This is a genomic window from Pseudomonas sp. rhizo25, from assembly GCF_031931935.1.
Lineage (GTDB): Bacteria > Pseudomonadota > Gammaproteobacteria > Pseudomonadales > Pseudomonadaceae > Aquipseudomonas > Aquipseudomonas synxantha.
This window is the reverse complement of sequence record NZ_JAUJXA010000002.1, coordinates 1-56,353: the sequence shown is the minus strand read 5'-3', so window position 1 is coordinate 56,353 and position 56,353 is coordinate 1. Positions and strand designations below refer to the sequence as shown.

The 56,353-nt window shown below is 59.7% G+C and carries 54 protein-coding genes and 1 pseudogene (1 of these 55 cut by a window edge); 23 read left to right on the top strand and 32 right to left on the bottom strand.

The features are described from left to right. Both QZR30_RS03885 and QZR30_RS03880 read left to right on the top strand, forming a co-directional pair. Positions 1-369, top strand: the 3' portion of a protein-coding gene (locus tag QZR30_RS03885; RefSeq protein ID WP_046070263.1) for a cytochrome c oxidase assembly protein. 183 nt of this gene lie to the left of the window's left edge; the window shows 369 of its 552 coding nt (coding positions 184-552); the start codon falls outside the window, past its left edge; it ends in the stop codon at positions 367-369. Positions 370-404: 35 nt separating this feature from the next. Continuing rightward, a complete protein-coding gene (locus tag QZR30_RS03880; RefSeq protein ID WP_043048310.1) occupies positions 405-1,292 on the top strand; it encodes a cytochrome c oxidase subunit 3 in 888 nt (295 codons plus the stop codon). A 6-nt stretch (positions 1,293-1,298) separates the two neighbouring features. Here the strand turns inward: QZR30_RS03880 and QZR30_RS03875 are convergent, their stop codons facing one another. Continuing rightward, the gene (locus QZR30_RS03875) at positions 1,299-1,502 is read right to left on the bottom strand and encodes a twin transmembrane helix small protein (protein ID WP_046070265.1); all 204 of its coding nucleotides are present in this window, start codon (positions 1,500-1,502) and stop codon (positions 1,299-1,301) included. A 32-nt stretch (positions 1,503-1,534) separates the two neighbouring features. Between QZR30_RS03875 and QZR30_RS03870 the strand changes: the two genes are divergently transcribed. From QZR30_RS03870 to QZR30_RS03850, 5 genes are read left to right on the top strand one after another with little or no spacing between them, the layout of a single operon-like run. Next, positions 1,535-2,299 carry an SURF1 family protein gene (locus QZR30_RS03870; protein ID WP_046070266.1) on the top strand — a complete coding sequence of 255 codons (765 nt, stop codon included), beginning with the start codon at positions 1,535-1,537 and terminating at the stop codon, positions 2,297-2,299. Continuing rightward, positions 2,265-2,849 carry a hypothetical protein gene (locus tag QZR30_RS03865; RefSeq protein ID WP_056847539.1) on the top strand — a complete coding sequence of 195 codons (585 nt, stop codon included), beginning with the start codon at positions 2,265-2,267 and terminating at the stop codon, positions 2,847-2,849. The genes QZR30_RS03870 and QZR30_RS03865 overlap by 35 nt, the downstream gene beginning before the upstream one ends. Positions 2,850-2,859: 10 nt before the next feature. Beyond that, entirely contained in the window at positions 2,860-3,939 is a 1,080-nt protein-coding gene (locus QZR30_RS03860; RefSeq protein WP_046070267.1) for a COX15/CtaA family protein, read from the top strand. Beyond that, the gene (cyoE, locus tag QZR30_RS03855; protein ID WP_056847541.1) at positions 3,927-4,826 is read left to right on the top strand and encodes a heme o synthase; all 900 of its coding nucleotides are present in this window, start codon (positions 3,927-3,929) and stop codon (positions 4,824-4,826) included. The genes QZR30_RS03860 and cyoE overlap by 13 nt, the downstream gene beginning before the upstream one ends. Then, on the top strand, positions 4,823-5,458 hold the full coding sequence (locus QZR30_RS03850; protein WP_059396780.1) for an SCO family protein: 636 nt from the start codon (positions 4,823-4,825) through the stop codon (positions 5,456-5,458). The genes cyoE and QZR30_RS03850 overlap by 4 nt, the downstream gene beginning before the upstream one ends. Before the next feature lie 184 nt (positions 5,459-5,642). On the opposite strand, the gene QZR30_RS03845 is transcribed toward QZR30_RS03850, so the two are convergent. From QZR30_RS03845 to QZR30_RS03835, 3 genes are read right to left on the bottom strand one after another with little or no spacing between them, the layout of a single operon-like run. After that, positions 5,643-6,413, bottom strand: coding sequence for a MetQ/NlpA family ABC transporter substrate-binding protein (locus QZR30_RS03845; protein ID WP_046070270.1), 771 nt, complete (start codon positions 6,411-6,413; stop codon positions 5,643-5,645). 51 nt (positions 6,414-6,464) lie between these two features. Then, the gene (locus QZR30_RS03840; protein ID WP_005783435.1) at positions 6,465-7,139 is read right to left on the bottom strand and encodes a methionine ABC transporter permease; all 675 of its coding nucleotides are present in this window, start codon (positions 7,137-7,139) and stop codon (positions 6,465-6,467) included. Next, positions 7,139-8,146 (bottom strand): methionine ABC transporter ATP-binding protein, encoded by a 1,008-nt coding sequence (locus QZR30_RS03835; protein WP_059396782.1) that lies wholly within the window; start codon positions 8,144-8,146, stop codon positions 7,139-7,141. The genes QZR30_RS03840 and QZR30_RS03835 overlap by 1 nt, the downstream gene beginning before the upstream one ends. Positions 8,147-8,411: 265 nt before the next feature. Between QZR30_RS03835 and katE the strand changes: the two genes are divergently transcribed. Beyond that, a complete protein-coding gene (gene katE / locus QZR30_RS03830) occupies positions 8,412-10,553 on the top strand; it encodes a catalase HPII (RefSeq protein WP_068965883.1) in 2,142 nt (713 codons plus the stop codon). Between the two features lie 114 nt (positions 10,554-10,667). On the opposite strand, the gene QZR30_RS03825 is transcribed toward katE, so the two are convergent. The 4 genes from QZR30_RS03825 to zur are packed head-to-tail and all read right to left on the bottom strand — an operon-like array spanning position 10,668 to position 13,458. Beyond that, positions 10,668-11,387, bottom strand: coding sequence for a PA5502 family lipoprotein (locus QZR30_RS03825; RefSeq protein WP_046070273.1), 720 nt, complete (start codon positions 11,385-11,387; stop codon positions 10,668-10,670). Between the two features lie 37 nt (positions 11,388-11,424). Continuing rightward, entirely contained in the window at positions 11,425-12,213 is a 789-nt protein-coding gene (znuB, locus tag QZR30_RS03820) for a zinc ABC transporter permease subunit ZnuB (RefSeq protein WP_056847543.1), read from the bottom strand. Then, positions 12,206-12,976, bottom strand: a complete 771-nt coding sequence (gene znuC, locus QZR30_RS03815; RefSeq protein WP_046070275.1) for a zinc ABC transporter ATP-binding protein ZnuC — start codon at positions 12,974-12,976, stop codon at positions 12,206-12,208. Before znuC ends, znuB begins: the two co-directional genes overlap by 8 nt. Further along, positions 12,976-13,458, bottom strand: a complete 483-nt coding sequence (zur, locus tag QZR30_RS03810; protein ID WP_068965885.1) for a zinc uptake transcriptional repressor Zur — start codon at positions 13,456-13,458, stop codon at positions 12,976-12,978. Before zur ends, znuC begins: the two co-directional genes overlap by 1 nt. A 58-nt stretch (positions 13,459-13,516) precedes the next feature. On the opposite strand from zur, the gene QZR30_RS03805 reads away from it, so the two are divergent. Further along, positions 13,517-14,446, top strand: coding sequence for a zinc ABC transporter substrate-binding protein ZnuA (locus tag QZR30_RS03805; RefSeq protein ID WP_046070276.1), 930 nt, complete (start codon positions 13,517-13,519; stop codon positions 14,444-14,446). Between the two features lie 37 nt (positions 14,447-14,483). Here QZR30_RS03805 and QZR30_RS03800 read toward each other — a convergent pair whose 3' ends face one another. Both QZR30_RS03800 and QZR30_RS03795 read right to left on the bottom strand, forming a co-directional pair. After that, a complete protein-coding gene (locus tag QZR30_RS03800; protein ID WP_059396784.1) occupies positions 14,484-15,437 on the bottom strand; it encodes a homoserine kinase in 954 nt (317 codons plus the stop codon). A gap of 56 nt (positions 15,438-15,493) precedes the next feature. Then, entirely contained in the window at positions 15,494-15,784 is a 291-nt protein-coding gene (locus tag QZR30_RS03795; protein WP_016978788.1) for a DUF2782 domain-containing protein, read from the bottom strand. A 74-nt stretch (positions 15,785-15,858) separates the two neighbouring features. On the opposite strand from QZR30_RS03795, the gene polA reads away from it, so the two are divergent. Continuing rightward, on the top strand, positions 15,859-18,654 hold the full coding sequence (gene polA / locus QZR30_RS03790; protein WP_311902948.1) for a DNA polymerase I: 2,796 nt from the start codon (positions 15,859-15,861) through the stop codon (positions 18,652-18,654). A 267-nt stretch (positions 18,655-18,921) separates the two neighbouring features. Here polA and yihA read toward each other — a convergent pair whose 3' ends face one another. Continuing rightward, positions 18,922-19,563 carry a ribosome biogenesis GTP-binding protein YihA/YsxC gene (yihA, locus tag QZR30_RS03785; protein WP_043048336.1) on the bottom strand — a complete coding sequence of 214 codons (642 nt, stop codon included), beginning with the start codon at positions 19,561-19,563 and terminating at the stop codon, positions 18,922-18,924. Positions 19,564-19,866: 303 nt separating this feature from the next. On the opposite strand from yihA, the pseudogene QZR30_RS27975 reads away from it, so the two are divergent. From QZR30_RS27975 to QZR30_RS03755, 6 genes and pseudogenes are all read left to right on the top strand, one after another. Next, positions 19,867-19,977 (top strand): annotated as a pseudogene (locus tag QZR30_RS27975) (cytochrome); the annotation flags it as partial. A gap of 33 nt (positions 19,978-20,010) precedes the next feature. After that, the gene (locus QZR30_RS03775) at positions 20,011-20,637 is read left to right on the top strand and encodes a c-type cytochrome (protein WP_046070280.1); all 627 of its coding nucleotides are present in this window, start codon (positions 20,011-20,013) and stop codon (positions 20,635-20,637) included. A gap of 169 nt (positions 20,638-20,806) precedes the next feature. Beyond that, complete coding sequence (gene dsbA, locus QZR30_RS03770; protein ID WP_046070281.1) at positions 20,807-21,442, top strand: thiol:disulfide interchange protein DsbA; 636 nt, start codon at positions 20,807-20,809, stop codon at positions 21,440-21,442. 10 nt (positions 21,443-21,452) lie between these two features. Continuing rightward, on the top strand, positions 21,453-22,331 hold the full coding sequence (locus tag QZR30_RS03765) for an endonuclease/exonuclease/phosphatase family protein (RefSeq protein ID WP_046070282.1): 879 nt from the start codon (positions 21,453-21,455) through the stop codon (positions 22,329-22,331). Beyond that, positions 22,328-24,391, top strand: a complete 2,064-nt coding sequence (locus QZR30_RS03760) for a GGDEF domain-containing protein (RefSeq protein WP_311902947.1) — start codon at positions 22,328-22,330, stop codon at positions 24,389-24,391. The genes QZR30_RS03765 and QZR30_RS03760 overlap by 4 nt, the downstream gene beginning before the upstream one ends. 88 nt (positions 24,392-24,479) lie before the next feature. Continuing rightward, positions 24,480-25,256, top strand: coding sequence for an N-acetylmuramoyl-L-alanine amidase (locus QZR30_RS03755; RefSeq protein WP_046070284.1), 777 nt, complete (start codon positions 24,480-24,482; stop codon positions 25,254-25,256). A 105-nt stretch (positions 25,257-25,361) separates the two neighbouring features. Here the strand turns inward: QZR30_RS03755 and QZR30_RS03750 are convergent, their stop codons facing one another. Next, positions 25,362-27,149, bottom strand: coding sequence for an ATP-binding protein (locus QZR30_RS03750; RefSeq protein ID WP_046070285.1), 1,788 nt, complete (start codon positions 27,147-27,149; stop codon positions 25,362-25,364). Between the two features lie 10 nt (positions 27,150-27,159). Next, positions 27,160-28,506 (bottom strand): sigma-54-dependent response regulator transcription factor AlgB, encoded by a 1,347-nt coding sequence (gene algB / locus QZR30_RS03745; protein WP_046070286.1) that lies wholly within the window; start codon positions 28,504-28,506, stop codon positions 27,160-27,162. 391 nt (positions 28,507-28,897) lie between these two features. Here algB and QZR30_RS03740 point away from each other — a divergent pair, with 391 nt between their 5' ends. From QZR30_RS03740 to QZR30_RS03720, 5 genes are all read left to right on the top strand, one after another. After that, positions 28,898-29,182 (top strand): hypothetical protein, encoded by a 285-nt coding sequence (locus tag QZR30_RS03740; protein WP_059396796.1) that lies wholly within the window; start codon positions 28,898-28,900, stop codon positions 29,180-29,182. A gap of 78 nt (positions 29,183-29,260) precedes the next feature. Continuing rightward, the gene (locus QZR30_RS03735) at positions 29,261-29,425 is read left to right on the top strand and encodes a DUF1328 domain-containing protein (RefSeq protein WP_003187386.1); all 165 of its coding nucleotides are present in this window, start codon (positions 29,261-29,263) and stop codon (positions 29,423-29,425) included. A 2-nt stretch (positions 29,426-29,427) separates the two neighbouring features. Further along, on the top strand, positions 29,428-29,895 hold the full coding sequence (locus QZR30_RS03730; protein WP_057023179.1) for an inhibitor of vertebrate lysozyme family protein: 468 nt from the start codon (positions 29,428-29,430) through the stop codon (positions 29,893-29,895). 717 nt (positions 29,896-30,612) lie between these two features. Further along, positions 30,613-31,944, top strand: a complete 1,332-nt coding sequence (gltP, locus tag QZR30_RS03725; protein ID WP_043048349.1) for a glutamate/aspartate:proton symporter GltP — start codon at positions 30,613-30,615, stop codon at positions 31,942-31,944. Positions 31,945-32,042: 98 nt separating this feature from the next. After that, complete coding sequence (locus tag QZR30_RS03720; RefSeq protein ID WP_046070288.1) at positions 32,043-33,272, top strand: nucleoside recognition domain-containing protein; 1,230 nt, start codon at positions 32,043-32,045, stop codon at positions 33,270-33,272. A gap of 92 nt (positions 33,273-33,364) precedes the next feature. Here the strand turns inward: QZR30_RS03720 and QZR30_RS03715 are convergent, their stop codons facing one another. From QZR30_RS03715 to QZR30_RS03625, 19 genes are all read right to left on the bottom strand, one after another. Further along, positions 33,365-33,976: an ABC-type transport auxiliary lipoprotein family protein gene (locus tag QZR30_RS03715; protein WP_056847549.1), complete on the bottom strand. Its 612-nt coding sequence runs from the start codon at positions 33,974-33,976 to the stop codon at positions 33,365-33,367. After that, the gene (locus tag QZR30_RS03710) at positions 33,973-34,911 is read right to left on the bottom strand and encodes an MlaD family protein (protein ID WP_046070290.1); all 939 of its coding nucleotides are present in this window, start codon (positions 34,909-34,911) and stop codon (positions 33,973-33,975) included. The genes QZR30_RS03715 and QZR30_RS03710 overlap by 4 nt, the downstream gene beginning before the upstream one ends. 1 nt (position 34,912) lies before the next feature. Then, positions 34,913-35,716: an ABC transporter ATP-binding protein gene (locus QZR30_RS03705; RefSeq protein ID WP_014716351.1), complete on the bottom strand. Its 804-nt coding sequence runs from the start codon at positions 35,714-35,716 to the stop codon at positions 34,913-34,915. After that, complete coding sequence (locus QZR30_RS03700; RefSeq protein WP_059396788.1) at positions 35,713-36,861, bottom strand: MlaE family ABC transporter permease; 1,149 nt, start codon at positions 36,859-36,861, stop codon at positions 35,713-35,715. Before QZR30_RS03700 ends, QZR30_RS03705 begins: the two co-directional genes overlap by 4 nt. A gap of 54 nt (positions 36,862-36,915) precedes the next feature. Next, positions 36,916-37,947, bottom strand: coding sequence for a DUF5924 family protein (locus QZR30_RS03695; RefSeq protein ID WP_043048357.1), 1,032 nt, complete (start codon positions 37,945-37,947; stop codon positions 36,916-36,918). A 67-nt stretch (positions 37,948-38,014) separates the two neighbouring features. Further along, positions 38,015-39,400 carry a M16 family metallopeptidase gene (locus QZR30_RS03690; protein WP_068965889.1) on the bottom strand — a complete coding sequence of 462 codons (1,386 nt, stop codon included), beginning with the start codon at positions 39,398-39,400 and terminating at the stop codon, positions 38,015-38,017. A 58-nt stretch (positions 39,401-39,458) separates the two neighbouring features. After that, positions 39,459-41,117 carry a Na/Pi cotransporter family protein gene (locus QZR30_RS03685; RefSeq protein ID WP_056847553.1) on the bottom strand — a complete coding sequence of 553 codons (1,659 nt, stop codon included), beginning with the start codon at positions 41,115-41,117 and terminating at the stop codon, positions 39,459-39,461. A 213-nt stretch (positions 41,118-41,330) separates the two neighbouring features. Beyond that, a complete protein-coding gene (locus QZR30_RS03680; protein ID WP_046070294.1) occupies positions 41,331-42,098 on the bottom strand; it encodes a TerC family protein in 768 nt (255 codons plus the stop codon). Positions 42,099-42,162: 64 nt separating this feature from the next. Beyond that, a complete protein-coding gene (locus QZR30_RS03675; RefSeq protein WP_003187405.1) occupies positions 42,163-43,470 on the bottom strand; it encodes a CitMHS family transporter in 1,308 nt (435 codons plus the stop codon). A 369-nt stretch (positions 43,471-43,839) separates the two neighbouring features. Continuing rightward, positions 43,840-45,801, bottom strand: a complete 1,962-nt coding sequence (locus tag QZR30_RS03670; RefSeq protein WP_068965893.1) for a DUF7844 domain-containing protein — start codon at positions 45,799-45,801, stop codon at positions 43,840-43,842. Continuing rightward, complete coding sequence (locus QZR30_RS03665; protein ID WP_043048363.1) at positions 45,798-46,118, bottom strand: DUF2388 domain-containing protein; 321 nt, start codon at positions 46,116-46,118, stop codon at positions 45,798-45,800. The genes QZR30_RS03670 and QZR30_RS03665 overlap by 4 nt, the downstream gene beginning before the upstream one ends. A gap of 26 nt (positions 46,119-46,144) precedes the next feature. Then, the gene (locus tag QZR30_RS03660; protein WP_046070296.1) at positions 46,145-46,453 is read right to left on the bottom strand and encodes a DUF2388 domain-containing protein; all 309 of its coding nucleotides are present in this window, start codon (positions 46,451-46,453) and stop codon (positions 46,145-46,147) included. 106 nt (positions 46,454-46,559) lie between these two features. Continuing rightward, entirely contained in the window at positions 46,560-46,880 is a 321-nt protein-coding gene (locus tag QZR30_RS03655) for a DUF2388 domain-containing protein (protein WP_056847557.1), read from the bottom strand. Between the two features lie 329 nt (positions 46,881-47,209). After that, the gene (locus QZR30_RS03650) at positions 47,210-47,425 is read right to left on the bottom strand and encodes a DUF1127 domain-containing protein (protein WP_043048367.1); all 216 of its coding nucleotides are present in this window, start codon (positions 47,423-47,425) and stop codon (positions 47,210-47,212) included. Positions 47,426-47,743: 318 nt separating this feature from the next. Next, entirely contained in the window at positions 47,744-49,237 is a 1,494-nt protein-coding gene (locus tag QZR30_RS03645) for an acetyl-CoA hydrolase/transferase family protein (RefSeq protein WP_311902946.1), read from the bottom strand. Between the two features lie 179 nt (positions 49,238-49,416). Beyond that, a complete protein-coding gene (locus QZR30_RS03640) occupies positions 49,417-50,853 on the bottom strand; it encodes an NAD(P)(+) transhydrogenase (Re/Si-specific) subunit beta (RefSeq protein WP_311902945.1) in 1,437 nt (478 codons plus the stop codon). After that, positions 50,853-51,176, bottom strand: a complete 324-nt coding sequence (locus tag QZR30_RS03635; protein WP_005783507.1) for an NAD(P) transhydrogenase subunit alpha — start codon at positions 51,174-51,176, stop codon at positions 50,853-50,855. The genes QZR30_RS03640 and QZR30_RS03635 overlap by 1 nt, the downstream gene beginning before the upstream one ends. Positions 51,177-51,191: 15 nt before the next feature. Then, on the bottom strand, positions 51,192-52,313 hold the full coding sequence (locus QZR30_RS03630; protein WP_046070300.1) for a Re/Si-specific NAD(P)(+) transhydrogenase subunit alpha: 1,122 nt from the start codon (positions 52,311-52,313) through the stop codon (positions 51,192-51,194). A 451-nt stretch (positions 52,314-52,764) separates the two neighbouring features. After that, the gene (locus tag QZR30_RS03625; RefSeq protein WP_056847562.1) at positions 52,765-53,664 is read right to left on the bottom strand and encodes a LysR family transcriptional regulator; all 900 of its coding nucleotides are present in this window, start codon (positions 53,662-53,664) and stop codon (positions 52,765-52,767) included. 157 nt (positions 53,665-53,821) lie between these two features. Between QZR30_RS03625 and QZR30_RS03620 the strand changes: the two genes are divergently transcribed. Together QZR30_RS03620 and QZR30_RS03615 are read left to right on the top strand one after the other, a co-directional pair. Then, the gene (locus QZR30_RS03620; protein ID WP_046070301.1) at positions 53,822-55,003 is read left to right on the top strand and encodes an acyl-CoA dehydrogenase; all 1,182 of its coding nucleotides are present in this window, start codon (positions 53,822-53,824) and stop codon (positions 55,001-55,003) included. A gap of 13 nt (positions 55,004-55,016) precedes the next feature. Next, entirely contained in the window at positions 55,017-56,237 is a 1,221-nt protein-coding gene (locus QZR30_RS03615; RefSeq protein WP_056847558.1) for a CaiB/BaiF CoA transferase family protein, read from the top strand. Positions 56,238-56,353 lie beyond the last annotated feature (116 nt).

Genomic DNA, 56,353 nt, shown 5'->3' with positions numbered 1-56,353 from the left:
CGGGTGCAGTTTCTGTCAACCAATGCCATCGACATGGTCTGGGAGTTTCATTCCAAGGCCGATGAGATTGTGGTCAACCCCGGGGCGGTCAACGAGATGCTGTTCGTGGCCCACAACCCCACCAATAAGCCGATGACGGCCCAGGCGATCCCGAGCATTTCCCCGGCCGAAGCGGCGATGTATTTCCACAAGACCGAATGCTTTTGCTTTACCCAGCAGGTGCTGCAGCCAGGCGAGCGTATCGAAATGCCGGTGCGTTTTATCGTCGACCGCGCCATGCCCAAGGATGTGAAGCATTTGACCCTGGCGTACACGCTGTTTGACATCACTGCGCGGCAAGCGCCGGTGGCCGCGAACAGCGGCGGCTAGCTACTGTTTGCCCCCTCAATCAGGAGAGCGAATACATGTCGACTCATGATACGTACTACGTACCAGCGCAAAGCAAATGGCCGATAATTGCCACGATTGGCCTGCTGGTCACGGTGTATGGCCTGGCCGTATGGTTCAACGACTTAAAGGCGGCGCGCCCGGAATCACATGGCCCGTGGATCTTTTTCGTCGGCGGGTTGTTGCTGGCCTACATGCTGTTCGGCTGGTTCGGCGCGGTAATCAAGGAAAGCCGCGCCGGGTTGTACAGCGCGCAGATGGATCGCTCGTTTCGCTGGGGCATGACCTGGTTCATCTTTTCCGAGGTGATGTTCTTCATCGCCTTTTTTGGTGCGCTGTTCTATGTACGCGTGTGGGCGGGCCCCTGGCTGGCGGGCGAAGGCCCCAAAGGCATCGCCCATATGCTGTGGCCGAATTTCGAATTTGCCTGGCCGCTGCTCAACAACCCCGATCCCAAGCTCTACCCTGCGCCCAAAGGCACCATCAGCCCTTGGGGCCTGCCCTTGGTGAACACCATTTTGCTGGTGAGCTCCAGCGTGACCATCACCATCGCCCACCATGCCCTGCGTAAAGGTCATCGCGGTGCGCTGAAGATCTGGCTGGCGATCACCGTGCTGCTGGGCCTGGCGTTTCTCGGTTTTCAGGCTGAGGAGTACATCCACGCCTATAAAGAGCTGGGCTTGACCTTGGGCTCTGGCGTGTACGGCGCAACCTTCTTCATGCTCACGGGCTTTCACGGTGCCCACGTGACCATCGGCACCATCATTTTGTTTGTGATGCTGATGCGCATCCTGCGCGGGCATTTCAACGCCGAGCATCAGTTTGGTTTCGAGGCGGCCAGTTGGTATTGGCACTTTGTGGATGTGGTGTGGATCGGGCTGTTTTTCTTCGTCTATGTGCTGTGAGGTGGTTTACCACGGCACATGAGAGACCAGTTGGCCGCTGAAAAAGCCCCAGGCGATCAAGCCCACGGTGATCACGGCCAGTACCACGCGCACGGTCAAGGCAGTGACGAGGCGGTTGGAGTTGCCCTCGTCCTTGACCAGGAAGAACAAGCCACTGAACAGGCTCACGACAGTCGCGATCAGCATCAGGGCAATGGCTGCTTTGAGCATGGTTTGGCTCCAGGGCTATAGGGGGAGGGGCGATGAGATCCAGTATAGCCAGTGCCGTGCAGCGCTTTCGTCCGGGTATCGCGCCGACGCTGGTGGTGCTGGTGTTGCTGCCATTGATGGTGAGCCTGGGATTCTGGCAACTGGCTCGAGGGCATGAAAAACAGCTGCTGGTGGACAGCTATGCCGAGCGCCGCGCCGCCGAGCCGGTGAACAGCGTGCAGCTCAACGACATGGCCGATCCTGCCTTTCGCCGCGTCCATCTTCGTGGTCAATTCGATGCCGAGCACAGCGTGCTGCTGGACAACCGTATGCGCGACGGCAAGGCGGGTGTCGAGCTACTGCAGCCCTTCCACGACCAGGCCAGCGGCCTATGGTTATTGCTCAACCGCGGCTGGCTGCCATGGCCTGACCGGCGTACTCCGCCGGCTTTTTCCACCCCTGAACAGGCAGTGAATCTCGACGCCTGGGTGTACGTCGCCCCCGGCGAGACTTTCCAACTGCATGCCGACCCTGCGAGCGCGCAATGGCCACGTCTGCTCACCGCGCTGCATCCCGCCGCGCTGTGGGACGAGTTGGGGCGTAGCGGTTTTGCCTACGAACTGCGCGCTGAAGCGGGTCCTGGTACGTACGACACCACTTGGCCAATCGTCGCCATGGGCCCGGAAAAACACTTGGCCTATGCGGTGCAGTGGTTTGCCATGGCACTGGCGTTGCTGGTGCTTTACCTCTACTTCGGATGGCACAACAAAAAGGAGAAGCCCCATGGGAGCGGCCATGAATCCACCCAACATGTCTGAGGTGCCTGACCGCCGCAAAGGTCGCTGGCAACTGGTCCTGATCCTGCTCATGGTGGTCGGCCCGATGGTGCTGGCGACCCTGATGTACAAGCTGCAATTCTGGGTTCCAGACAGTCGCAGCTACCATGGCGAACTGATTGGCAACGGCCAGACCCGTGCCGACATCGGCGTACAGGCAGATGAAGATCGCTGGCAGCTGCTGGTTACTGCCCCTGCCACGTGCGCTGCCGATTGCCAACAATTGGTCTACCTCGCTCGGCAACTGCAGATCGGCCTCGGTCGCGAAGCCTCCCGTGCCAGCCACGCCTTGGCCAGCGCGCAGCCTGTCGCTGCGCAATACGACGCCAAGCTCAAGGCCGAATACCCACAACTGCAGCGTTACCCGCTGGATCTGCCGACCTTTACCAAGAGCGCTGCCGCCCCCGGTGAGGCGCAGCTGTGGATCGTCGATCCCCATGGCAACCTGGTGCTGCGCTACGACGCCAAGGTCAAGGGCAAGGACTTGCTCAACGACCTGCGCCTGCTGCTGAAACTCTCGAATATCGGATAAGGGCATCGTCATGGCCAAGCCTGGATTTCGCCTCGCGCTGTTTGCCACGTTGCTGGCGCTGGTTGTCGTACTGCTCGGTGCCTACACGCGCCTGACTCACGCCGGCCTGGGCTGCCCGGATTGGCCGGGTTGCTACGGTTTTATCAGCGTGCCCAACAGCGAAGCCCAGCTGGCCCATGCCGAACTGCATTTTCCCGACACACCGGTAGAGGCTGACAAAGGCTGGGCCGAGATGACCCATCGCTACTTCGCTGGCAGCCTGGGGCTATTGATTGCGCTGTTGGCGGCGCGCTCGTGGAGCCATCGGCGTGACCCGGGCCAGCCGGTGAAATTGCCCTTGTTTGTGTTGGCGGTGGTATTTGCCCAGGCCGCCTTTGGCATGTGGACGGTGACCTTGAAGCTGTGGCCGCAAGTCGTCACCGGGCATCTGCTGGGTGGCTTTGCGACCTTGAGCCTGCTGTTTTTGCTGACCCTGCGTTTATCTGGCGTGCTGCCGGCGCTGATCGTGCCCAAGCGCCTGCAATATTGGGCGACGGCGGGCTTGGTGCTGGTGATCGGGCAGATCGCGCTGGGTGGTTGGGTCAGTTCCAACTACGCGGCCGTGGCCTGTGTCGATCTGCCGACCTGCCACGGCCAATGGTGGCCGGCGGCGGATTTTGCCAATGGGTTTCACCTGACCCAGCACATCGGCCCCAATTACCTGGGCGGCCAGCTCGACAGCGAGGCGCGCACGGCGATCCACCTGACCCATCGCATCGGCGCCGTACTGGTGACCCTGGTGCTGCTGGGCCTGGCCTGGCAACTGCGTGTCGTGGGCATGACGCGGCTGGCGGGTTTGCTGTTGATCGCCCTGGCTGCGCAAATCAGCCTGGGGGTGAGCAATGTGGCTTTCGGCCTGCCGTTGCCCGTGGCGGTGGGGCATAACGCGGGTGGAGCGGCGTTGTTACTGACCTTGGTACTGGTCAATTACCACGCCCGTACCAGCCTGGTCCGGGTTCGCCACCCGCTACCGTTCGGCTGGCGTTTCAGTCCGCGCAAACGGGTTTCAGGCCTGATCACCATTAAAGGAGAGATGCCATGGCGACCTTGATCGGCGCACGTCAGGATCAGGCGATCTGGCGTGACTACCTGGAGCTGACCAAGCCGAAGGTAGTGGTGCTGATGCTGATCACCTCGCTGGTGGGCATGTTCCTCGCCACCCGCGCCGGGGTGCCATGGACGGTGCTGGTGTTTGGCAACCTGGGCATTGCCCTGTGTGCGGGCGGTGCGGCGGCGGTGAACCATGTAGTCGATCGGCGAATTGATGCGGTGATGGCGCGAACGCATAAACGCCCGATGGCCGAGGGGCGTGTATCGCCAATTGCGGCGTTAGCCTTTGCATTGTTTCTGGCTGTTGCCGGATTGGCCCTGCTGCTGGCATTCACCAACCCGCTGGCGGCCTGGTTAACGTTGGCTTCGCTGCTTGGTTACGCGGTGATCTACACCGGTTTTCTCAAGCGTGCGACGCCGCAGAATATCGTTATCGGTGGCCTGGCCGGTGCTGCACCGCCGCTGCTGGGTTGGGTTGCCGTTACCGGGCACGTCAGCGCCGAACCCTTGCTGCTGGTACTGATCATCTTCGCCTGGACCCCGCCACACTTCTGGGCCCTGGCCATCCACCGAAAAGAGGAATATGCCAAGGCTGACATTCCGATGCTGCCGGTCACCCATGGCGAGCACTACACCAAGGTGCATATCCTGCTGTATACCTTTGCTTTGCTGGCGGTGAGCCTGTTGCCCTACGTCATTCATATGAGCGGCTTGCTCTACCTGGCTTGTGCCTTGGTATTGGGAGCGCGCTTTCTGCAATGGGCCTGGGTGCTGTACCGTGGCAGCAAGCCGCACGCGGCGATCAACACGTTCAAGTACTCTATCTGGTACCTGTTCCTGTTGTTTATCGCCCTGCTCGTAGACCACTACCTACTGTTGAACCTATGACTCGAACTCAAAAAACCGTCTTCATCCTCGTGGCCCTGGTGGCGTTGATCATGGGCCTGACCGTCAACAAAGTGCTCTCGGGCAAAGGCCAGGGCGATCCCACCGCGCTGATCGACGCTGGCATCATCCTGTTGCCGCAGAGCCGCCAGTTACCGCCGGTGAGCATGACCAACCAGGACGGCCAGCCGGTGCTGGTCAATGAGTTGAAAGGCAAGTGGAGCCTGCTGTTCTTCGGCTATACCTTCTGCCCGGATATTTGCCCGACCACCCTCGCCCAACTGCGCCAGATCAAGAGCGAGCTGCCCAAAGAGGCTGTGGATAATTTTCAGGTGATCCTGGTCAGCGTCGATCCGAACCGCGATACCCCGACGCAGCTCAAGCAATACCTGGGCTACTTCGATCCGCAATTCGAGGGCCTGACCGGCGCTACTGTAGAGGATGTGCAGAAGGTCTCGAATGCGGTGAGCATTCCCTTCATTCCGGCGGATACCAGCAAGCCGAACTACACCGTCGACCACAGCGGCAACCTGGCGCTGATCGGTCCGGACGGTACCCAGCGTGGGTTTATCCGTGCGCCGTTGAACAACCAGAAGCTAGTGGCGCAGTTGCCAGGCTTGCTACAACGCAAGTAGCAGCCACATAAAGCCGATTTTGTAGGAGCGAGCTTGCTCGCGAAGAACTCAAAGCGCCGCGTTTATTCAGGCAGCACGCGTTATCGTTGACGTTTTTCGCGAGCAAGCTCGCTCCTACAGACCAGCATTGGGGCAAGCCCCCTCCCACATTTTTGATTTTCAGTGTTTTGGAGATCGAGGCGGATCAGAACGCTGGCTTGATCGCGCCTTTGTACTTCTCTTCGATGAATTTTTTCACTTCAGGCGTGTGCAGGGCTGCAACCAGCTTCTTCACTGCGTCCGAATCCTTGTTGTCTTCGCGGGTCACCAGGATGTTCACGTAAGGCGAGTCGCTGCCTTCGATTATCAGGGCGTCCTTGGATGGATCCAGCTTGGCTTCCAGGGCGTAGTTGGTGTTGATCAGCGCCAGGTCGACCTGGGTCAGCACGCGTGGCAAGGTGGCGGCTTCCAGTTCGCGGAATTTCAGGTTTTTCGGGTTCTCGGTGATGTCCTTGATGGTCGACAGGATGTCGGTCGGGTCCTTCAGGGTGATCAGGCCGTTCTTGGCCAGCAGCAACAGCGCACGACCGCCGTTGGTGGCGTCGTTCGGGATCACCACATTGGCGCCGCTTGGCAGCTCGTCCAGTTTCTTGTACTTGCTGGAGTAGGCGCCCAGAGGTTCCAGGTGCACGCCGCCAACGCTCACCAGGTGAGTACCCTTGGCCTTATTGAACTCATCCAGGTACGGCTGGTGCTGGAAGAAGTTGGCGTCCAGGCGCTTTTCGGCGACTTGCACGTTGGGTTGCACGTAGTCGGTGAAGACTTTGACCTGCAAGTCCACGCCTTCTTTGGCAAGGGCAGGCTTCACGAATTCGAGGATTTCCGCATGAGGCACCGGCGAGGCCGCGACCTTGATAGTCTCGGCATGGGCGGAAAACGCGGCAACGGCAGCGAAGGCAACCAGTAGTTTTTTCATCCAGCAAGCTCCTTGTTCGGGCATCTGCCGGCTCTGGGCCGGCAATGGCCGTTATTTTCGAGAAAAGTGCACCACCAGCCTGTCGCCGACGGTTTGCAGAATTTGCACCAGGATCAACAGCATCACCACGGTAACCACCATCACATCAGTCTGGAAACGCTGGTAGCCGAAGCGGATCGCCAGGTCACCCAGGCCCCCGGCACCTACGACACCGGCCATGGCCGTGTAGGAAACCAGTGTAATCGCCGTGACGGTAATCGCTGCGAAAATGCCGGGGCGGGCTTCGGGCAGCAGGGCGTTAGTGATGATTTGGCGCGTGCTGGCGCCCATGGATTGGGTGGCTTCGATGATGCCACGGTCCACTTCACGCAGGGCGGTTTCCACCAGGCGCGCAAAGAATGGGGTGGCACCCACGACCAGTGGCGGAATTGCTCCGGCGACACCCAGCGACGTGCCGGTGATCAGTACGGTGAACGGGATCATCACGATCAGCAGGATGATGAACGGCAGCGAGCGCAGGATATTCACGATCAGCGACAGCAGCGCATACAGGCCTTTCTGTTCGAACAGTTGGCGCGGGCTGGTCAGGAACAGCAGTACGCCCAGGGGCAGGCCCAGCAGCACGGTGAAGAACAGCGAGCCGAACAGCATGGTCATGGTGTCGCCGGTGGCGAGCCAGATTTCCGACCAGTCGATGTTGGCAAAGAAACTCAGGAAAACGTCCATCAGCGCAGGACCTCCATGTGAACGTCCGCGGCGGTGAAGCGCGCAAACGCGGCTTCCATATCACCACCGGTGACAGCGAGGGTCAGTTGCCCGTAGGGGATGTCTTTGATGCGGTCGATACGGCCAGCAAGAATGCTGTAGTCCACGCCTGTTTCCCGGGCGACAGTACCCAACAATGGCGCGTAGGTCGCTTCGCCCTGGAATGTCAGGCGCACGATGCGACCCGGTACATGGGCGAAGTCGTCATGCTGCTCGCCTTCGTCGACCTGTTCGGCTTCTTGCACGAAGCGTTTGGTGGTCGGGTGCTTGGGGTGCAGGAACACCTCAGCCACCGAGCCTTGCTCGACGATCACGCCCGCGTCCATCACGGCGACCTGGTCGCACACGCGGCGGATCACATCCATTTCATGAGTGATCAGCACGATGGTCAGGTTCAGCTCGCGGTTGATTTCGGCCAGCAGTTGCAGGACCGACGCGGTGGTTTGCGGGTCCAGGGCACTGGTGGCTTCGTCGCACAGCAGGATTTTTGGTTTGGTCGCCAAGGCACGTGCGATGCCGACGCGCTGCTTCTGGCCACCGGACAACTGCGCCGGGTACTTTTTGGCATGGTCCGACAGGCCGACGCGCGCGAGCAGTTCGGCGACGCGTTGGTCGATGGCCTTGCGCGACAGCTCACCGGCCAGGGTCAGCGGCAGCGCCACGTTGTCGGCGACGGTCTTGGACGCCAGCAGGTTGAAGTGCTGGAAGATCATGCCGACCTGCTGGCGGAAACGGCGCAGGCCGTTGGCGTCCAGGGCGGTGACTTCTTCGCCATCCACGGTGATCTGACCACCGCTGGGCTCTTCCAGGCGGTTTATCAGGCGCAGCAGGGTGCTTTTACCTGCACCCGAATGGCCAATCAGGCCAAACACCTGGCCGTTCTCGACGCGCAGGCTGGTGGAGTGCAGTGCGGGGATATCCTTACCGGCGACGCGGTAGGTTTTATGAACGTTTTGAAACTCGATCACGTAGCGAACCTTGTGGGGCGCATTGAAAAGGGATCAGCGGTTAGCCGGGCGCGCATTTTAGCCTGTCCGTATAGCGTTTCTTAGCATTTATTTCGCATTCATCCAGTCATTTGGCAATAACGCGATCAAAGGTCATAAAAAAGGAACGGTGCAAAACCGCGTCAGTCATTACTTAAGCAACTCGATTTCTCAGGTGCCGTGCCTGGGGTTTTGCTCAAACGAGCCGGGGACCGCTCTGGCCACTTTGAATAAGGAGTTTTGACTGATGAGTATCAACAAGCCAGCCACCCCGGCAAAGAGTGAAGTCGCGGGTACTGATACCCTGGATCGTGGCAACACCAACGCCAAGCTGCAGGCCCTGGAAGAATTCCGTTCCGATGCGACCGGCCAGGCCTTGCGCACCAACCAAGGCGTAAAGATTGCCGATAACCAGAACACCCTCAAAGTCGGCGCCCGTGGCCCTTCGTTGCTGGAAGACTTCATCATGCGTGAAAAAATCACGCATTTTGACCATGAACGTATCCCGGAGCGCATCGTGCATGCTCGCGGTACGGGTGCTCACGGTTATTTCCAATCCTATGGGGACCATTCGGCACTGACCAAGGCGGGTTTCCTACGTACCCCGGAGCACAAGACCCCGGTGTTCGCGCGATTTTCCACGGTGCAGGGCCCGCGTGGCTCTGGTGATACCGTACGTGATGTACGTGGCTTTGCCGTGAAATTCTTCACCGAGGAAGGCAACTTTGATCTGGTCGGCAACAACATGCCGGTATTCTTCATCCAGGACGCGATCAAGTTTCCCGACTTTGTACATGCGGTAAAACCTGAACCCCATAACGAAATTCCTACCGGCGGCTCGGCCCACGATACGTTCTGGGATTTCGTTTCTCTGCAGCCGGAGTCGGCGCACATGGTGATCTGGGCCATGTCTGACCGGGCCATTCCGAAGAGCCTGCGGGCCATGCAGGGATTTGGCGTGCACACCTTCCGCCTGATCAATACCGAGGGCAAATCCAGCTTCGTCAAATTCCACTGGCGGCCGAAGGTGGGCACCTGCTCCCTGGTGTGGGACGAAGCGCAGAAGCTTGCCGGTAAAGATACCGACTACCACCGTCGTGACCTATGGGAATCGATTGAAAGCGGCGACTATCCCGAGTGGGAACTGGGTGTACAGATCGTGGCGGAAGAAGACGAACACAAGTTCGATTTCGACCTGCTCGACCCCACCAAGATTATTCCCGAGGAGCTGGTGCCGATCACGCCGCTGGGCAAGATGGTACTCAACCGCAACCCGGATAACTTCTTCGCTGAGGTAGAGCAGGTCGCGTTCTGCCCAGGCCATATCGTGCCGGGCATCGACTTTACCAACGACCCGCTGCTGCAAGGCCGTCTCTTCTCCTACACGGATACCCAGATCAGCCGTCTGGGCGGGCCGAACTTCCACGAGATTCCGATCAACCGGCCTGTGGTGCCTTTCCATAACGGCCAGCGCGACGCACAGCATCGTACGGTCATCGACAAAGGCCGTGCTTCGTACGAGCCGAACTCGATCGACGGCGGTTGGCCGAAAGAAACCCCGCCTGCGCCACAGGATGGTGGTTTCGAAACCTATTACGAGCGTGTCGACGCCAACAAAGTACGTGAGCGCAGTGAATCGTTTGGTGATCACTTCTCCCAGGCCACGCTGTTTTACAACAGCATGAGTCATCACGAGAAGGAGCACATCATCGCGGCCTATAGCTTCGAGTTGGGCAAGGTGGAGCGTGAGTTCATCCGTGCCCGCCAGGTGAATGAAATTCTGGCCAATATCGATCTGGAACTGGCCAAGCGCGTTGCGCAGAACCTGGGCGTGCCGGTGCCGACTAAAGGCACAGTCCCTGCGCGTGAGACATCGCTGAAGGAATCACCAGCGTTGAGCCAGGTGAACTTGCTGTCGGGTGATATCAAGACGCGCAAAGTGGCGATTCTTGCCGCCAATGGCGTGGACGGCGCAGCGATTGCCGCGTTAACCAAGGCGCTGGAGGCTGAGGGCGCACACGCCAAGCTGCTGGGGCCTACCTCGGCGCCGGTGACGACTGCCGATGGCAAGAGCCTGAAAGTGGATGCATCGATGGAAGGCATGCCGTCCATTGCCTTTGATGCGGTGTTTATCCCAGGCGGCGCAGAGTCGGTCAAAGCACTGAGCGGTGATGGTGTGGCGTTGCATTACGTGCTCGAAGCTTACAAGCACCTGAAGGCGATTGCAGCGGCCAGCGACGCGAAGCCATTGCTGGACCTGCTGAAACTGGAGGCGGATGCCGGGTTGATCGTGGGAGCGGATGCCAAGGCGTTCAAGGCGTTCTTTGCTGCGATTGCTCAGCATCGGGTTTGGGAGCGGGAGCCTAAGGCCAAGGCGATTCCGGCTTAAGTTGTCTGCTGTAGGTTAGACCGCTATCGGGGGCAAGCCCCTCCCACACTTGAATGTATTCACAATTCAAATGTGGGCGGGGCGGTGTGACGATTCGACTTGCCCCCGATGCTTTTAGTCCGCCTTGCGCGGAATCAGCACAACTTGCGCCGGAATATGTTTCAAAATCTGCCGGTGAATCTTTAGGTCATACCCCGAATCAATCCGCTTCACCCGTTTGGTCAATAACGTGGCCAACCACGGGTAATCCTGGGTGCGCGGCACCTGAATGCTGACGTCGCACTGGTAATTCACCACGTCGGTAGCGATGGCATCCAATTGATGACGCATGTCGTCGATATCCGCGAGGTTCAGCGCCACAGTGGTGCTGGGCGCCGCCGGGTCGATGACTTTGGCCGCGGGCTTGGCTTCGGCGGCTTTCAGCGCGGCTTCTGCCTGATCCAATTCAGCTTTGCGCGCATGGCTGATGGCGCTGTTGACGCCACCGGTCAGTGCGGGCGCCTTGGGCATCAGCGCACGGGCACGACTCAGGGCTGTTGCGGCGGCGTTGACGTCGCCTTTTTGCAGCACGATCTGGCTGCGTTGCAAGTAGGCTTCGGCCAGTTGCCGTTGGTAAGGCTCAAGGGCTGGGTCGTTGGGCGACTGCGCCTGCAACGCCGCGAGCTGGTCTTCGGCGGTGGCCAGCTCGTTGCTGGCCAGGTTTTGCTCCAGCTGTGCGATAGCCGCAGCGCGTGCGTCCGGCGCCTCGGGGGCGGCGGGCGGTGTGCTTTGACAGGCGCCCAGCAGCAGGGAAAATGCGGCAAGGAGCAGATAACGGGAGGTGAACGGCTTCATTCCTGCGACTCTCTATTTGCGCAAAAAGCGAGCAAGTCTACACCCCTCGACGGGGCAGGACAAAACTCAGCAGAAACAGGGCGGCCGCCGTCACCACAATCGACGGTCCGGCCGGGGTGTCCTTGAACCATGACAGCGCCAGGCCCCCGCACACTGCCAGCATCCCCAGGAAGCTGGCGCCGATTGCCATCTGCTCCGGGGAGCGAGCATGGCGCTGGGCGGCGGCGGCGGGAATGATCAGCAGCGACGTGATCAACAATACGCCGACTATCTTCATCGCGACAGCAATCACCACCGCAATCAACAACATCAGGGCCATGCGCAGGGCAGGCACCGGCAAGCCTTCTACCGTGGCCAGCTCTTCATGCACGGTGATCGCCAGCAACGGTCGCCACAGGGTCAGCAGCAGGATCAGCACGGCCGCGCTACCGCCGAGGATCCAGGCCAGGTCGGTCGGGCTGATCGCCAGCAAGTCCCCGAATAGATAAGCCATCAGGTCTATGCGCACTTCATGCATGAAGCTCAGCACCACCAGGCCCAGGGACAGGGTGCTCGGCGCGAGGATGCCCAGCAACGTGTCGGAGGCCAGTGGCTGGCGCTGTTGCAGGGTTACCAGCAGCACCGCCAGCAATAGGCAGCCCACGGTCACGGCGATGGTCGGGCTTACATCCAGCAAGAAGCCCATGGCCACGCCCAGCAGCGCGGCATGGGACAAGGTGTCGCCGAAATAGGCCATGCGCCGCCAGACCACGAACGAGCCCAATGGGCCCGCCACCAGCGCCAGAGCCAAGCCTGCCAGCAGGGCGTAGAGCAGAAAATCAGCCATGCTTGCAGCTATCTCCGTGAACGTGGGGAGTATCGACGACGGCACCATGCAGGTCATGAGCGTGGTCGTGATGGTGGTGGTAGATCGCCAGGCTCTGGGCATTCTTGCCGAACAGCTCGACGAAAGCCGGGTCGCTACTGACCTGTTCCGGATGCCCGGAGCAGCATACGTGGCGGTTGAGGCAGACAACCTGGTCGGTGGTGCTCATCACCAGGTGCAGGTCGTGGGAGACCATCAGCACGCCGCAGCCATGGCGGTCGCGCAGGCGGGTGATCAGGCTGTACAGCTCGGCCTGACCGGCGACGTCGACGCCTTGTACGGGTTCATCGAGCACCAGCAACTCTGGCTCGCGCAACAAGGCGCGGGCCAGCAGCACACGCTGCATTTCGCCGCCTGAGATGCTTTGTACCGGGCTGTCGATCACTTGCTCGGCACCCACTTCCTTGAGCGCGGCCTGTGCTCGGGCGCGGTCGACACCGGGCACCAGGCGCAGGAAGCGCAATACGGACAGCGGCAATGTCGGGTCCACATGCAGCTTTTGCGGCATATAGCCCACGCGCAGCTTTGGCTTGCGCCACACACTTCCGTTGTCGGGCTTGAGCAAGCCGAGTACGGCGCGCACCAGGGTGGTCTTGCCGGCGCCATTGGGGCCGATCAAGGTGACGATTTGCCCCGGCTCCACGCTCAGTGCGATGTTGTCCAGCACCTTTTGCCCGGCGAATGTGACGCCGACCTGCTCCAGGCGGATTAAGGCGTTGCTCATCAAGCCCCCTGGCAGCCCGCGCACAGGCCGACTACTTCGACCGTTTGCCCTTCGACCTTGAAGCCGACCTCGGCAGAACTATTGATAATGGCGTCACTGATGCTTTTTTGTTCAAGCTCGATGGCGGCGTGGCATTCGCGGCAGATCAGGAACTGACCCTGATGCGCGTGCTCCGGGTGGTTGCAACCGACGAAGGCGTTGAGCGAGGCGATACGGTGCACCAGGCCGTTTTCCAGCAGGAAATCCAGCGCGCGGTATACGGTAGGCGGCGCGGCGCGACGGCCGTCCTGCTCGCTGAGTACGCCAAGAATGTCGTATGCGCCCAGCGGCTTGTGGCTCTGCCACACCAGCTCCAATACCCGGCGACGCAAGGCGGTCAGGCGTAAGCCCTTCTGCGCGCACAGGGTATCGGCCTCCGACAATGCGGTGTGCACGCAGTGAGAGTGGTCGTGGGGACGGCTGGCAAGCGGTGTTTTAGGCATGAGCGGCGACAGATATTTGATAGAGACGTTATTATGTTACCCGTTCCTACGCCATCGAGTGGTCATCGTGTCCCGACTTTTTGCCGTTTTTGTCGTATTTGTCACCAGTTTGTTCGTCGCGAGTGCCGCCCAGGCCGAGGTCAAGGTGCTGACGAGCATCAAGCCGTTGCAGCTGATTGCCGCTGCCGTGCAGGATGGAGTAGCCGTTCCAGAGGTGTTGCTGCCGCCGGGCGCATCGCCGCATAACTTCGCTTTGCGCCCATCCGACGTACGGCGCGTACAGTCGGTGGACCTGTTGTATTGGATCGGGCCGGATATGGAGACCTTTCTGCCCCGCGTGTTGAAAGGCCGTACGACCGCTACCGTGGCCGTCCAGGACCTGCCAGGGATGAAATTACGTATTTTCGGCGAAGATAGCCATTCCCACGCCGACGATGCCGACGAGCATGACCATGATCATCGACCTGGCAGCGTCGATGCGCATTTATGGTTGTCAACGGTGAACGCGCGGGTAATCGCCACGCGCATGGCTGCGGACCTCAGTGCGGCTGATCCTGCAAACGCCGAGCGTTATCAGAGCAATGCCAAAGCTTTTGGTGAGCGCCTGGATGCGTTGGATGCGCGCTTGAAAAAGCGACTGGCGAGCGTCGATGGCAAGCCTTACTTCGTATTCCATGAGGCGTTTGACTACTTCGAAGAGGCTTACGGCCTCAAGCACACCGGCGTATTCAGCGTGGCCGCCGAAGTGCAGCCAGGCGCCCAGCATGTAGCGGCGATGCGCACGCGCTTGCAGGAGGTGGGTAAGACCTGCGTGTTCAGCGAGCCGCCGTTGCGGCCGCGATTGGCCGAGACGCTGGTTGCCGGGTTGCCGGTGAAGTTGGCGGAGCTGGATGCGTTGGGTGGCTATACCCCGGCTACGGCCCAGGGCTATGAGCAGGTGTTGGAAAAGTTGGGCAATGACCTGGCCGGCTGCCTGGAATCGCTTTAAATGTGGGAGGGAGCTTGCCCCCCCCTCCCACATTTCTTTAGAGCGCGAACGGCAGGTGGACGGTGACCTGCTGGCGTTGCAGCAGCCGGTGCTCGAACTCCGCCGGGTCATGGATCAACACATCCTGCCCGGCAAACGATTCGGCTGCGATCAACCGCGACAACCAGAACCGTACGCACGCCACGCGCAGCATGGTCGGCCATAGCTCGGCTTCCTTCGCAGTAAACGGCCGCAGCCCTGCATAAGCGCCCAGCAGCGCCCGGGCGCGTTGCCGGTCGATCGCGCCATCGGTGTCCGAACACCAGTCATTCAAGGCAATCGCCACGTCGTAGAGCATCGGCCCCGAGCAGGCGTTGTAGAAGTCGATCAAGCCCGTCAAGTGCGTGCCTTCGAACATCGCATTGTCGCGAAACAGGTCGGCGTGCACGTTAGCCCGTGGCAGGGCGAGGATGTCGGCCTTGTGGGTTTCGATCTCGCTCAACGCGTCCTGCAGCAAGCGCTGTTGTGCGTCGTTGAGGTGCGAAATCAGCTGCGCGCCCTCACTGAGCATCCAATCCAACCCACGGTCGGTCTTGCGCTCCAGCACCTTTGCGCCCTGGGTGGCCAGGTGCAGGTGGCCGAGCAGCTCGCCGACCTGGACGCAATGCTGGGCGTTGGCGTCCTTGATGTGCTTGCCGGCCAGGCGAGGTTGCAGCAGTGCCGGCTTGCCCTTGAGCTCGCGCAAAGCGATGCCATCGGTGGTGCGCAGAGCGTAAGGCACGGGCAGGTCAGCATCGTGGAGCACGTCAAGCAGTTCGATGAAGAACGGCATTTCCGCCACCGGGCCGCGTTCAACCAGGGTCAGGACGAACTCGCCCTGTTCCAGGCTGATGAAGAAATTAGTGTTTTCGCTGCCGGCGGCAATCCCCTGGAAATCAAGCAGGCGACCGAGCCCGTAGGGTGCGAGAAAAGTTTCCAGCTCGGGCCGAGCCAGGGGGGTAAACACAGACATGGTTAAAACTGCCGTTACGGGCGCGGCCGTGGGCGGCGCCGGTTAAAATTAAGAAATCATTTCCATTCGAAGATCTTCCATGACGGGATCAGCATATCCGGCTGGTCAGAACGGATGAAGTTCGCATCGGTTCCGTCGGCGCGTACCAGGAAGTACGGCGGCGCTCCTTTGGGCGTGACCTTGATCGCGTATAGGAAGCCGTTCTGGCGGTATTCCTGGATCGTCTTGTCGCCTTCCGTGCGAATGGTAACTTCCGGATCACCTCCAGGGGCACTGTCTGCCGCCATGGCAGCCATCGGAGCGAGTGCAATCAAACCGGTCAACAGCAGGCGATTGAATGTACGCATGATAACCTTGTCCCTTTGTTTTCATTGGTCCGGCTATTCTAGCGCCTGACCCGCCGAAAAGGTTGATCCTGCTCATGAGCCAATCGCCCCTCGTCCTGGTGGACGGTTCTTCTTATCTGTACCGCGCCTTCCATGCGCTGCCACCGCTGACCACCTCCAAAGGCCTGCCGACCGGTGCGGTCAAGGGCGTGTTGAACATGCTCAAAAGCCTGCGCAAGCAGTACCCGGACAGCCCCTTCGCGGTGGTGTTCGACGCCAAGGGCGGGACCTTTCGCGATGAGATGTACGCCGAATACAAGGCCAACCGCCCGAGCATGCCCGATGACATGCGCCTGCAGATCGAGCCGCTGCACCAGAGCGTGATTGCCCTGGGCTTTCCTTTACTGTGCGTCGAAGGCGTCGAGGCCGATGACGTGATCGGCACCCTGGCCCGCAGCAGCGCGGCCGCCAGCCGCCCAGTGGTGATTTCTACCGGTGACAAGGACATGGCGCAGCTGGTCGACGGTCACATTACCTTGGTCAACACCATGACCGGTAGCTCGATGGATGTTGAGGGCGTAAAGGAGAAATTCGGCGTCGCTCCGGAGCAGATCATCGACTATCTGGCGCTGATGGGCGATTCGTCCGACAACATCCCAGGCGTTCCGGGCATTGGCCCGAAGACCGCTTCCGGTTTGCTGGTGGGGGTCAATGGCGGCCTCAAAGAGCTTTACGAACAATTGGATATCGTGCCGACCTTGCCTATCCGTGGGGCCAAGACCCTGCCGGCCAAGCTGGAAGAGCACAAGGAGATGGCATTCCTGTCCTATCAGTTGGCGACGATCAAGGTCGATGTGCCGCTGGAAGTGGGCCTGGATGATCTGCATCTGATCGAGCCGGATCGCGAGAAGCTGCTGGAGCTCTACACGCTGCTTGAGTTCAAGAGCTGGTACGAAGAGATCCTGCGCGATGCCAAGCGCGTGGAGCTCAAGTCGGCGAGCGAGGTTGTGCCTGTCGCCGAAACGCTGGTTGAGGCTGTTATATCGGTACCGGTAGAGGCGGTTTACACCACCATCCTGGACCAGGCCACGTTCGACGTATGGCTGAAGAAACTCCACGATGCGCCGTTGTTTGCCTTCGACACCGAAACCACCGGTATCGATGCCCAGCAGGCGCAATTGGTCGGGCTCTCGTTTGCTGTGCGGCCCCACGAAGCCGCCTACATCCCGCTGACCCATTCCTATATCGGCGCGCCGGATCAATTGGACCGGGACACCGTGCTGCTGGCTCTGAAACCGCTGCTGGAAGACCCGACCAAACTCAAGGTTGGCCAGCACGCCAAGTTCGATATGAACATCCTCGCCAACTGCGCCATCGGTGGCGACCCTGCACAGGGCATCACTGTGCGTGGTATCGCCTTCGACACCATGCTCGAATCCTACGTGCTGAACTCCACGGCGACCCGCCACGACATGGACAGCCTGGCGAAGAAGTATCTGGACCACGACACGGTCAGCTTCCAGGACATCGCCGGCAAGGGTGCCAAGCAGTTGACCTTCGACCAGATTGCCCTCGAGCAGGCCGGCCCTTACGCCGCCGAAGATGCCGATGTGACCTTGCGCCTGCATCAGGAACTGCACGCGAAGCTGACCGCGATCCCGAGCCTGGCCAGTGTACTGACGGATATCGAGATACCGTTGGTGCCGGTACTGGCGCGTATCGAGCGCCAGGGCGCATTGGTGGACAAGGAGTTGCTGGGTATCCAGAGCATTGAGCTGGGTAACAAGATGGTTGAACTGGAGCGCCAGGCGTTCGAGATCGCCGGTGAAGCGTTCAACCTGGGTTCACCCAAGCAGCTTGGGGCGATCCTCTATGAAAAACTGGGCTTGCCGGTGTTGAAGAAGACCGGCAAGGGCCAGGCGTCCACCGCCGAGGAAGTGCTGGCCAAGCTGGCCGAAGATGATTTTCTGTTGCCCAAGGTGCTGATGCAGTACCGCAGCATGAGCAAGCTCAAAAGCACCTACACCGACCGCCTGCCTGAACAGATCAACCCGCGTACCGGGCGCATCCACACCTCTTATCATCAGGCCGTGGCGGCGACCGGGCGGTTGTCCTCCAGTGACCCGAACTTGCAGAACATCCCGGTGCGCACTGCCGAAGGACGGCGGATTCGCCAGGCGTTTGTCGCGCCTAAGGGCTACAAACTGCTGGCGGCGGACTATTCGCAGATCGAACTGCGGATCATGGCGCACCTGTCCAAGGACGAAGGCTTGATGAATGCCTTCCGCAATAATCTGGATGTGCACACGGCCACGGCGGCCGAGGTGTTCAAGGTCGAGCTGGGCCAAGTCACATCCGATCAGCGCCGTAGCGCCAAGGCCATTAACTTTGGCCTGATCTATGGCATGGGCGCCCAGAAGCTCGGCAAGGACATTGGCGTCGATACCAAGACAGCCAAGGCTTATATCGATGTCTACTTTGCCCGTTATCCCGGAGTTCGCGAGTACATGGAGCGCACCCGTGCCCAGGCTGCCGACGAGGGGTATGTGGAAACCTTCTTCGGGCGCCGGTTGTACTTGCCGGATATCAACTCCAACAAGCCTCAGGAGCGCGCAGCGGCAGAACGCACAGCGATCAACGCGCCGATGCAGGGCACGGCGGCGGACATCATCAAGAAAGCCATGGTATTGGTGGATAGCTGGCTGACCGAATCGGGCCTGGATGCCAAGGTGATCCTGCAGGTGCACGATGAACTGGTACTTGAGGTGCGGGAAGACTTGGTGGCGCAGGTCGGCGAGAAGATTCGCGAACATATGAGCGCCGCGGCACAGCTGGATGTGCCGTTGGTGGTGGATGTAGGCGTGGGCGACAACTGGGACGAAGCACACTGATCCTGCAGCTGCACCACTACTGCGTGGGGCGGTGCAGCGCTTTAGACCGGAAATCGCCGTCAGTTATTTCCAATAGTTTTCGGGCCTGCCGGAACTTAACCCGTGAATTGCGACTCAGAGTTACTGAATGGGTGGTGAAGCCCTTCAATGCTCCTATGTTGTGTTAAGTGTTGGCAGATATCTGGACCCCGCCCTAGCGGTCCGGAACTTGGACCCCGAACTTCCCTCCCCATACGAAGTCCGGGGTTTTTTTTGCCCGCAGGAAAGTTACTCGGTAACTTCTGCGCCCTTGTCCGCCAATTCCATCCAGTCGGCCAGTACGGTGTAAGCCTCTTCCAGCCCCATGCGTTTTGGCGCTGAGAACAGCTGGATACTGATCGCGTCGCCCCAGCCCTTACGGATTTCGGACTGCACTTTGAGCAAGGTGTTCTTGGCTGCGCCGTAGGTGAGCTTGTCGGCCTTGGTCAGCAGAATATGCATCGGCATGCCGCTGGCGACAGCCCAGTCGAGCATCAGTAGGTCGAAATCGGTCATTGGATGACGGATGTCCATCATCAGGATCAAGCCCTTCAAACTCTCGCGACCACCCAGGTAAGCCTCGAGGTGACGCTGCCAGTGCAGCTTCAGCGGGATGGGTACTTTTGCATAACCGTAGCCCGGCAGGTCGACCAGACGCCGATCATCGTCTAGCTTGAAGAAATTGAGCAGTTGCGTGCGGCCCGGGGTTTTCGAGGTGCGTGCCAGGCTGGCGTGGGTCAGGGTGTTCAGTGCGCTGGATTTACCGGCGTTGGAGCGGCCCGCAAAGGCGACTTCAAAGCCCTCGTCATCGGGGCATTGGTCCACTTTGGCGGCGCTGAGCATAAACGTGGACTGTTGGCACAGGCCGAGGATGGGATTCTTGAGTTGCATGAGATTTCCGATGTGGGCGGTGCCGAAAAAGGGTGCGGCAAGCGGTGTCGTTTCCGTTTCAGTAGCGCCAGTATATAATGCCGCAGATTTTGTGTGTGCTTTGTCCCAGCGAAGGATGAAGTTCACGGGAGCGATAGACCTTTATTGCGCATTAGAACGCAAAACGCTCTCAAACCCTGAAAAGGTCGATGTATGGCCTCAATGGTTGCCGCTTCTGGTGTCCTGGACCCGCTTTATGGCGCTCAGGCTACACAGGATCCGGAAGCGCTGTACAACCGAGTTTGTGTGGTCGCGCTGTTGGCACGCATGACCCAGGGTTTCAAGGCAATGCCGCCGCGTGGTTTGTGCATGGACTGCAGTACTGAGGATTACCAGGCCGTCATTGAGTTGATGGTGAGTAAACCCGGTAGATAACTCTTAAACCCTTAGCCGTAGTTGGATTAGCTGATGAACAAACTGATCGTGAGTCTGCTGTTGACCTTGGGCATCACAGGCGCTGCCGTCGCTGCAGAGGGCCCCGTAAAAGGTGATGCCACTGCCGGTCAAGCGAAGGCCGCCGTGTGTGGTGCTTGCCACGGGCCGGATGGCAACAGCCCGGCGCCGAACTTTCCCAAACTGGCAGGCCAGGGTGAACGCTACCTGAGCAAGCAGATGCACGACATCAAGGATGGCAAGCGCACGGTGCTGGAAATGACCGGTTTGCTGACCAACCTCAACGATCAGGACCTGGCGGACCTCGCGGCGTATTTTGCCAGCCAGAAAGGCAGTGTGGGAGCTGCTGATCCTAAACTGGTCGCCCGTGGAGAGAAGCTGTTCCGTGGCGGCGATCTGGAAAAGGGCCTGCCTGCCTGCACGGGTTGCCACTCGCCGAACGGCGCTGGTAATGCGGCAGCTGGTTTTCCGCATTTGAGTGGCCAGCACGCTCAATACATTGCCAAGCAGTTGACCGATTTCCGTAAGGAAGAAGCCGGCCGGGCCAACGATGGCGACGCGATGACCATGCGTACCATCGCTCGCAAGCTGAGTGACGAAGACATTGCAGCCGTCTCCAGCTACATCCAGGGTCTGCATTAAGTTGCACGCAACGTTAACACTCGATTAATCCCGCGATGCAAGCATAAAAAGGGTGGCCCAGGCCGCCCTTTTTTGTGGCCGGTGCCGTTACACTAACGAACTCATGCCCGCGCAGACCTGTCATACCTAAAGGTCGCGTGAGGCGACTTTATTTGTCCAGGAGTAAAGCATGCGTAATCTGATCCTCAGCGCCGCTCTCGTCACTGCCAGCCTCTTCGGCATGACCGCGCAAGCAGCCGATGTGCCGCTTGAAGCCGGTAAAACCTATGTCGAACTGAGCAATCCGGTTCCAGTATCGGTGCCAGGCAAGATCGAAGTAGTAGAGCTGTTCTGGTACGGCTGCCCGCATTGCTACGCCTTTGAGCCGACCATCAATCCCTGGGCTGAGAAACTGCCTTCGGACGTGAACTTCAAGCGCATTCCTGCCATGTTCGGCGGCCCATGGGATGCCCACGGCCAACTGTTCCTGACCCTGGAAGCCATGGGTGTGGAGCACAAGGTTCACAACGCCGTCTTCGAAGCGATTCAGAAACAAGGCAAGCGCCTGACCAAACCAGAAGAAATGGCTGACTTCGTCGCCACCCAGGGTGTCGACAAGGACAAGTTCCTGGCCACCTTCAATTCCTTCGCCATCCAGGGCCAGATCAAGCAGGCCAAGGAACTCGCACAGAAGTACGGCGTGCAGGGCGTTCCGACCCTGATCGTCAACGGCAAGTACCGTTTCGACCTGGGCTCTACTGGTGGTCCTGAGCAGACCCTCAATGTCGCCGACCAGCTGATCGCCAAAGAGCGGGCAGCCAAGTAAGGGGCTCGTTATGCGCCGCTGGCGTACCGAACGCGCTGTTGGCCTGCATGACCCGCAGGTCAACGAGCACCACCTGGAGTCCACGGGGCTGCCGCCGGACAGCCGTCTGCGCCTGCTTAGCTTCAATATCCAGGTCGGTATCAGTACCGAGAAGTATCGGCACTACCTCACCCGGGGCTGGCAACACCTGCTACCCCACAACGGTCGGGCCGGTAACCTGCAGAAAATCGGCACCCTGCTCAACGACTTCGACCTGGTCGCCTTGCAGGAGGCCGATGGTGGCAGCATGCGCTCCGGTTATATCAATCAGGTGGAACACCTTGCCCAGCTCGGTGCTTTCCCTTATTGGTACCAGCAACTCAACCGCAACCTTGGGCGCCTGGCGCAGCACAGCAATGGCGTGCTCAGCCGCCTGAAGCCCACCGCCATCGAAGATCATCCGTTACCAGGCCCCAAAGGGCGCGGGGCGATCCTCGTGCGTTTCGGCGAAGGCCCGGAGGCCTTGGTGGTGGTGATGATGCACCTGGCGCTCGGCGGGCGCACGCGCAACCTGCAACTGGCCTACGTGCGTGACATGATTGGCAACTACAAGCATCAGGTGCTGATGGGTGACATGAACACCCATGCCAATGACCTGTTGCAGAATTCCCCGCTACGCGACCTCGGACTATTGGCGCCGCAAGTCGAGGCCACGTTCCCCAGCTGGCGCCCACAGCGTTGTCTTGATCATATTTTGCTCAGCCCGACCCTTACGCTCGAAAGCGTGCAGGTACTGGCGCAGCCTATTTCCGATCACCTGCCGGTCGCGGTAGAGATTCGTCTGCCGGGTTCGCTCACGGCTGATGCGTTCCCCGCATTGAGCCCAGGCACCAGCGGACCCCTTGCATGAGCGACGACGCCCAGCGTTGGAAAGAGAAATACCTCAAGAGCATTGAGCAGCAAGACAAGCTCGAACGCCGCTGGGCTGCCCGCCTCGACCTGCTGCGCCGCGGGCTGGTACGCAGCACGCTGGCCGCTGAAGGCACTGATCGCGCCGTCGATCAATGCATGAAGGAAATGCGTGACGTCGTGCGTACCGACGATATGGACGCTGCCCTCGCCGCCTTGCTGCCACGCCTGGAAAAGGCCGTGCTCGATTCCGAGCAGCGTCGCGAAACCCGGGTCGACCAGATCAGCACCGCGCTCACCGCCTTGGTTGCCCAGTTGCAAAAGCTCCCGCTGCCCCGCGAAGTGGCGCGGCCGCTGAAAACCTTCGCCAAGCAGCTCGATGGCCGCGTCGGGCAAGCCCGGGAGATACCACTGCTGCTCAGTGAGCTGAGCAGCCTGCAAGGGCAGGCGCTGAATAACCTGGAGCCTGAGAGCGAAACCGCGCGTTCGGGGCCGGGCCTGCTGCAGCGTTTGTTTGGTAGTAAAGACGCCTCGAGTGAAGCCCCAGAGGCTGACGCCGCACCACTGTCTCCACCAGAAGTATCGCCGTCAAAGCCTGTTGTGCCAAAACCGGTGCCTGAGCCCCAAGAGCCCGCGCAATCGGAAGAGTTGACACAAGCCTTGCGTGCCTTTGCGCCAGCGCCGCAAACACCCGTCGCCTTTAAGCCAGAGGCTGTTGCGCAGGCCAAGGTGGAAGAGGCCACCAGTGACACATTTGTATTCGAGGCCTCCGCTCAAGGGCAACCTACGGTAGCGCCTGCGCCAGTAATTGAGCCCGACGTGCAGGAGCCTCCGAGTGCGGAGCCTGCGCATGAAAGTGCACTCGCCGCCTTTATCGAAGCACCGCAGGTTCAAGTAGACATACCCGATGAAACCACCATCGGCAGCCTGTCTCTGCCGCCCGTACTGGAAAGCCCCGAGCCAGACGACCTGCAATCAGGCGGGATATACGCCCTGCCTGATTCGCCCGAACCGTCCTACAGCTCTGTGGCCAAGCACATCGAAGACACTTTACTCGGCTTGCTGGAAGACTTGTCGCTGCCCGAGCGCCACCGGCCCCAGGCCGAGGCCATGCGTGAGCGTCTCGCCCATGGCCTGAACTGGTACGAACTGCTGCCGATCCTCGATGACTTGGCGGTGCTGATGCTGGCGATCACTGACAGCGGCCAGCATGAGTTCGAGGCTTATCTCAAGCAGCTCAACGAGCGCCTCGAGGCATTCCAGGGCCATCTGCAGGTCGCCAGCGAAGACCACGCCGATAGCAGCCTGGCTGCGCGGGAACTGGATACGCAGATCCGTGAACAGGTCGACGGGCTGCAAAGCAGCGTGCAGGAAGCCGCCGATCTGGACAGCCTCAAGCAAGTGCTCGAAAGCCACCTCGAAGGCTTGCTCGGCACCATGGACGCCCATCAGCAGCAGCGCGACCAGCGCGAACAGGAAGTGGCTGCACGCCTCAAAGGCCTGGCGGAGCGGGTGGCCAACATGGAACAGGAAGCCCTGGGTTACCGCGAGCACTTGGAAGTGCAGCGCCAGAAGGCCTTGCTCGACCCGCTCACTGGCTTGCCCAACCGAGCCGCGTGGAGCGAGCGCCTCGATTATGAGGTCAATGCCTGGCATCAGCGTGGAAACAGCCTTTCGCTCGCCATGCTCGACCTGGATCACTTCAAGCGTATCAACGACGGCTACGGACACCTGGCGGGCGACAAGGTCTTGAAGATCATTGCCAATGTGCTGAGCAAGCGCTTGCGGCCCACCGACTTCATCGCACGCTTCGGCGGCGAAGAGTTCGTGCTGTTGATGCCCGATTCAACGTTAGCGGATGCCTTGGCCGTGGGTGAGGTGTTGCGCGGCGCCATCGCCGCCTGCCCGTTCCACTTCAAGGGCGAACCGGTGACGATCACGGTGTCCATGGGCGTGGCGCAGTTTCAGCCCGGCGAGCGCAGCGACCTGGCACTCAAGCGCGCCGACGGAGCGCTGTATAAGGCGAAGGCGGCGGGACGCAACCAGGTACAGGCGGCATAAAAGATGTTCCATTTTGTAATTTGACGGCCTGGGCATACACGTTACGTTACACTGTTGCATTATCGACTTTCAGTGTAATGCTTCTGCCATGAAATCTTTGTATATCGCTTTTGCGTTTCTGCTGCTCACCGGCTGCGCCAGCGGCCCGCGGCTGAACACCAGCCATCCTTCGGTGAACCACGACAACCGCATACAGTTCGTTGTCGTGCATTACACCTCCGCCAACCTTGAACGCTCCCTGGCGTTGTTGACCCATGGCCAGGTCAGCAGCCATTACCTGATCGGCGACGACGCCTCAGGCACCATCTACAAGCTGGTGGATGAAAGCCAGCGCGCCTGGCATGCCGGTGAAAGCGAGTGGATGGGGCGCACCTGGCTCAACTCCAGCTCCATCGGCATTGAGATCGTCAACCCAGGGTTCAGCGATACGCCGACGGGGCGTGTGTGGTACCCGTATTCCGAAGCGCAGGTAAAGTCACTGATCGTGCTGCTCAAGGACATCAGCAAGCGTAATGGCATCGACCCCAAGAACATCATTGGGCATAGCGACATTGCCCCGCTGCGCAAGCTGGACCCGGGCCCGTTGTTCCCTTGGAAGCGCTTGGCCGCGGAAGGCCTCGCTGTCTGGCCGGATGCCCAGGCGGTGGCCCGATTCCAGGTGCAGTACGCCGCACAGCTGCCGAGCATTACCTGGTTCCAAGAAGAATTGGCTCGCCTGGGCTACCAGACACCGCAGACCGGAGAGTTGGATGTAGCCACGCGTCATGTGATCGCAGCGTTCCAGATGCGCTTTCGTCCATCATTGTTCGATGGCACCCCGGATGCTGAAAGCGCCGCGATCCTGCGGGCCCTGAATCAGCGCTGATCGTGTACATGTAGGAGCGAGCTTGCTCGCGAAGAATCTCAACGATAGCGCGGCGCTGTCAGGCAGCCCGCGTCGTTCATGCCTTTTTCGCGAGCAAGCTCGCTCCTACAACGGCAGCGCCATATAGAACTGCGTGCCCTGCCCCGGCCGTGAATACACACCCATGCGGCCGCCATGCAGTTGCACGATCTCCTTGCACAGTGCCAACCCGAGGCCCGCCCCGCCTTTCTTGCGGCCGACCTGCACAAAGGGCTCGAAGATGCGCCCTTGCTGGCCATAGGCGATGCCTTCGCCGTTATCTTCAACGCTGATAATCACCCGCTCGCCATGACGTCGCGCCTGCAGGCGAATCTGCCCGCCTTCGGCGGTATGGCGCAGGGCATTGCCCAGCAGATTGTCGAGCACGCGCTCCAGTTGGACCTGGTCGGCATACAGGCGCGGTAAGTCTGGCTGGGTTTCCACCAGCAACTCAATGCTCTGCGCGTTGGCAGGCTCGACGAACCGGGCCCGTGCGTGCTCCAGCAGGTCGGTCACATCGCAGGCCCCAAGGGTGAGCTTTTGCAGGCCGTTCTGGTAGCGCGAGAAATTGAGCAGGTCGTTGATCAGCTGCATCAGGCGCTGCATTTCTTCATTGACCGTATCCAGCAGGTCCGCTTCGCGGGAATCCGCCGGGAATTTGGCCCGTTCGCGAAACAGGCCGAAGGCCATGTGCATACCGGTCACCGGCGTGCGCAGCTCATGGGAGGCGCGCAGCACAAACTCGCTGCGCACCCGCTCAAAGGCGCGTTGTTCGGTGACGTCATGCAGCACCATCACCGCGCCGAGAATATGCCCCTGTGTATGGCTGACAGGCGTCAGGCTGTAGGTCAGCAGACGCAGCTCGCCCTCGACTTCCACCTCCAGGTCGTCCGGCGCCCGCTCCAGATTACCGCCGCGCAGCACCAGTTGCAGTTGTTCATCCATTTCCGCACGGCCCAGGGCTTCCCCCAGACCTTGTCCGAGTCGTTCCTCATCCCAGCCCAGTTGGCGCTGTGCGACGGGGTTGAGGTGCTCAAGGCAGCCTTGGCGATCAATCATCAGCAAGCCGTCATCGATACTGTCGAGTACCGCTTGCAGGCGCTGCTGACCGGCCAGCAACTCATCAACATTGGTGGCCTGATGTTGGCGCAATGCTTCGGCCATGATGCCGAAACGGCGGGTCAACTGGTTCATTTCCGCCGCCGAAGAGATAGGCAGCGTAACCTCGAAATCGCCCTGACCGATCTTGTCGGCGGCCTTGGCGAGCGCCTCGATGGGGCCACCGAAACGCCGCGCGATGCCGTGGGCGGTGACGAAGCCGATAATCAGCACCGCAAGCCCCACCAACCCGAGAAGGCCGGCGATCAATAACGCCCGCTCGCGGGATTTATGCTCGCTGGTGCTGATGTTTTCCAGCGCCCGCTTGTGATCGGCGATCAGGCCGTTGCGCAACACGTTGAAAGTTTCAGTCAGCTTTTCCTTGCTGCCTGCAGGCGGCGAGGCTTGTTGAGATTGGTCGAACGCCTCGAGAAGGTTCTGGTAATCAGCCTTTGCCTGGCTGAAACCATGGCTTCTTCCATCGAGCTGCTCATGGGCGACGCCTTCGTCCAGCAGCTCGAAATAGTGACGCTTGGAGGCTTGCAGGGCCTCGGGGTCGGGTCGTTTTTCCAGCATCATGATCAGCTGGTCGCCCAGGCTCTGGCGCAACTTGAGCCCCAGGTCCAGGGTGATGAAATTGCTGCGGATCAACGATTCCTGGGTCTTGGCCATTTGCATGACGCTGACCAGGCCCAGGATCAACCCCAGCAAGGCCACGGTGATCAGCGCTGAGATGCTCAGGAATAACCGAGTGCGCAGTTTCATCGCGAGCTTCATAAAGTCCTGCTCACAGGTTGTACTGTTTGCGTTTGCGGTACAGGGTCGACGCGTCGATGCCGAGAGTGCGGGCTGCTTGGTCCAGGGTGTCACTGGTAGCGAGTACCGCGCCGATGTGGGCTTTTTCCAGTTCGTCCAGGCTCAGTGCGGCGCCGATACGCGGCGCATTGTTGGTCGGTTGTTCGGCCATCCCCAAGTGGCTGATCTCGACCTTCTCCTGCGGGCAGATGATGCTGGCGCGCTCCACCACGTTGCGCAGCTCGCGGATATTGCCGGGCCAGCGATAGTTGAGCAGCGCTTCTCGAGCGTCATCACTGAAGCCGCGAGCGGGACGGGCGTATTCCTTGACGAAGCGCGCCAGGAAGCGGTCGGCCAGGGCCAGGATGTCCTCACTGCGTTCGCGCAACGGCGGCAGGTGCAAGGTGATGACGTTGAGGCGGTACAGCAAGTCTTCACGGAAGCGGCCATCACGCACCATGTCTTCCAGATTCAAGTTGGTGGCTGCAAGGATACGTACATCGGCGCGACGGGTGACCGGGTCGCCCACACGCTCATACTCTTTATCTTGAATGAAACGCAGCAATTTTGGCTGCAACGTGAGCGGAAAGTCGCCGATTTCGTCGAGAAACAGTGTGCCGCCGTCCGCCTGGTTGACTCGGCCCAGCGTGCTTTCACTGGCGCCGGTGAACGCGCCGCGGCTGTGGCCGAACAGCTCGCTCTCCATCAGTTCGGCGGTCAGCGATGGGCAGTTGATGGTTACGCAGGATTTTTTCGAGCGTTTGCTCCAGCCATGGATAGCCCGGGCCAGCTCCCCTTTACCGGTGCCGGACTCGCCGAGGATCAGAATGTTGGCATCGGTGCCAGCCACTTGGCGCGCGGTCTCCAACACCACCATCATTGATGGGCTGTGGGAGTCCAGGCCATCCTTGGACTGGCGCACCGCACCTTCCAAGGCTTCCAGGCGCGCCGAAAGCTGGCGCACTTCCAGTTGCTTGGCGGTGGCCAGGCGCAATTGATCCGGGCTGCAGGGCTTGACCAGATAGTCGGCGGCACCGGCCTGGATCGCGTCTACGGCGGTATCCACGGCGGAATGAGCAGTGACAATCACCACACGCATCCACGGTGCCTGGATACGCATCTGTGCCAGTACATCCAGGCCGTTATCTTCGCCAAGGCGCAAATCGAGAAAGCACAGGTCGAACACCTGGCGCTGCATCAGCGCGTCAGCCTGGGCCGCGCTGTTGGCGGTGGCTACGGTGTAGCCCTCATCCTCCAGGCAATAACGGAAGGTGCGCAGGATCGCGGACTCGTCATCCACTAAAAGAATGCGGCCTTGAAGTTCCTTGGCTGATCCCATCTGTCCCGCGCTCCTTAACTATAAATGTGATGGTGTTTAGTCCCGGAATAATCGGGCAAGTTGCATGGTTTATTCTGATTCATAAAAGGCATGTCCGTGCAGGTATCTGCACACTCCCGACACAAGTACCGGCTGATGGCGTTTTCATACCCTGCTGCCACTTCGGCAACGAGGTCTGCGGATTTGATCCGTCGATCCGACCATTGGCCATCGTGCATTTCGCACGGGTAACGCAGGGGCATCGTGCAGGATGCTAGGTGATAGATCTGTGTGTGGCATTTAACTCGTTGATTTTATTGAGTTTTATTTTGCAATAAAGCTGGCATGCACTCTGCAATATCTCTCCCAAGAGTGTCATGAACGAATAAACAGAATGCGGGAGAAAAGCAGCATGACTCGCCAAAGCCTCAGCCAATTGCGTGTATCCCCGCTTCGTATGCAGCAGGGCTTGTTTGCCAGTTTGGCATTGATGGTCACGCTGATTGCCGGCCAGCAAATGCAGCATTGGCAAGAGAGTGCGCAGCAAACCCCGCAATTTGAACGTCCGGTCATGACCCAGACCCACTTCCGTTCCATTGGCAGCGCCAGCGCTAATGTAACTGCCCCGCAATTGAGCTTGGTCGACCAGGATTCCACTCTGGACGAACTGCCAACCCAAGAGCGCTGGGTGTTCTAGGCAAGACAAGGTCGCTTGAATTGAGCGGCTGTACGGCACTACCGCTGTTACCCCTATAGAAGCATAAGGAGAATCACCATGTTGAGTTGGGCAATCACATTTCTGATCATCGCCATTGTGGCTGCAGTCCTAGGCTTTGGTGGTATCGCGGGCACCGCCACCGGTATCGCCAAGATTCTCTTTGTGGTCTTCCTGGTGATGTTTATCGCTTCGTTCTTCTTTGGTCGTAAAGGCCGAGGCTGAATATGACCACTCTGCCTTTTAAAGCCATTGCTGCCGCCCTGCTCTTGGGCGGCAGCAGCCTGGCCATGGCCGCCAATGACGGCCAGTCCCGGGCTAACGAATTGCTCAGCGCGGACCCGCAGTACCGTGAGACCTGGCAAGACGTGGTGAAGAAAGAACAGCGCCTGCCGGAATGGGTGATGAACCTGTCGGGCACCGCCGAACAAATGAATGCTGTTGAAGAGGACGGTGACAAGTATCTGGTGGGCCCGCTTTGCGAAACTGCGGATACCTGCTTGAACAAGCGCCTCATTGTGGCCTTCAGTTTCGATAAGGAAGATGCCTACGCGATGTTGGTGGAAGTCCCAGCCGGTCTGCCGGCCGACAAGTCCCCGACACGGCATGCCGATTACCGTTTCCTCGGTAAGCCGGATGAAGGCATGCAAAAGCTGTTGATGGAACAACTGAAGAAAGATCCGAATTGGTACTAGGTTCCGTCTGAAACGGAGCCTGCGTCCATAGAAAGAAGCCCCTGCGCTTCTTTCTGTTTGCATCGCTCGCCAACAGTGATGCATGACCAGGGGGCCGGGTTGCTCTGATCCACCGAGATCGGCGTGACCTACGGGCACAGGGAGTGCCTGCGCAAGGGCCGGGTCAGGCGAAAAGCTGCGACGCAAGTTCACAAGCCCTCAAGCTTGCTGAACTTGCGGCGGGCTTATGACTCTCATCCCCCGCGCTTCATGCCTTTCATAGCCGTCATTTCAGTTTTTGCCTTACACCAACCATTACTGGGTATGTCAGCGTGACCATCTATCTAGAAATTTTCGTCCTCGCCATAGGACTTTTCTGGCGCTAGGTGGTGGATTTCTCACGCATTTCTGCCAATCACTTCAAGTCGTCCTGCTTCGCTAAGCGAGCCTGATTTGGCAGCTTCACGGCATATTCACCCGCCTCAATGGCGTATTCGAACTGACCGTTCGGACAATTATTTTCAAAAAAAGCCATGCCGATTCGGCATAGGGTAGGCGTTTACGGCATTAGACGTCGCCCCCTTGCATGGGAATAGTTGCGCCTTTTTTCGCCTGCCAGTAAGCCATTTCGGCCACGCTGCGGTGACCTTCCATGGAGGCTGATGCTCACACTTTTTCGCTTTCGGGCGTTCCAGCTGGCGCATTCGCCTTAAGTCCACTTGAAGTAAGGGTAATGACATGAAGAAGGCAAAGCTAAGCCTCGCCTGGCAGATCCTCATCGGTTTGGTACTGGGGATCGCAATCGGTGCAGTGCTCAACCATTTCAGTGCTGAAAAGGCCTGGTGGATCAGCAATGTGTTGCAGCCGGCAGGCGATATCTTTATCCGCCTGATCAAGATGATCGTGATCCCGATTGTGATTTCCTCGCTGATCGTCGGCATTGCCGGTGTAGGCGATGCGAAAAAGCTCGGACGTATCGGCGTCAAAACCATCCTTTACTTCGAAGTGGTCACCACCATCGCCATCGTGGTCGGCCTGTTGCTGGCCAACCTGTTCCACCCGGGCGCCGGCATCGATATGAGTACCCTGGGTACCGTCGATATCTCTAAGTACCAGGCGACCGCCGCCGAGGTACAGCATGAACACGCGTTCATCGAAACCATCCTCAACCTGATCCCATCGAATATTTTTGCAGCGGTGGCCCGTGGCGAGATGCTGCCGATCATCTTCTTCTCCGTGCTGTTCGGCCTGGGCTTGTCGAGCCTCAAGCCTGAGCTGCGCGAGCCTCTGGTGACCATGTTCCAGGGCGTTTCCGAGAGCATGTTCAAAGTTACCCACATGATCATGAAGTACGCCCCTATCGGCGTCTTTGCCCTGATCGCGGTGACCGTCGCCAACTTCGGCTTTGCCTCATTGCTGCCGCTGGCCAAGCTGGTGATCCTGGTTTACGTGGCCATCCTGTTCTTTGCCTTTGCGGTACTGGGCTTGATCGCTCGCCTGTTTGGCTTCTCGATCCTGAAAGTGATGCGCATCTTCAAGGACGAGCTGGTGCTGGCGTACTCCACTGCCAGTTCCGAAACCGTGTTGCCACGTGTGATCGAGAAGATGGAAGCCTATGGCGCGCCGAAGGCGATCTGCAGCTTCGTGGTGCCGACCGGTTACTCGTTCAACCTCGACGGTTCGACCCTGTACCAGAGCATCGCCGCGATCTTTATCGCACAGCTGTATGGCATCGATCTGTCGATCGGCCAGCAACTGATGCTGGTCCTGACTCTGATGGTGACCTCCAAAGGTATCGCCGGCGTGCCGGGCGTGTCCTTCGTGGTATTGCTGGCCACCCTGGGCAGTGTGGGCATCCCGCTGGAAGGCTTGGCGTTCATTGCCGGTGTCGACCGTGTAATGGACATGGCGCGTACTGCACTGAACGTGATCGGTAATGCCTTGGCCGTACTGGTTATCTCCCGCTGGGAAGGCATGTACGACGATGCCAAGGGCGAGCGCTACTGGAATTCCCTGCCGCACTGGCGCAGCAAGGAAGCGCTGCCGGCCGGCGAGATCACTCGCGGCTGATCGCTCGATTGCGCTGACACAAACCCCGGATAATTCCGGGGTTTGTCGTTTCTGCCAGCCCCGTTATCATTCGCCCCATCTTTCGGGGGATTTAACTGATGCTCAATGGCCTGTGGCTTGGCTTCTTTGTCGTGGCAATGGTGTCAGCACTGGCGCAATGGCTGGTGGGCGGTAACGCCGGGATTTTCGCAGCGATGGTGGAAAGCATTTTCGCCATGGCTAAATTGTCGGTGGAAGTCATGGTGCTGCTGTTCGGCACCCTGACCTTGTGGCTGGGCTTTTTGCGCATCGCCGAGAAAGCCGGGATCGTCGACTGGCTGGCCAAGGCCCTTGGCCCGTTGTTTCGCCGCCTGATGCCGGAAGTGCCCGCCGGCCACCCCGCCATCGGCTTGATCACCCTCAACTTCGCTGCCAACGGCCTGGGCCTGGACAACGCCGCCACGCCCATCGGGCTGAAGGCCATGAAGGCGCTGCAGGAACTCAATCCGATCCCCAATACGGCGAGTAACGCACAAATCCTGTTCCTGGTGCTTAACGCGTCGTCGCTGACGCTGTTGCCGGTGACCATCTTCATGTACCGCGCCCAGCAAGGCGCCGCAGACCCGACCCTGGTGTTCCTGCCGATCCTGCTGGCCACCAGCGCGTCGACCCTGGTGGGCCTGCTGTCGGTGGCGGTGATGCAGCGCCTGCGGTTGTGGGACCCGGTAGTGCTGGCCTACCTGATCCCCGGAGCATTGATACTGGGCGGCTTCATGGCGCTGCTGGCGACCCTGTCTGCCACGGCGCTGGCCGGCTTGTCGTCGATCCTGGGTAACCTCACACTGTTTGGCTTGATCATGCTGTTCCTAGTGATCGGTGCCCTGCGCAAGGTCAAGGTGTACGAAGCCTTCGTCGAAGGGGCCAAGGAAGGCTTCGACGTGGCCAAGAACCTGTTGCCCTATCTGGTGGCGATGCTGTGTGCGGTGGGTGTGCTACGTGCCTCGGGAGCTTTGGACTTCGGGCTGGAAGGGATTCGCCATGTGGTGGCCTGGACCGGCATGGATACGCGTTTCGTCGACGCGCTGCCAACGGCGATGGTCAAGCCATTCTCCGGCAGTGCGGCGCGGGCGATGCTGATCGAGACTATGCAGACCCAGGGGGTGGATAGCTTCCCTGCGTTGGTGGCGGCGACGATTCAGGGCAGTACTGAAACGACGTTTTATGTGTTGGCGGTTTATTTCGGCTCGGTGGGCATCCAGCGGGCGCGGCATGCGGTGGGCTGTGCGTTGCTGGCGGAGTTTGCCGGTGTCGTGGCGGCTATTGCGGTGTGCTACTGGTTCTTCGGTTAAGCCTTAGATTGCTATCGGGGGCAAGCCCCCTCCCACACTTGATCTGCGAATGCATTCAAAATGTGGGAGGGAGCTTGCCCCCGATGAGGCCGTCAGCGTTTTAAGGCAGCCTTGCCCTGCTGCACCACCCAATTCACCACCTGCCCATTCAACTGATCCCCCGCCTTACCAAAGGCTGCCACCACCGCGGGCACCTTGGTGTCACCCACCGGCTGCCTTACCTCAAACCGCCGGCTGGCGATAATCCGCTGGTCACTGCCGCGCACCAACCGTGCGTCGAGGCGAATCACGACATCTACCGCTTTGCCACTGTACTCACTCTGAAACGCCTGCAATTGCCCGCCCAGCTCATAGTCGGCTTGCAGGTTGGTCTCGTCGGTACTCAACAACGTCACTCGCCCGTCCCGTTGGAAGCCGTCCAGCAGGCGGTTGCGTAAAAGCACTGGCGCCGGGTCGCTCCAGCGTGAGTTTGCATAACTGCTGATCAGGTTGCCGTCAGGCACCACGGCAATGCGTGGGCTGTCGAGGAATTCGCTGGTCTGGGGCTTGCTCACCCGCAATGACCAACTTACCGGTGTGCCTTGAGTGGTTGGCTGTGCAGATACCAGGCGGTATACGTCCGATGGATCCGGCTTGGGCAGGATTGAACACGCACTGACCAGTGCCAGAGCCACAGGGGCGATCATTTGGTAAGCACGCTTCATGGCGTGAACTCCTTGTTCTTGTCACTGCCCAGCAGGTAACCGCTGGGGTTGGCTTCCAGGCGACGAGAGATGGCGCGCAGCGAACCAAGGGTTTCACGCAATTCGCGCACCGCCGGCGCCAGTTCGTTAAGGCCCTGCATGCCGCTGTTCACCGAGTCCTGGTTGTTGGTCAGCAAGCTGTTAATGGTGGCGGTGCTTTGCTCCAGGGATTTCATCGCCTGCTCGGCGCTGCCGAAGGCTTGCTTGCCTTGCTCGTTGAGCAGGCCATTGGCGCTACGCATCAGTACGGTGGTTTGCTCGAGAGCGGCGCCGGCCTGTTTGCTCACCTGCATCAGTTGCTGCATCACCACCTTGATATCGCCTCGTTGCTCGGCGATGGCCCCGGTGGTTTGTTGCAGGTTGTCCAGGGTGTTGCTCAGGCGTTCGACGTTTTCCCGGGAGAACATGTGGTTGGCGTTGTGCAGCAGCAAGTTGACGCTGGTCATCAGGTCGTTGCTGTTGTTGAGCAGGCGAGCGATGGGCGATGGGGATGCGATGATTTCCGGCAGGTTGCCGTCCTTGCCCTTGAGCTCCGGGCTCTGTGGGGTGCCGCCGCTGAGCTGGATGATCGAGGTGCCGGTGATGCCGGTCAGCGCCAGCTTGGCCTGGGTGTCTTCCTTGATCGGCGTCTGCCCGGCCAGGCGGATGCGCGCCAGGACGCGGCGCGGGTCTCTGGGGTCCAGGCGCAGGCTGGTGACGTCGCCCACCTTGATCCCGCTGTACTGCACCGCACTGCCCTGGGACAGGCCGCTGACCGCCTCGTTGAAGATCACTTCGTAATCCTGGAAGGCGCTGTCGACGCTGGACTTGGCCAGCCACAGGCCAAACAGCATCGCGCCGACCACCACTATTACGCTGAACAGTCCGATCATCACATGATGGGCTCGGGTTTCCATGTCATACCTCGTTGAGCGATTGAGCGGCATCCAATGCCGCGCGGCCCCGGGGGCCGTGGAAATATTCGTGAATCCAGGCGTCGTCGGTTTCCGAGACGACATCGATGGCGTCGGCCACCAGCACTTTCTTCTGCGCCAGCACCGCCACGCGGTCGGTGATGGTGTACAGCGTGTCCAGGTCGTGGGTGACCAGGAACACACTCAAGCCCAACGCGTCGCGCAGGGTCAGGATCAGTTGGTCGAACTGCGCGGCGCCAATCGGATCGAGGCCAGCGGTGGGTTCATCGAGGAACAGGATGTCCGGGTCCAATGCCAGCGCACGGGCCAGGGCCGCGCGCTTGATCATGCCGCCGGACAATGAGGCCGGGTATTTGTCGGCCGCCGACAGTGGCAGCCCGGCCAGCGCCAGCTTGACCGCCGCCAAGTGCTCGGCGTCGGCGCGGCTGAGGCCGGCGTGTTCAATCAACGGCAGGGCGACGTTCTCGGTGACGGTCAGCGAGGAAAACAGCGCGCCCTTCTGGAACAGCACGCCAAAGCGTCGTTCCACCAGCGAGCGTTCATGCTCAGGCAGGCTCGGCAGGTTCTTGCCGAACACCCGCACTTCACCCTCACTGGGGCGCCGCAGGCCGACGATGCTGCGCAACAGCACCGACTTGCCGCTGCCGGAGCCGCCGACCACCGCCAGGATTTCGCCCTTGTACAAATCCAGGTCGAGGTTCTCGTGCACGCTCTGGCTGCCAAAGCGGTTGCACAAGCCGCGCACTTCAATCACCGCCTCAGTGGGCGCACGGTGTAGACGACTCACCAGCCCATCTCCATGAAGAACATCGCGGCGACCGCATCCAGCACGATCACCACAAAGATCGATTGCACCACGCTGGAAGTGGTGTGCGCGCCGACGGATTCGGCACTGCCGCTGACCTTGAAGCCTTCCAGGCAGCCAATGGCCGCGATCAGGAAGGCGAAGATCGGCGCCTTCACCATGCCTACCAGAAAGTGCTGCACGCCAATGTCCGATTGCAACAGCGATAGGAACATCGCCGGTGAAATATCCAGGGCCACCGCACACACCACGCCACCGCCGACGATCCCCGAGAGCATCGCCAGGAAGGTCAGCATCGGCAGCGCCACCAGCAGCGCCAAGACCCGCGGCAATACCAACAGCTCCATGGGGTCCAGGCCCAAGGTACGGATGGCGTCGATTTCTTCGTTGGCCTTCATTGAGCCGATTTGCGCGGTGAACGCACTGGCGGTACGGCCAGCAATCAGGATTGCAGTGAGCAATACGCCGAACTCCCGCAGGAAGGAGAACGCTACCAGGTCCACGGTAAAAATCGTCGCGCCGAAGCTCTTGAGCACCGTGGCGCCGAGAAATGCCACCACCGCGCCGACCAGGAAGGTCAGCAAGGCGACGATAGGCGCTGCGTCGAGGCCGGTCTGTTCGATATGCGCGACCATCGGCGTCAGGCGCCAGCGCTTGGGCCGCAGGATGCCACGGGCGAAAGTTTCGAGGATCAGGCCGATAAAGCCCAGCAGCTTCATCGCGTCTTGCCAGACGGTGTCCACGGCACGGCCGATGCGTGCCAGCACTTGGATGCCGACAGCCTCTTCCGGCTCTTTGATCGGCACGCAGAAATCATTCAGGGAGCGGTAGACCGTCTTGAGCAATGCGCGGTCTGCGGCTGGCAGGCTGCAATCGGTCTGCTCGGCGGAGTGTTCGATGCGCTCGGGGCCCAGCAGCTCCACCAGCAGCGAGGCGCCGGCGGTATCCAATGCGCCGAGGCCGTTGAGGTCGATGCGGGCGCCAGCGTCGTATTGGCCGTCGAGCTTGTCCGACAGCTTCTTCAGCGTGGTGTAGTGAGCAAGCGTCCAGTCGCCGGTAATCCGGAGCAAAGGTGGAGTGATGGACGTATCAAGGTGGGCCGCGCCGGCCGTCGTGCGAGTGGTCATAAGCTCCGAGCTTGTTTGGCTATCCACAATGGCTACGTAATAGCACACACTCGCCTACTTTGGGTTGTCCGCTTGTGCTGTGTCTATCACCTTGAAGCGCAATACACCGATGACTTGCCCGTCTTCGGTCAGCACCTGCACCTGCCAACGCCCTGCCGAGTCACCCGGGAAATTCTGCTTGTGAGTCCAGGCGCGGTAACCCTCCTTGCGACCGCCATGGATATCCAGGGCAATGCGGTCGACTTCCTGGCCATTGAATTTCCACACATGGTAGATCCGCTCATCCAGCCCGCGCGGTGCGTTGATCGCGGTGTAGGCGTACAGCCCACCACTGCGCAACTGGGCGGCAGTGACTTCCTTGAGGTGGTCGCCAGGTGTGCGGTCTTGCAGCTGGGTGCTGATCGCCACTTCGGTCATCCACAGGGTAGCGGGCGGCACCCAGCTGCGCAGGAACCAGCCGGCGCAGCCGATGGCGGCGGTGACGCCCAGCAGCATCGCCCAGCCTTTGAGACTGCGCAGCGGCAGGCTGACGGCCAGGCTGGGAATCGACAAGGCCATCGCCACGCCCAGTGCCAGTTTGTAGCTCTCGGCAGTGGTCAGGTGCAGGATGATCGGCAACGCGGTCAACAGTGCGGCGAATAAGGTCAGGGTATGCAGCGCGAGGAACAGTGAACGCTTGGGCGCCAGCCACTTGTAGTACAGCGGGTCGATGATCGACACCAGCGCGGCCGCGCCGAGCAGGCCGGTAAACACCGATTGGCCGCTGTTCCAGGCTGTGGTGATGAAGAAGAACGGCAGTACGAAAAACAGACTTTCCTGGTGGATCATCTGGGTGGCGTAGCGCAGCAGCGGTTCGGGGATTTCACGCTTGAAGAGCTTGGTGAACAGCTGCGTGAAGCTGTTTTCCAGCATCAGCCACAGCCAGCTCACCAGCATGATGACTGCGATCCAGCTGGCCATGCCCTGCTGGCGGTCCACCAGGATAAAGCTGCCCACGCCCGAGATGAAACCGCCGAGTGCGATTACCCCTGGGTAGCGCTTCATCAGTTCGAGGATGCGCTGGATTAAGTGGGTCAGGTTTGGCATCGGCGGTTCGCAGTCTTTATATGAAAAATCCCAGACAGAATAACGTCTTAGCCCTGGGTCCGGTGCCTCATTCCACGATCCGTTTGCGATAACGCCGAACGCCAATCAACACTATGACGATCAGCCCCAGCACGCCCGCACCGATCCACGTCAGGGCGTCATAGCTCAACAGTGGCTTCTCGATGCGCCAATAGCCCGGTTGCTTGAGCACTTCGCGCATGGCCTGGTTGGTTTGCGCCAGGCTCACGGCCTTGATGCGTTTGACCGGGTCGCTGAAATGACCATCGGCGTAGTCACCGGAAGCACTCCAATAATAGTCCGCCAGCGCGCTGTTGCCCTGCACAGCCCAGGCTTGGCGCGCGATAGCCGCGTGTTGCAGTCGGGCAAATGCCGTTGGGTCCAGCCCATCCTTGAGCAGTTGTGCCTTGAGGTCTTGCAGGACGTGCTCCGCTTCAGGGAGATTTTCCCGTTCGAGGTCGGCGTTCAGGCTCAGGAAACCGACACCGCCGAGCACTTCGCGCTCAGTCCAGGGGCCGTAGGACAAGCCGTGCTTGAGGCGCAGTTGCCGGTACAGCGCCCAGTCCAGGTAATCCTTGAGCAGGTCGTAGGTTTCGTCATGCTGGTCATCCAGTACCGGCTCGGGGAACAGCCAGTGCAGCTTGGCGCCATCGCCGACCCAGCCGTGGATCAGGTCGCGGTGGCTGGCGGCAGTGTGCCGTATTTCCGGCAGCGGCCGATGTTCGCTGGGCTCCACCGGGTCGAGTTGGCCGTAGGTGCGTTCCAGATAGGCGGGCAGCAGTTTGTCGAGGTCACCGACGATGATCAGGGTCATGTTGTTCGGCGCGTACCAGTTCTTGCGCACCGCTTCCAGCTGATCGCGGGTCAGGTGATTGGCCTCGGCGCGTTCGGCGCATTTGAGGCCCAGCTCGACAGCCAGTTGGTTGCTGGCGTTGTGGCCGAGGTCCTGGCGGTCCAGCAGGCGTTGCAAATGGGAGTAATGGCCCCCGTCTTCACGTTCGACCACCCGCTTGGCCGCATCGATATTGGCGTCGGTTAGTTGCGTGCGGGTGAAGATGGCCAGTAACAGGTCCAGTACCTTGCGTTGGTTTTGCGCAGGGGCCTCGATCACGAAAGTGGTGTCGGCGTTGCTGGTGTAGGCGTTCCACTCGCCGCCCAGGGCTTGCATGCGGTCTTCCAGATCGCCCTCTCCGCCACCGTCGATACCGCTGAACAGCAAGTGTTCGAGCAGGTGCGGCAGTTCCTTGTCTTCGCAGCCGAAGTCATCCAGGCCCACGCCCACCACCAGGCGAATCGCTACGTGCCCGCGTTCGGTGCCCGGCTTGAGCAGCAGTTGCAGGCCGTTGGGCAAGGTATAGCCTTCGACTTGCAGGCGGTCAAAGGCAAAAGTATGTGCCGAGCCCAGGAGCAGGCAGGCGAGTAACAGGCGACGCATAACGAGCTTCCTGGCGAATGAGGTCCATTGTTAACTGACTTCACTCGCCGTCGTACGTTCAGGGTGAATGGGTGATGTCGGCAATATCTTCGGCGGAGAGTGCGCCAGTGTCGGATGTTTCCAACACTACATAAGCGCTGCTACAAAACAACGAATTCAAGCGTTTCATGTCGGCAATCAGCTCCAGATGCAGTGAGCTGGTCTCCAGGCTCTGCACGATCTTGCGTTGCAGGCGGCTGACGTGTGCGTGGGCCAGGCGACGCTCCTGGGCGCGAAAGCGGCGTTTTTCACGCAGTAATTGACGGGCGCTTTCCGGGTCGCCGCTGAGGAACACCGAGAGCCCCAGGCGCAGGTTGGCAATCAACTGGCTGTGCAGGCCGCTGAGTTCTTCCAGGCCTACTTCGGAAAATTGTCGGCGCTGCGAGGTTTTCTGCTGCTGGACTTTACGCAGCATGCGCTCGATCAGGTCACCCGCCAGTTTCAGGTTGATCGACAGCTCGATGATTTCTGCCCAACGGCGGTTGTCTTGTTCGCCGAGGTCTTCACGGGGCATTTGCGCGAGGTAGAGCTTGATCGCGCTGTAGAGCGCCTCGACGTCATCGCTGAGGCTGCGCATTTGCTGGGTGATTGCAGTTTGATTGCCGCGCAGGACCTCTTGCATCGAAGTGAGCATATTGTCGATCAGGTCGCCCAGGCGCAGGGTTTCTCGCGCGGCGTTGGCCAGGGCCAGGCTCGGCGTGGTGAGCGCGGCCAGGTCAAGGTGGCGAGGTTTGGCCTTGCCATTGGTTTCTTCGCGCTCGGGCAGCAGCCAGGCGCACAGTCGCGCCATAGGGCCAATGGTGGGCAGTAGAATCAAGCAGCGCGTGACGTTGTAGAGCAGGTGGAAGGTGATGACCATGCCTTGGGCGCTGTAGTCCAGGCCGTCCATCCAGAGGACGAGTGGGTCAAGCACAGGAATGATCAGCAACAGGCCGATCAATTTGTACAACAGGCTGCCCAGGGCCACTTGGCGCCCGGCAGTGTTTTGCATGCTGGTGCTGAGGAAGGCCAGTACGCCGCTGCCGATGTTGGCGCCGATCACCAGGCCGATAGCCACATGCAACCCGATCACGCCGGCACCGGCCAGGGTTGCGGTGAGTAGCACAGCCGCAAGGCTGGAGTAGGAAATCATGGCGAACAGCGCGCCGACCAGGGCGTCCAGCAAGATATCGCCGGTCAGCGAGGCGAAGATGACTTTGACACCCTGGGCATGGGTAATCGGCCCGGCGGCTTCGACGATCAATTGCAGCGCGAGGATGATCAGCCCCAAGCCGATTCCGACCCGGCCCAGTTGCCCGGCGCGCGTCTGTTTGCGCGACAGGAAGAAAATCACCCCGAGGAAGATCAGCAGCGGCGACAGCCAGGACAAGTCGAAAGTCAGCACCCGGGCCATCAACGCAGTACCGACGTCGGCGCCAAGCATGGTGGCCAAGGCCGGCGTGAGGCTCATCAGCCCTTGGCCGACAAAGGACGTCACCAGCATCGCGGTAGCGTTACTGCTTTGCACCATGGCCGTCACCAGGATACCGGCGACAAAGGCCAGCCAGCGCTTGGACATGTTCTGCCCGATGACTTGGCGCAAATTGGACCCGTAGACCCGCAGGATGCCGGTACGGACGATATGCGTGCCCCAGATAAGCAGGGTCACGGCGGAAAGCAGATTGAGCAAGGTCAGCATGCTCGGCCCCCCGTGTGGGTGCGCTCCAGCAGGAGCGAAGGAAAATTGCCGCGTGCCGCTCTACGTCTTGTACTTAAGCTGTAGTTGGCGAATGGGCTCTGCGCCAGCATCGCATAGCTAAAGTGGCGATTGAAACAAAACTGTCATGAAATCAGCTTTTTGCAGATGAAAAAAATGGGGCGCAAGCGCCCCATTTCAGCAGCGGAGTCATGTTTATTGACCCGGCATGTCCTTACGCAGTTTCACCGGATCCTGCTGTTTTTTCTTTTTCGCCATGGCGGTGCGCATCTTGATGTTCACCGCTTCCACTGCCAGGGAGAACGCCATGGCGAAGTAGACGTAGCCTTTTGGCACGTGCACATCGAAGGATTCGGCGATCAGCACGGTACCCACCACCAGCAGGAACGACAGCGCCAACATTTTCAGCGACGGGTGCTTGTCGATGAACTCGCTGATGGTGCCGGCGGCCAGCATCATCACCAATACCGCAACGATGATCGCGGCAACCATGACCGGTACGTGGGAAACCATGCCGACGGCGGTGATCACCGAGTCGAGAGAGAACACGATGTCGATGATCGCGATCTGGATGATGGTGTAGATGAACTTGCCACCGGCGCCCTTGGGCTCGTCGTGGGTTTCATCTTCGCCTTCCAGGGCGTGGTACATCTCCTGAGAGCTTTTCCACAGCAGGAACAGGCCGCCGAAGAACAGGATCAAGTCACGGCCGGAAATACCCTGGCCAAGCACCACGAACAGGTCCGCGGTCAGTTGCATGACCCAGGTGATCGACAGCAGCAACAGGATGCGCGTGACCATGGCCAGCGCCAGCCCGAAGATCCGGGTGCGCGCCTGCATATGCTTGGGCATACGGCTGACCAGGATCGAAATCATGATGATGTTATCGATGCCCAGGACGATCTCGAGGGCCGTCAGGGTGAAGAAGGCAATCCAGATTTCCGGATTGGTCAGCCATTCCATGTGTATTCCTTTGAGCAAGTGTTAAACCGCGCAAGCTGTAGCGCCGCGCGGTGAGTCAGTACGATTATAGAGTGCTGAACAGCGGAAAAATCCCCATCAGCAGTGCGGCGAACATTATGCACAGGCATACCAGCACTGCCCACTTGAGGGTGAAGCGCTGATGATCGCCGAACTCGATACCGGCCAGGGCCACCAGCAGGTAAGTGGAGGGTACCAGCGGGCTGAGCAAGTGTACCGGTTGCCCGACAATCGACGCGCGGGCCATTTCCACGGCGGTGATGCCGTAGTGGCTGGCAGCTTCGGCCAGTACCGGCAGTACGCCGTAATAGAACGCATCGTTGGACATGAAGAAGGTGAACGGCATGCTCACCAGCGCGGTGATCACCGCCAGGTACGGACCCATGGCCTCGGGGATGACCGCCAGCAGGCTCTTGGACATGGCGTCGACCATGCCGGTGCCTGACAGGATGCCAGTGAAAATGCCCGCGGCGAAGATCAGCCCCACCACCGCCAACACGCTGCCGGCGTGGGCCGCGACGCGGTCTTTCTGCTGTTGCAGGCACGGGTAGTTGACGATCATCGCGATACTGAACGCCACCATGAACAGCACTGGCAGCGGCAACAAGCCGGCGATCAGGGTGCACATCAGCGCCAGGGTCAGGGCGCCGTTGAACCAGATCAACTTCGGACGGCGAGCGTCAGGGAACTGCGACACGCTGATTTCGCTGTGGTCGATCTCGTCGCCCTGCAGGTGCAGTTCACCCAGGCGCGCACGCTCGCGCTTGCCGTACATGTAGGCAATCACCAGGATCGCCACGACGCCGGCGGCCATGGCCGGGATCATCGGCACGAAGATGTCCGAGGGGTCCACATGCAACGCACTGGCAGCGCGGGCCGTCGGGCCACCCCAAGGGGTCATGTTCATCACGCCACCGGCGAGAATGATCAGGCCCGCCATGATTCGTGGGCTCATGCCGATGCGTTGGTAAAGCGGCAGCATGGCGGCGACGCAGATCATGTAGGTAGTGGCGCCGTCACCGTCCAGGGATACCACCAGGGCCAGCACGGCAGTGCCGACCGAGACCTTCAGCGGGTCGCCCTTGACCATCTTGAGGATCTTGCGCACGGCTGGGTCAAACAGGCCGGAGTCGATCATCAAGGCAAAGTAGAGGATGGCGAACATCAGCATCACGCCGGTCGGCGCGAGCTTGGTGATGCCTTCAAGCATCATCGGGCCAATCTTCGGCGCGAAACCGCCGAACAACGCGAATAGGATGGGCACGATGATCAGGGCGATCAGCGCGGACAGGCGCTTGGTCATGATCAGGAACATGAACGTGATGACCATGGCAAAGCCAAGGAAAGTCAGCATAGGGATACTCCAGGCGTAGCGCGGCTAGGGAATGGCAGACCGGTCGAGGGTCAGCGCAGAACGAAAGGCACGAGACGTACGGGTGGAGTTGCAGCGAACAGGCGGGTACGAGCGGACATCGGGAATCACCATTGTTGTTGTTAACAGCCGGTCTGTTGCCGGCAGTGAGGGCGATCCTAGACGGGGAAGCTTTCAGCCAGCTTTCGCCGGGAAAAGACGGGACGCACGGTCATGAGACTTATGCAGATAAAAATGTGGGAGGGGGTTTGCTCCCGATAGCGGTGTATCAGTCACTGAAGATATTGACTGAACCAAGGCTATCGGGAGCAAGCCCCCTGCCACAATTTGATTGTGTGTACCGCTAAGTCTTTAGGGCAGTTCCAGGCCACCAGCCGCTTTATGCAGCGCACGCAGATGCTCGCCCAGCTGCTTGAGATTGGCTTCACTGGCCGCAATCTCGGCAGCGCGGGACGGATCGAGCAGCGCCCTCACCTCTTTATCCAGCTCGCCGGTCAACGATTGCAGTTGCTTCTGGCGCTCGGCGCTTTCCGATTCCAGGCGCTTGGCTTCCGAAGGCTGCGGCAGGCCATAGCCGCCACTGTCCAGCAACTCGGCCGGGCGACTGAGGAAGCCACTGTTGGCGAGGATCTGTTGCAGCGTGTTGTTGGCTTTCTCCATGCCGCCGTTTTTCAACTCGCGGGCATTGAGGTAGCGCTGCTTGACTTCATCCTGGGCGAGCATCAGCTGCCTGCGATAGCTGGCCTGCTCCAGCAGCAGCAGCGCGGCGCTGGTGCGCAGGTCGGCCTGGCTGAACCACTGGCGACGCGCTTGCGCATCCAGGGCCAACCAGTCTTCGACCTGGGTCTGCTTGATCGGCAGGCGCTTGCGCAGCACATCGAACATGGCCTGGTAACGCTCGCGGAACGAGTCGAAGTGATACCCCAGGCGCAGCGCCTCGCGTTTGTCATTCAACACGCTGGTGTCGGCCAGGCCGCGCGCGCTGAGGACTTCGAGCAAACCGTTGGGGGTGATGTTGTCCAGGCCGGTCAATTGCGGGTTGGCACTGCCACTGCGCAACAGTTTCAGGCTCTCCACCGCACAGTTGTTGGAGATGAAGAAGTAGTTGCCGTCATAGCTCCAGTGCATTTCAGCGGCATGTTCGACGGTGTCGTTGATTTCCTGGCGATTGAGCTTCAGCGGCACCGACGCGAGGCCACGCAGTTCGGTCTTGGTGTATTCGTCGATGACCTGGGCCAGCGGCAGTACGAACAGTCGTGATGGGTACTTGCCCACCAGGCCGTCCCAGCTCGACAACTGTACGTCACCGACGAAGGCGCGGTAGGACAACACCAGGTGTCGGTCCAGGTCCAGCCGACAATCCGGGCCACGCGGGCGACCTGGGGCGCAAATCACCAGGCGCAGCATGCTATGGCCCCAGCGGCTGACCAGATTCTGGTTGGCCTCGGCGAGCAGGTAATCGATTTCATACACCCGTTCCGGGTCAATCTGGCCCAGGGGCGTCTTGGCGAAATCGTTGCCGGCGTTCAGGAACGGATAGGTCGTGGCACAGGTGTCCTGCACGGGCGGTGCCCAGCCGAAATGCTCCTTGTAATAGCGGAACAGCGCGGGGCGGCGGCAGGCGTAGCTGGGGTCGAGGAGGAAATACTCCATGTTGACCGCCACGAACTCCAACGGGCTGGTGGTTTCGTAGATATCCGGGCTGCGCACCACCTGATTATTGTGCTGTTCGCGTTCGCCGCGGCGGCCGACGTATTGCGGCCAGCCGGCGAGGTCCAGCAGGCGCGGATCGTCACTTAGGGTAAAGCGACGGTCGTTCTGGCCGCGGCATTGGTCGGGCAAACCGATCAAGCCGGTGATGTTGTTCTGGCGGCTGCAGCGTTGGATCAGGGCGCGTTCATCTTTGGGCCACAGGCGCGCACGGTCATAGATGTGGGTCAGTTCATGCAGCACGGTGGCTAGCATTTCCCGGCGCACGGTGCCGTGGGGGCGATTGGTTTTCTGGGTGGCGGCGCTGCCGTCGGTCAGGCTGGCGAGCAGGTTTTGGTTCAAGTCCAGTTCGGACACAAGAGAGGCTTGGCCGTAAGCGTTTGCTGGCATCTTGTCGGTCCAGCCGACATCGATGCGGCGATCCAACTGCTCGATGAAGCGTGGCGGCAAGGCGCGCATCGCATCATCGAGCAATGCCTGGCTGGCCTGCTGTTCAGCCGGGCTCAAGCCATCGGTCTTGAGCCGCAATTGCAGGCTGGCCTGGGCTGTAGTTGCACACAGCAGCACAGCCCCGGCCAGGAGCCAGGCTTTGATACGCCTCACAGAGCGAGAATAGCTTCGGCGAGGGTCTGGTCACTGGCATCACGGGCTTGCGGTACGCGGGTGCGCAGGGTGTCGAAGGCAGCTTCGAGTTGCGCGCCGCGAATCTCGCCATTGGTGGCGACGAAACTGGCGGCATCATCGTGGGCTTCACGCACGATTTTGGAATCGCGGATGGAGGTGGTGGTGTCCGAGGTGAAATCAATGGTACGCGCCGATGCACGCACGACGATGTTACTGGTGGCCTTCAAGGTTTGCGCCTGGGCGACATCGGCCAAAAACAGCAGGCCGAGGGCGGCGACGATCAACGGGCTACGCATTGCGGTGACTCCAAATACAAAGATGATTATTGGACGAGAATTGCTTGCGCCAGTTCAAGGTCGCTTGCATGAAGTTTTGGTTGGGTGCGGCGCAGATAATCCAGTGCGGACTCCAGGCGCGCGCCCCGCCATTGGCCATCAGTGGCAATGAAAGTGGCAGCATCATCCTGGGCGGCCATGACCAACTTGTTGTCGAACGGTGCAGAGGTCACCTTGCTGGTGGCGTACACGCTGACAACGGTGCTCTGGGTGGACACATCAAGGGCCGAAGCCAGGGGTGACCAGCAGGCGGAAAACAATATAGAGACAACAAACAGACGGTATGAAAAAGCCATGGGACTCGACAACTGAAAGCGAGCGCCAAGGCTAGCGCAATGCCCGGGCGAGAGCCAGCGCGCAGGCATCCGGGAGCGTCTGGCGCTCCCTTCTGGTTGCCGTGGATCAGATCGCCAGGATGGCCTGTGCCAACTGTGCATCGGTTGCGGTGTTCAGTTGCGGCGCTTGTTGGCGGATGTGGGCCAGGGCACTTTCCAGCTTCACGCCTCGGATGGCGCCTTCACTGGCGACAAAGCTGGCCGCGTCGTCACGTGCGGCCTGTACCACTTTGTTATCGCGCAGGGAGGAGGTGGCATCTGAGGTTGCGTCGGAAGTGGCTTTCAGCGCGCCGACGATCGAGTCGGTGGTCATGATAAAGCTGCTCGCATGGGCATTGGCAGCCAGGGTCAACACAGCAGCAGTGCATAACAGGCGAAGACGGGACATGGGGAAACTCCTGTAGACGAATAATAAGGTGGCGCGAAGCGGCCACTGCGAAACGGACTGGGACTGTTGAGCATCAGACGCACGCTCTACAAGGTTCGCCACGTGGTGAGTGGATATTAGTCTCGCGATTGCCTATTCGGAAGCCTGCAATTAACTGTACCTGTCATTTTTTGCATTGATAAATCTGTACCGGTAAGCAGAAATCCCGCGGCTTCAAGCCCCTATCGCAGAAACAACAAAGCCCGCCTCCGGTTACCCGGGGCGGGCTTTGTTTTGATAAATCTGGGTGCTGGCGGTGGACCCGGCGGGTCAGGGCCAGCGGGCGCCTATTAGCGCCAGAACGGCTTGCTCAGCTCTTCGTAGCGTTGAGCTTCGCTTATACCGGCGTCAGCCAGCAGACGCGAATCCAGGCGAGCCAATTGGTGGCGGCTGGAGATGCGGCGCTGCCACAACATCAGGTTGGCGAGAACGCGCAAAGGCAGGGAAGCGTTGGTGTTTACAGCTTTATCTTCGAAGAACAGTTCGGAACTGAGTGTACGTTCCATGATGACATCCTTCCGCTTGTGGCGGGATTAGGTAGTGGTTTAACTGATGCCAATGATCCTCCTCCGGCGCAAGACTCTCTAGATACAGTTCCCCTGTATTGTGAGAGGCCAGTTAACTGTTTAATAAGGCTGTACGGTACGAAAATGGGGCAACTGTACCTATCTGCACCTTAAAGGTGCGAAATGGGTGTTTTTGAGGTAAAACGTGGGATATTTCAGTAGGATTTTACCAGTACAGTAGTACAGTTTTTTACTGGGATGCCCATTGGATCTTCGGGCTGATGAAACTGTATTTGCATCAGCCCGGATCTGTATCGATCAACCCTTGAGCATATGCCCGGTCTCTTCAAGATTGATGTGCCAACTGAGGGCTTCACGCAGGATATGCGGCGTGTGCCCGCCGATGGCACATGCGGTCTCAAAGTAGGTATTGAGCGCGTCGCGGTAGGCCGGATGCACACAGTTGTCGATGATCACCCGTGCGCGCTCCCGTGGTGCCAGGCCGCGCAGATCGGCAAGGCCCACTTCGGTGACGAGAATGTCCACGTCATGCTCGGTGTGGTCCACATGACTGACCATCGGTACCACGCTGGAAATCGCGCCGCCCTTGGCAATCGATTTTGTGACGAAGATCGCCAGGTGCGCATTGCGCGCGAAGTCACCGGAGCCGCCAATGCCGTTCATCATCCGCGTGCCGCACACATGCGTGGAGTTGACGTTGCCGTAGATATCGAACTCCAGCGCGGTGTTGATACCGATGATACCCAGGCGTCGCACCACTTCAGGGTGGTTGGAGATTTCCTGCGGGCGCAGCACCAGTTTGTCCTTGTAGTGCTCCAGGTTGCCGAATACGTCGGCGTTGCGTCGCTCCGACAAGGTGATCGAGCTGCCGGAGGCGAAGCTCAGCTTGCCGGCGTCGATCAGGTCGAACGTGGAGTCCTGCAGCACTTCCGAGTACATGGTCAGGTCTTCAAACGGCGAGTCGATCAAGCCACACATTACCGCGTTGGCAATGTTGCCGATCCCCGCCTGCAGCGGACCGAGCTTGTTGGTCATGCGCCCGGCGTCCACCTCTTGCTTGAGGAAGTTGATCAGATGGTTGGCAATGCCTTGGGTGTCGCTGTCAGGCGGCGTCACCGTGGAGGCGGAGTCGGCCTGGTTGGTGATCACGATGGCGACGATCTTCTCCGGCGGGATCGGAATTGCAGTGCTGCCAATGCGGTCGTCGACCTTCACCAGCGGGATCGGCGTACGGGTTGGCCGGTAGGTCGGGATATAGATGTCATGCAAACCTTCCAGGTTCGGGTTGTGCGCCAGGTTGATCTCGACGATTACCTGCTTGGCAAAAATCGCGAAACTGGCCGAGTTGCCTACGGAGGTGGTGGGCACGATGTGCCCTTGCTCAGTGATCGCGACGGCTTCAATCACCGCAATGTCCGGCAGTTTGAGCTGGTTGTTGCGCAGCTGCTCGACGGTTTCCGACAGGTGCTGGTCGATAAACATGACTTCGCCGGCGTTGATCGCCTTGCGCAGGGTGCTGTCGACCTGGAATGGCATGCGTCGCGACAGCACGCCGGCTTCGGTCAGTTGCTTGTCCAGGTCATTGCCCAAGCTGGCGCCGGTCATCAGGGTGATTTTCAGGGGCGAAGTCTTGGCGCGTTCGGCCAGGGCGTGGGGGACGGCCTTGGCTTCACCGGCGCGGGTGAAGCCGCTCATGCCGACGGTCATGCCGTCCTCGATCAGTGCGGCGGCTTCTGCCGCGCTCATGACCTTGTTCAACAACGAAGGCAAGCGGATACGATCACGGTACATGAATTGTTATCTCAGGCTACGGAAGCAAGGTGGGCAGTGTAGTGATTTCAAAAAGTTTCGGCCCGCTACCATGGTCGAATGCCAGGTAGCGATTTAGAGCCTTTGGTCGGGTTTCATCCCGTAATAAAAAACCCCAGCCTACGGGAGGCCAGGGTTTGGGGTATTGCGCTGGCGCAGTGTTATTCGACGGCCTTGACCATGTCTTCGATGACCTTCTTGGCATCGCCGAAGACCATCATGGTCTTGTCCAGGTAGAACAATTCGTTATCCAGGCCCGCGTAGCCGCTGGCCATCGAGCGCTTGTTAACGATGATGGTCTTGGCCTTGAACGCTTCGAGGATCGGCATGCCGGCAATCGGCGAGTTCGGATCGTTCTTCGCAGCCGGGTTGACCACATCGTTGGCGCCCAACACCAGCACTACGTCGGCCTGGCCGAACTCGGAGTTGATGTCTTCCATCTCGAACACCTGGTCGTAAGGCACTTCTGCCTCGGCCAGCAGTACGTTCATATGCCCAGGCATACGGCCCGCCACGGGGTGAATCGCGTACTTCACAGTGACCCCGCGGTGAGTAAGCTTTTCAGTCAGCTCTTTAAGCGCGTGTTGGGCCCGGGCGACTGCCAAGCCATAGCCCGGCACGATGATCACCGTGTCGGCATTGGTCAGCAAGAAGGTGGCGTCGTCGGCCGAACCGGACTTCACCGGGCGCGCTTCCTTGGAGCCGGCTGCCGCGCCGGCATCTACTGTGTTGCCGAAACCGCCCAGCAGCACATTAAAGAAGGAGCGGTTCATCGCCTTGCACATGATGTACGACAGGATCGCGCCGCTGGAGCCCACCAGGGAGCCCGCGATGATCAACATCGAGTTGTTCAGCGAGAAGCCAATGCCCGCCGCTGCCCAGCCGGAGTAACTGTTAAGCATCGACACTACTACTGGCATGTCAGCGCCGCCGATCGGGATGATGATCAGCACACCCAGTACGAAGGCCAGGGCCAGCATCAGTGCGAACGCGGTGAGGTTGCCGGTGAACATGAACGCCAGGCCCAGGCCCAGGGTTGCCAGGCCAAGCACCAGGTTGAGCTTATGTTGCCCGCCGAATTGTACTGGTGCGCCTTGGAACAGACGGAACTTGTACTTGCCCGACAGCTTGCCGAACGCAATCACCGAACCGGAGAAGGTGATAGCACCGATGGCGGCACCGAGGAACAGCTCCAGGCGGTTACCGGCAGGGATCGAGTCGCCCAGGTGCTTGACGATGCCCAGGGATTGCGGCTCGACCACCGCAGCAATCGCGATAAACACCGCGGCCAGGCCGATCATGCTGTGCATAAACGCCACCAGCTCCGGCATCTTGGTCATTTCAACGCGCTTGGCCATGATCGAACCGGCGGTGCCGCCGACCAGCAGGCCAACGATCACGTAGCCGATACCGGCGTTGGCCAGCTCAGCCCCAAGCTTATAGATGAGGCCCACGGTGGTCAGCACCGCCAGCGCCATGCCGAGCATGCCGAACAGGTTGCCGCGTCGCGAGGTGGTGGGGTGCGACAGGCCTTTAAGGGCCTGGATGAAGCAGATCGACGCGATCAGGTAGAGCGTCGTCACCAGATTCATGCTCATTACTTCTGCACCTCTTCTTTCACAGCTTTGGGCGCTTTCTTCTTGAACATCTCAAGCATCCTGCGCGTAACCAGGAAACCACCGAATACGTTAACCGCCGCCAGGGCTACCGCCAGGGTGCCCATGGTCTTGCCCAACGGCGTCACGGTGAGGGCGGCGGCCAGCATGGCGCCCACAATCACGATCGCGGAAATCGCGTTTGTCACCGCCATCAAAGGCGTGTGCAGCGCGGGCGTTACGTTCCAGACCACGTGATAACCGACATAAATCGCCAGCACAAAGATGATCAGGTTGTAGATACCGGGGGAGATAAGCTCTTCCATCGTCTGAATCCCTGCTTAGGCGTTTTTGCGGATGACTTGGCCGTCGCGGCACATCAGGCACGCGGCGACGATGTCGTCTTCGAGGTTGATTTCAAACTGCCCTTCCTTGGTGAAGACCAGCTTCAGGAAGTCCAGCAGGTTGCGCGCATACAAGGCCGATGCATCGGCGGCGACAGCGCCGGCCAGGTTGGTCGGGCCGCAGATGATCACGCCGTTTTCCACCACCACCTGGTCGGCGACGGTCAGCGGGCAGTTGCCGCCTTGGGCGGCGGCGAGGTCAATGACCACCGAACCGGGCTTCATTTGCGCCACGGTATCGGCACTGAGCAGGGTTGGTGCCTTACGGCCTGGGATCAACGCTGTGGTGATAACGATGTCGGCCTGTTTGGCGCGCTCGTGTACAGCCAGGGCCTGGCGCTGCATCCAGCTGGTCGGCATCGGGCGTGCGTAACCACCGACACCAACGGCGCATTCGCGCTCTTCATCGGTTTCGTAGGGAACGTCGACAAATTTCGCACCGAGGGATTCGATCTGCTCTTTAACCGCCGGGCGTACGTCGGACGCTTCGATCACCGCGCCCAGGCGTTTCGCCGTGGCAATGGCCTGCAGGCCCGCAACGCCGGCGCCGAGGATCAGCACACGTGCAGCTTTTACGGTGCCGGCGGCGGTCATCAGCATCGGCATGAAGCGCGGGTAGTGATGAGCGGCCAGTAACACGGCCTTGTAACCGGCGATGTTGGCCTGGGAGGACAGTACGTCCAGGCTTTGGGCTCGTGAAGTACGTGGCGCAGCTTCCAGGGCGAAGGCGGTGACGCCACGCTCTGCGAGCTTGGCGATGGTTTCGTTGCTGAACGGATTGAGCATGCCCACCAACACGGTGCCACTTTTGATCAGCGCCAGTTCGCTGTCGCTGGGGGCAACCACCTTGAGGATCAGCTCGGCGCCAAATGCATCGTTGGCGCTGCCAATGGTTGCGCCTGCTGTTTCATAGGCACTGTCGACGATGCTGGCGTTGATGCCGGCACCGCTTTGTACAGTGACCTTATGGCCCTGGCCGATCAGTTTCTTGATGGTTTCCGGGGTGGCAGCCACCCGCGTTTCACCGGTCTGGGTTTCGAGAGGAACACCAATGTGCACGTCAAATCTCCTGCATGATCTTTTTGCTTTTGATCTTTTTGTAAAAAGGCCAGTGCACCGCGAGTGGCGCAACTGGGGCGGCCGATCAGCACGATCCCGCTGAAATGACAGCGGGGCGCGGCATTTTGCAGGCGAACTTTACGGCCTTCAAGGGATTATGACGGGTGACGAAAAATTAACTACAAGTCACCCTGTGACTGATTGTCGCAACGTCATGGAATAACCTCATTAAATACAAGTAATTAAAGGGCTGCAGCTGTTTTCCGCTGCTTTTTCCATCTTTGGCGTGAATAGTCGGTTATTGGCTGGTAAGTGTCGCTCCAAGCCATGAAAATCATGGCTTGGAGCCGTATTTTTGTTTGATGAGTACAGTCTGTTCAAATGCGACATATATTTATATCTGTAGGATTAAAAATAATCTGACTACAGGGTCAATAATCAAATTTTTCCCTCAGGTGCTGGGACTGTAGCGCTGTGATTGGTCGACCAGCCAATCCCTGAAAGCGTGTAGTGAGGCTGATTCGACCTTTTTGTCGGGAATCATCAGGTAATAAGCCTTTTCGCTGCTCAACGCTTCATTGCTGGCAATGACCAGCTGCTGCTCCTTCAGCTCCCGCTGAATGAGGAAGGGCGGAATCAGCGCAACCCCCATGTCATGCGTGGCCGCTTGGGACAACATCGAGAATAGCTCGTATCTAGGGCCTGTCATGTCGCGGGGAACGTTCAGCTGTCGGGCGTTGAACCATTGCCTCCAGGCATAGGGGCGTGTGGTCTGCTGCAGCAGCGGCAATTCGGCGATCTCCTGGGGGGTGAAATGCGTGCGGCCATCGAGTAAGCATGGGCTACACACGGGTACAGGGTTTTCGCCCATGAGTCTGTGGGACTCTGTACCGGACCAATCGGCATCGCCGAAATAGATCGCAGCGTCGAACTCCGTGTCGGCGAATAGGAAGGGGCGTGTGCGGTTGGTCAGGTTGACCGTTACTTCCGGGTGCTGACGTTGAAAGTCCTTGAGGCGCGGGATCAGCCATTGCGTGCCAAAAGTCGGTACCACTGCCAGTTCGATGACGTTGGCACCCTGCTGGCCCATGACGGACAAGGTGTCTCGCTCCACAGCGTCTAGCTGTGTTGCCACTCTGCGGCTATAAGACAGGCCAGCCTCCGTCAACTTCACACCGCGTCGTGAGCGGCGAAACAGTTCGACACTTAAAAACTCCTCTAGGCTGGCGATCTGTCGGCAGATGGCGCCCTGGGTGATCGAAAGCTCTTGCGCCGCCTTGGTAAAGCTCTCGTGACGGGCTGCTGCTTCAAAGCTTATCAGCGCGGTGGTGCTGGGAATTTTTCTGCGCATGTACATTGCCCTCACAGATAAAACGCATTTCTGGCCTGGTTGAGTGTTACGAAGTGACAAATTAGCACAAGCCTATGCGCAAACCTCGTTTGCCCTCTGGGCCGACCCGGCCTAGTCTGCATCCACGACTTCTGATGTTTTGCGCGAGGACTTATTCATGGCTGGCAAGGCAAGCTTCAACTGGATCGATCCGCTGCTGCTGGATCAACAGCTCACCGAAGAAGAGCGCATGGTGCGCGACAGCGCTGAGCAATTTGCTCAAGACAAGCTGGCCCCACGTGTGCTCGAAGCCTTCCGTCATGAAAAGACTGACCCAGCGATCTTCCGTGAGATGGGGGAAACCGGTTTGCTGGGTGCAATGATTCCCGAGCAGTACGGTGGCAGTGGCTTGAATTACGTCAGCTATGGGTTGATTGCGCGTGAAGTGGAGCGTGTCGATTCTGGCTATCGCTCGATGATGAGTGTGCAGTCGTCACTGGTCATGGTGCCGATCAATGAGTTTGGTACTGAGGCGCAGAAGCAAAAGTACCTGCCGAAGCTGGCCTCTGGCGAATGGATCGGCTGCTTCGGCCTGACCGAACCCGACCATGGCTCCGACCCGGGCGCGATGATTACCCGGGCGCGCAAAGTAGATGGCGGCTATAGCCTGACCGGCGCGAAGATGTGGATCACCAACAGTCCGATCGCGGATGTGTTTGTGGTGTGGGGCAAAGACGATGCGGGCGATATCCGTGGCTTCGTCCTGGAGAAAGGTTGGAAAGGCCTGAGCGCACCTGCCATTCACGGCAAGGTCGGCCTGCGGGCCTCCATCACCGGTGAAATCGTCATGGATAACGTATTCGTGCCAGAAGAGAATATTTTTCCGGATGTGCGTGGTTTGAAAGGTCCTTTTACCTGCCTTAATTCGGCACGGTACGGGATTTCCTGGGGGGCGCTGGGGGCTGCGGAGTTCTGTTGGCACACGGCGCGTCAGTACACCCTTGATCGTCAGCAGTTTGGTCGGCCATTAGCCGCCACGCAGTTGATCCAGAAGAAGCTGGCCGATATGCAGACCGAAATCACCCTGGCTCTTCAAGGTTGCCTGCGTCTGGGCCGGATGAAAGACGAAGGTACGGCGGCGGTTGAAATTACTTCGATCATGAAGCGCAACTCCTGTGGCAAGTCCCTGGACATCGCACGCATGGCCCGGGACATGTTGGGTGGCAACGGCATCTCCGATGAATTCGGGGTGGCGCGTCACCTGGTCAACCTGGAAGTGGTCAATACCTATGAAGGGACCCATGACGTGCATGCCTTGATTCTGGGGCGCGCACAAACCGGTCTTCAGGCGTTCTATTAATAGGAGCATGGGCATGGGCGCGCTTTCGCATCTGCGGGTACTGGATTTGTCGCGAGTACTGGCGGGACCCTGGTCCGGGCAGATCCTTGCAGACCTTGGGGCCGAGGTGATCAAGGTCGAAAGACCCGGCAGTGGTGATGACACGCGCGCCTGGGGGCCGCCCTTCCTGAAAGATGCTGATGGCGAGAACACCAGTGAGGCAGCGTATTACCTTTCGGCTAACCGCAATAAAGAGTCGGTGACTATCGACTTCACGCGACCGGAGGGGCAAAAGTTGGTGCGCGATCTGGCTGCCAAGTCGGACATCTTGATCGAGAACTTCAAGGTCGGGGGGCTTGCAGCCTATGGCTTGGACTATGAGTCGCTCAAGGAGGCCAACCCGGAGCTGATTTATTGTTCAATCACCGGGTTTGGCCAGACGGGGCCCTATGCAACGCGTGCCGGCTATGACTTCATGATCCAGGGGCTGGGTGGGCTCATGAGTCTGACGGGCAAGCCTGAGGGGGATGAAGGGGCCGGGCCGGTCAAGGTTGGCGTCGCTCTGACGGACATCCTTACAGGGCTCTATTCAACCGTGGCGATCCTGGCGGCGCTGGCGCATCGCGATCATGATGGTGGTGGCCAACATATCGATATGGCACTGCTGGATGTACAGGTGGCTTGCCTGGCAAACCAGGCGATGAATTACCTGACAACCGGAGCGTCGCCGAAGCGCCTGGGGAATGCCCATCCTAATATAGTGCCCTATCAGGACTTTCCCACAGCCGATGGGGATTTCATTCTTACCGTGGGTAATGACAGCCAATTCCGTAAATTCGCCGAAGTCGCTGGGCAGCCACAGTGGGCGGATGACCCGCGTTTCTCCACCAACAGGGCTCGAGTAGCCAATCGTGCGGTGCTTATTCCATTGATCCGCCAGGCTACGGTCTTCAAGACGACTGCTGAATGGGTGGCAGGGTTGGAGCGAGTGGGGGTGCCGTGCGGACCGATTAATGATCTGGCGCAGGTATTTGCTGATCCTCAGGTCAAGGCGCGGGGCTTGGCGATGGAGCTGCCTCACGCGCTGGCGGGGATGGTGCCTCAGGTTGCCAGTCCGATACGTTTATCCAAGACACCTGTGGAGTACCGTAGTGCGCCTCCTTTATTGGGGGAGCATACGCTTCAGGTGTTGCAGGGGGTTCTGGGGTTGGGTGCAGCTAATGTGGCTGCGTTGAAGGCGGCAGGTGTCATCTGAGTTATTCCCTCTATATAGAAGCACGAAGAGTGTTCTTCTCAAGAGCGCTCGTTTTTTAATCAATCCTAACTTATTGATAGAAAAGCAGAATTAAGTGTTGACGGCAGATCCTGGAA

Bases quoted from the DNA above. Each gene is read 5' to 3' on its own strand.
- QZR30_RS03880 (WP_043048310.1), top strand. From the start codon at position 405: ATGTCGACTCATGATACGTACTACGTACCAGCGCAAAGCAAATGGCCG.
- QZR30_RS03875 (WP_046070265.1), bottom strand. From the start codon at position 1,502: ATGCTCAAAGCAGCCATTGCCCTGATGCTGATCGCGACTGTCGTGAGC.
- QZR30_RS03870 (WP_046070266.1), top strand. From the start codon at position 1,535: ATGAGATCCAGTATAGCCAGTGCCGTGCAGCGCTTTCGTCCGGGTATC.
- QZR30_RS03865 (WP_056847539.1), top strand. From the start codon at position 2,265: ATGGGAGCGGCCATGAATCCACCCAACATGTCTGAGGTGCCTGACCGC.
- QZR30_RS03860 (WP_046070267.1), top strand. From the start codon at position 2,860: ATGGCCAAGCCTGGATTTCGCCTCGCGCTGTTTGCCACGTTGCTGGCG.
- cyoE (WP_056847541.1), top strand. From the start codon at position 3,927: ATGGCGACCTTGATCGGCGCACGTCAGGATCAGGCGATCTGGCGTGAC.
- QZR30_RS03850 (WP_059396780.1), top strand. From the start codon at position 4,823: ATGACTCGAACTCAAAAAACCGTCTTCATCCTCGTGGCCCTGGTGGCG.
- QZR30_RS03845 (WP_046070270.1), bottom strand. From the start codon at position 6,413: ATGAAAAAACTACTGGTTGCCTTCGCTGCCGTTGCCGCGTTTTCCGCC.
- QZR30_RS03840 (WP_005783435.1), bottom strand. From the start codon at position 7,139: ATGGACGTTTTCCTGAGTTTCTTTGCCAACATCGACTGGTCGGAAATC.
- katE (WP_068965883.1), top strand. From the start codon at position 8,412: ATGAGTATCAACAAGCCAGCCACCCCGGCAAAGAGTGAAGTCGCGGGT.
- QZR30_RS03825 (WP_046070273.1), bottom strand. From the start codon at position 11,387: ATGAAGCCGTTCACCTCCCGTTATCTGCTCCTTGCCGCATTTTCCCTG.
- znuB (WP_056847543.1), bottom strand. From the start codon at position 12,213: ATGGCTGATTTTCTGCTCTACGCCCTGCTGGCAGGCTTGGCTCTGGCG.
- znuC (WP_046070275.1), bottom strand. From the start codon at position 12,976: ATGAGCAACGCCTTAATCCGCCTGGAGCAGGTCGGCGTCACATTCGCC.
- zur (WP_068965885.1), bottom strand. From the start codon at position 13,458: ATGCCTAAAACACCGCTTGCCAGCCGTCCCCACGACCACTCTCACTGC.
- QZR30_RS03800 (WP_059396784.1), bottom strand. From the start codon at position 15,437: ATGTCTGTGTTTACCCCCCTGGCTCGGCCCGAGCTGGAAACTTTTCTC.
- QZR30_RS03795 (WP_016978788.1), bottom strand. From the start codon at position 15,784: ATGCGTACATTCAATCGCCTGCTGTTGACCGGTTTGATTGCACTCGCT.
- polA (WP_311902948.1), top strand. From the start codon at position 15,859: ATGAGCCAATCGCCCCTCGTCCTGGTGGACGGTTCTTCTTATCTGTAC.
- yihA (WP_043048336.1), bottom strand. From the start codon at position 19,563: ATGCAACTCAAGAATCCCATCCTCGGCCTGTGCCAACAGTCCACGTTT.
- QZR30_RS03775 (WP_046070280.1), top strand. From the start codon at position 20,011: ATGAACAAACTGATCGTGAGTCTGCTGTTGACCTTGGGCATCACAGGC.
- dsbA (WP_046070281.1), top strand. From the start codon at position 20,807: ATGCGTAATCTGATCCTCAGCGCCGCTCTCGTCACTGCCAGCCTCTTC.
- QZR30_RS03765 (WP_046070282.1), top strand. From the start codon at position 21,453: ATGCGCCGCTGGCGTACCGAACGCGCTGTTGGCCTGCATGACCCGCAG.
- QZR30_RS03760 (WP_311902947.1), top strand. From the start codon at position 22,328: ATGAGCGACGACGCCCAGCGTTGGAAAGAGAAATACCTCAAGAGCATT.
- QZR30_RS03755 (WP_046070284.1), top strand. From the start codon at position 24,480: ATGAAATCTTTGTATATCGCTTTTGCGTTTCTGCTGCTCACCGGCTGC.
- QZR30_RS03750 (WP_046070285.1), bottom strand. From the start codon at position 27,149: ATGAAGCTCGCGATGAAACTGCGCACTCGGTTATTCCTGAGCATCTCA.
- algB (WP_046070286.1), bottom strand. From the start codon at position 28,506: ATGGGATCAGCCAAGGAACTTCAAGGCCGCATTCTTTTAGTGGATGAC.
- QZR30_RS03740 (WP_059396796.1), top strand. From the start codon at position 28,898: ATGACTCGCCAAAGCCTCAGCCAATTGCGTGTATCCCCGCTTCGTATG.
- QZR30_RS03735 (WP_003187386.1), top strand. From the start codon at position 29,261: ATGTTGAGTTGGGCAATCACATTTCTGATCATCGCCATTGTGGCTGCA.
- QZR30_RS03730 (WP_057023179.1), top strand. From the start codon at position 29,428: ATGACCACTCTGCCTTTTAAAGCCATTGCTGCCGCCCTGCTCTTGGGC.
- gltP (WP_043048349.1), top strand. From the start codon at position 30,613: ATGAAGAAGGCAAAGCTAAGCCTCGCCTGGCAGATCCTCATCGGTTTG.
- QZR30_RS03720 (WP_046070288.1), top strand. From the start codon at position 32,043: ATGCTCAATGGCCTGTGGCTTGGCTTCTTTGTCGTGGCAATGGTGTCA.
- QZR30_RS03715 (WP_056847549.1), bottom strand. From the start codon at position 33,976: ATGAAGCGTGCTTACCAAATGATCGCCCCTGTGGCTCTGGCACTGGTC.
- QZR30_RS03710 (WP_046070290.1), bottom strand. From the start codon at position 34,911: ATGGAAACCCGAGCCCATCATGTGATGATCGGACTGTTCAGCGTAATA.
- QZR30_RS03700 (WP_059396788.1), bottom strand. From the start codon at position 36,861: ATGACCACTCGCACGACGGCCGGCGCGGCCCACCTTGATACGTCCATC.
- QZR30_RS03695 (WP_043048357.1), bottom strand. From the start codon at position 37,947: ATGCCAAACCTGACCCACTTAATCCAGCGCATCCTCGAACTGATGAAG.
- QZR30_RS03690 (WP_068965889.1), bottom strand. From the start codon at position 39,400: ATGCGTCGCCTGTTACTCGCCTGCCTGCTCCTGGGCTCGGCACATACT.
- QZR30_RS03685 (WP_056847553.1), bottom strand. From the start codon at position 41,117: ATGCTGACCTTGCTCAATCTGCTTTCCGCCGTGACCCTGCTTATCTGG.
- QZR30_RS03680 (WP_046070294.1), bottom strand. From the start codon at position 42,098: ATGGAATGGCTGACCAATCCGGAAATCTGGATTGCCTTCTTCACCCTG.
- QZR30_RS03675 (WP_003187405.1), bottom strand. From the start codon at position 43,470: ATGCTGACTTTCCTTGGCTTTGCCATGGTCATCACGTTCATGTTCCTG.
- QZR30_RS03665 (WP_043048363.1), bottom strand. From the start codon at position 46,118: ATGCGTAGCCCGTTGATCGTCGCCGCCCTCGGCCTGCTGTTTTTGGCC.
- QZR30_RS03660 (WP_046070296.1), bottom strand. From the start codon at position 46,453: ATGGCTTTTTCATACCGTCTGTTTGTTGTCTCTATATTGTTTTCCGCC.
- QZR30_RS03655 (WP_056847557.1), bottom strand. From the start codon at position 46,880: ATGTCCCGTCTTCGCCTGTTATGCACTGCTGCTGTGTTGACCCTGGCT.
- QZR30_RS03650 (WP_043048367.1), bottom strand. From the start codon at position 47,425: ATGGAACGTACACTCAGTTCCGAACTGTTCTTCGAAGATAAAGCTGTA.
- QZR30_RS03645 (WP_311902946.1), bottom strand. From the start codon at position 49,237: ATGTACCGTGATCGTATCCGCTTGCCTTCGTTGTTGAACAAGGTCATG.
- QZR30_RS03640 (WP_311902945.1), bottom strand. From the start codon at position 50,853: ATGAGCATGAATCTGGTGACGACGCTCTACCTGATCGCGTCGATCTGC.
- QZR30_RS03635 (WP_005783507.1), bottom strand. From the start codon at position 51,176: ATGGAAGAGCTTATCTCCCCCGGTATCTACAACCTGATCATCTTTGTG.
- QZR30_RS03625 (WP_056847562.1), bottom strand. From the start codon at position 53,664: ATGCGCAGAAAAATTCCCAGCACCACCGCGCTGATAAGCTTTGAAGCA.
- QZR30_RS03620 (WP_046070301.1), top strand. From the start codon at position 53,822: ATGGCTGGCAAGGCAAGCTTCAACTGGATCGATCCGCTGCTGCTGGAT.
- QZR30_RS03615 (WP_056847558.1), top strand. From the start codon at position 55,017: ATGGGCGCGCTTTCGCATCTGCGGGTACTGGATTTGTCGCGAGTACTG.